Consider the following 56524-nt stretch of genomic DNA (forward strand, 5'->3'; position numbering starts at 1 on the left):
CCACGACCTCCCGGCGGGGTTGTGGCCGCTCTTCGTCGACGTCATCAGTCGCACGGCCGCCCGCGCGGCGTGATCCTCGACTCGACCGTGCCGCGACCTCCCGAAATGCCGTCGCACCCCGTCTGACGTGGCGCGACGCGCTGGATCTCCTTGCAATTACGGGCACCACGGTCTAGACCTGTGGTGCACATAACTCAAGGGAGAGGGAGTGGCAGATGGGTGACCCCCGAGGGCGCGGGGCGGGGTCCGCGGTGAGGAGGGTCGGCATCGGAGCCGCCCTCGTGCTCGCCGCAGGCACGCTCTCCGCCTGCAGCAGCGACGGGAAACCGACGCTGAACTGGTACATCAACCCCGATGGCCAGGCCACGCTCACGTCACTGGCGGAGCGGTGCAGCACCGACGACTACGACATCGCGATCCAGCTCCTCCCGACGGGTGCCACCGACCAGCGCACCCAGCTCGCCCGGCGGCTCGCGGCCAACGACTCGTCCACCGACCTCATGAGCCTCGACCCCGTGTTCGTGGCGGAGTTCGCCAACGCGGGGTGGCTGGCCGAGTTCGAGGGCGAGGCGGCCGAGGCGGTCGTCGACGACGACGTGCTGTCGGGTCCCGCCGACACGGTGCAGTGGGACGACAAGATCTACGCCGCGCCGCAGTGGGCCAACACGCAGGTGCTCTGGTACCGCCAGTCGCTGGCCGAGCAGGCCGGCATCGCCGACGCCCTCGAGGAGGGCACCGCGACCTGGTCGCAGGTCATCGACGCCGCCGCCGAGAACGGCGCGACCGTCGGCGTGCAGGCGGACCGCTACGAGGCCTACATGGTGTGGATCAACTCGCTCGTGCAGGGCGCCGGCGGCGACATCGTCAGCGACACCGAGGCCGGCGTCGACGCCCAGGTCGACATCGACTCCGACGCGGGTCGCGCCGCCGCCGCGGTCGTCCAGCAGCTGGCGAGCTCCCCCGCCGCGCAGTCGGACCTCTCCGTCTCCCGCGAGGGCACCTCGCTGGGCGCGATGTACGGCGACGGGCCCGGCGAGTTCATGACGAACTGGACGTTCGTCTACAAGAACTACGAGGGCACGGTCTCCGAGGAGGAGTTCGCCGACCTCGCGTGGGCGCGCTACCCGCGCACCGTCGAGGGCGAGGAGTCCGCTCCCCCGGTCGGCGGCATCGACATCGGCGTGGGCGCGTTCAGCGAGCACCCCGACTGGGCGATCGAGGCCGCGCAGTGCGTCACCGACCCCGAGGCGCAGCTGCAGCTCGCGGTCAACGACGGCCTCATGCCCGCCCGGGCCTCGGTCTACGAGGAGCAGGAGCTCGTCGACGCGTACGACGCGGGCCTGCTCGACCTCTACCGCGAGAGCATCGAGGCGGGCGGCACCCGTCCGAAGAGCGCGTTCTACAACCAGATCTCGGGATCGGTGCAGAGCACGTGGCACCCGCCGGCCTCGGTCGACCCCGACACGACGCCGCGCGAGTCGGCCGAGTTCATCCGTGACGTCCTGCAGGGGAAGGCGCTGCTGTGAGCTCCACGACGACCGCACCCGCCGGGGTCGCGAAGACCCCGAAGTCGAAGAAGTCCAAGCCCGGGAACGCCAGCGACCGCTCGGTCGCCGAGAACCGGCTGGGCATGAAGCTGGTCGCGCCGGCCCTCGTGGTGATGCTCTTCGTCACCGCGTTCCCGATGCTCCAGGCCCTCTGGCTGTCCCTGTCCAACTACGCGCTCACCGCGCCCGACGACCGCAGCTTCGTGGGGGCGCAGAACTACGTCACCGCGCTGACCGACCCGCTGTTCTGGCGCACCATGCTGGTGACCGTCGGCATCATGGTCGTGACGGTGTTCTTCGAGCTCGTCATCGGGTTCGTGTTCGCCCTCGTCATGCACCGCGTGATCTTCGCGCGGGGCATCATCCGCACCTCGATCCTCATCCCCTACGGCGTGATCACCGTGGTGTCGGGCTTCGCGTGGCAGTTCGCGTTCTCCTCCACCAACGGCTTCGTCAACGCGTGGGTGCCGTTCATCGAGGACAACTTCAACTGGTTCGGGGAGCAGTTCCCGGCCCTGTTCGCCATCTGCGTCTCCGAGATCTGGAAGACGACGCCGTTCATGTCGCTGCTGCTCCTCGCGGGTCTCGCGCAGGTCAGCGAGGACATGATCGAGGCGGCGAAGGTCGACGGTGCCACGTGGTGGCAGCGCATGTGGAAGGTGGTCCTGCCGAACATGCGGGCCGCGATCATGGTCGCGATCCTGTTCCGCGCCCTCGACGCCTTCCGCATCTTCGACAACATCTTCGTGATGACGGGCGGTGCGGTGAACACCGAGTCGGTCTCGTTCCTCACCTACCGCCAGGTGATCGAGCAGTTCCAGATCGGCATGGGATCCGCGCTGTCGGTGCTCCTGTTCCTCTCGGTGCTCGTCATCGCCTTCGGCATCGTCAAGCTGTTCCGCGTCGACCTGGCTGCGGCCCGGCAGGAGGGATGAGCGATGGGTAACACTCCGCTCCGCAAGGTCGGCATCGCGCTCGGTGCCGCGCTGATCCTCATCTGGTGCCTGCTGCCGGTGGCCTGGATCATCTCGCTGTCCTTCAAGTCGCAGGAGTCGGTCACCAACGGCTCGCCCGGCTTCTTCCCGGCCGAGGGCGGGTTCGCGGGCTGGGACAACTACGTCGCGGCCTGGGACAACGAGCAGTTCCGTCGGGCGATCTTCAACTCGATCGGCATCTCGCTCATCGCGACGGTGCTCTCGGTCATCGTGGCCACGCTCGCGGCGTACGCGATCGCGCGGCTGGAGTTCAAGGGCAAGAAGCTCGTGCTCTCCACGGCCCTGGCCATCGCGATGTTCCCGGTGGTGTCGCTGGTCGGCCCGCTGTTCGACATGTGGCGGGCGATCGGGCTGTACGACACGTGGCCCGGCCTGATCATCCCCTACATGTCGTTCACCCTGCCCCTGGCGATCTGGACGCTCGCCGCCTTCTTCCGGGAGATCCCGTGGGAGATGGAGCAGGCGGCCCAGGTCGACGGCGCGACGTCGTGGCAGGCCTTCCGCAAGGTGATCGTGCCGTTGGCCGCCCCCGGCGTCTTCACGGCCGCGATCCTCACGTTCTTCTTCGCGTGGAACGACTTCGTGTTCGGCATCTCGCTGACCTCGACCGAGGCGGCGCGACCGATCCCGGCGTCCCTGTCGTTCTTCGTGGGGAGCGACCCGTTCAACCGGCCCGCCTCGCTGCTGGCCGCCGGTGCCGTCATCGCGACGCTGCCGATCATCGTCATCGTGCTGGCCTTCCAGCGCAAGATCGTCGCCGGTCTCACCTCCGGCGCAGTGAAGGGGTAATCGTGGCCGGCATCCAGATCAAGAACATCGTCAAGAAGTACGGCGACGGCTTCCCGGCCGTCAACGACGTCTCCATCGACATCGCTGACGGGGAGTTCGTCATCCTCGTCGGCCCGTCGGGCTGCGGGAAGTCGACGCTGCTGCGGATGATCGTGGGGCTGGAGGACATCACCTCCGGCGACATGCTGATCGGCGACAAGCGCGTCAACGACCTCGCGCCGCGCGACCGCAACCTGGCGATGGTCTTCCAGAACTACGCGCTCTACCCGCACCTGACCGTCTACGAGAACATCGCGTTCCCGCTCCGGCTGGCGGGGGCCTCGGACTCCGAGGTCGACGCGAAGGTGAAGGAGGCGTCGAAGACGCTCGAGCTCGACGAGCACCTGCAGCGCAAGCCCGGCAACCTGTCGGGCGGCCAGCGCCAGCGGGTGGCGATGGGTCGCGCGATCGTGCGCGACGCCGACGCGTTCCTCTTCGACGAGCCGCTGTCCAACCTCGACGCCAAGCTCCGCGGCCAGATGCGCAGCGAGATCGCGCGCCTGCAGAAGAAGCTCGGCATCACGACGGTCTACGTCACCCACGACCAGACCGAGGCGATGACGCTGGGCGACCGCGTCGCGGTGCTCAAGCGGGGCGTGCTCCAGCAGCTCGCCTCGCCGCGGGAGCTCTACGAGAACCCGGGCAACCTCTTCGTCGCGGGCTTCATCGGGTCTCCCCCGATGAACTTCCTGCCCGCCGAGGTCGAGGGCACCAGCGTCAAGCTGCCCTTCGGCACGGTGGAGATCCCGGCCGACAAGGCCGAGAAGGCGGCCGGCAAGGGCCTGCTCATCGCGGGCATCCGGCCGGAGGCGTTCGAGGACGCGTCGCTCGTCGACGAGGCCCGAGCGGGCGGGTCGACGTTCTCCGGCAAGGTCGAGTTCGTCGAGTGGCTGGGCAGCGAGACCTACGCCTACCTGCCGTTCGAGGCGCCGCCGGAGGTCGTCAAGCAGCTCGAGCAGCTGGAGAAGGACCTCGACGGCGACTCGCTCCGCACGCAGCTGGTCATCAGCCTCGACGGCGCCAGCCGCGTCCGGGAGGGCGACGAGGCGGAGATCTGGGTCGACACCTCGAAGATGCACCTCTTCGACCCGGCGACCGGCGAGAACCTGACGGTCGACCTGTCCCGCGCGGGCCGCATCCCGGCGCGCGAGTCGGGCGTCCCCGCCTGACGCTCCACCCCGCAGCGGGCCGTCCTCGACGTACGTCGTCGGGGGCGGCCCGCTTCGTTCTGCGCGCCGAGCTTGGTCGAACGCCGAGCTTGGTCGAACGCCGAGCTTGGTCGAACGCCGAGCTTGGTCGAACGCCGAGCTTGGTCGAACGCCGCGGCAACAGCGTCGGGGCGAATGAGTACGCCGACCCATGCACCCAGGCGCGGGGCGGAACACCATGGTCGGCATGACTCCTGCCGTCCTCCACCGGACCCTGTCGTTCGTCCTCGCGCTCTTTCTCCGGGTCGCCCTCCTCGTCGCCGTCTCCGACGGCTTCGTGGAGCTGATGTCCCGGGTCGCGCCGACGGAGGACGCCGACATCGGGAGCGGCCTGCTGGCGATGCTCTTCCTCGCCTGCGCCGCCTTCGCCGTCGCCGCGATCGACGGCTACCGACGCCGGTTCCTGCCCGCCGCCGCCCTCTGGGCGCTCGTGGCCGGGCTGACCGCGGTCGCCAGCGAGCTCTGGACGTACGTGGCGATCGAGCAGATCACGCTGCAGGACGCCCTCGACGACCTCGCCGACCTCGGTCCCACATGGTTCCTGCTCGTCGCGGTCCCTGCGCTGGCCGGGCTCGGTCTCGGAGCAATGATCCGCCGGGGAGCCCACCCGACGTCCTCGACGACCCACCCGACGCCGCCCACGGCCGACCCGACGTCCCGCTGGTCGTCGGGCAGCCCCTACCCTCGATGAGGGGGAAGGCCGTCGGCCCGGACGGCAGGGTCAGCGACCGCCGAGCGTCTTCCGCTTCCGCTTGCGCTCACCGGGCATCGGCTTGCGCACGACGGACACGCCGCCCATGAGCGCGACGCCCTTGACCCGCACGATCGGCGAGTTCTGGTCGAGCTGTGCCTCGACCCGGTCGCGGTCCTGCGCGAACCCGCCCATGATGCCGACGCCGTCGACGATGACGTGGGTCCAGGCGTTGACCGTGATCTCCACGCCGCCCATCAACGCGTTGGCGTGGATCGTGACCTCGCGCTGGGCGAACCGCGCCTCGCGCAGGTCGAGCTCGACCCCGCCCATCAGGCTGAACGCCGAGTGCGTGGCGCCGATCTCCCAGACCCCCTTGCGCTCGACGCCGCCGAGGATGGCCACGCTCGAGGGGTAGTAGACGGCGGGCACCCCCGAGCGAGCGGCCTTCTCGAACGAGACCGGGGCCGGACCGGCCGGACGCGTCGGGGCCCCGGAGACGCCGTAGGGCACCACCGGTGTCCCCGGCGAGGTCGGCGCCTCGCCGGGGATGTCGGCCACGATCGGCACGAGGTCGGCGTAGATCTTCGCCGCGTAGGTCGCCTCGAGCCGCTCCTCGAGCTCGTCGGTCTCGAGACGCCCCTCGCCGGCGGCCCCCTGGAGCAGCTCGGCGACCTTGTGCCGGTCGGCGTCGGAGATGCGCAGCTGCGACGGGTCGGTCGTCATGGGACCCAGCGTAGGCAACGCGCAGCCCGCGGCGTACTGACGTCTGTCACGGACCGTCGACGTACACCGTGCCCCCGAGCTCGACGAACTCCGCCGCCTTCGCGCGCATCCCGGCCGCCACCTCCGGGGCGGTCGCCCCGAACCGGTCGCGCACGTCCTGGCTGATCCGCATCGAGCAGAACTTGGGGCCGCACATCGAGCAGAAGTGCGCGGTCTTCGCGGCCTCGGCGGGCAGCGTCTCGTCGTGGAACGCCTCGGCGGTGACGGGGTCGAGCGCCAGGGCGAACTGGTCGCGCCACCGGAACTCGAACCGCGCCTTCGACAGCGCGTCGTCCCAGGCCCGCGCCCCGGGGTGCCCCTTCGCCACGTCGGCGGCGTGGGCGCTCAGCTTGTAGGTGATGACGCCCGTCTTGACGTCGTCGCGGTCCGGGAGCCCGAGGTGCTCCTTCGGCGTGACGTAGCAGAGCATCGCCGTCCCGTGCATCGCGATCGTGGCGGCGCCGATGGCGGAGGTGATGTTGTCGTAGCCCGGCGCGACGTCCGTCGCCAGGGGCCCCAGCGTGTAGAACGGCGCGCCGTGGCACCACTCCTGCTGCAGCCGCACGTTCTCCTCGACGAGGTCGAGCGGGACGTGCCCCGGGCCCTCGACCATGACCTGGACATCGTGCTCCCAGGCGCGGGTCGTCAGGTCAGCGAGGGTCCGCAGCTCCGCGAGCTGCGCGGCGTCGTTCGCGTCGGCCACCGACCCGGGCCGCAGCCCGTCGCCGAGGCTGATGCTGACGTCGTACGACGCGAGGATCGCGCACAGCTCGTCGTAGTGCTCGAAGAGGAAGTTCTCGCGGTGGTGCGCGAGGCACCAGCCCGCCATGATCGAGCCGCCGCGCGACACGATGCCGGTGACGCGCTGCGCGGTGAGCGGCACGTGACGCAGGAGCACGCCCGCGTGGACCGTCATGTAGTCGACGCCCTGCTCGCACTGCTCGACGACGGTGTCGCGGAACACCTCCCACGTCAGCCGGTCCGCCTCGCCGTCGACCTTCTCGAGCGCCTGGTAGATCGGCACCGTGCCGATCGGGACCGGCGAGTTCCGCAGGATCCACTCGCGGGTGGTGTGGATGTCGTCGCCCGTCGAGAGGTCCATGACGGTGTCGGCGCCCCACGTGACGGCGTGCGTGAGCTTGTCGACCTCCTCGGCGATCGAGCTGGTCACCGCCGAGTTGCCGATGTTGGCGTTGACCTTCACCAGGAAGCGCCGCCCGATGATCATCGGCTCCGCCTCGGGGTGGTTGACGTTGAGCGGGATGATCGCGCGCCCGGCGGCCACCTCGCTCCGCACGAGCTCCACGTCGCAGCCCTCGCGCGCCGCGACGTACCGCATCTCCGGCGTCACGACGCCCGCCCGCGCGTAGTGCAGCTGGGTGACGCGCCGGCCCGGGAGCGCCCGCCGGGGCGTGCGGCGCTCGCCGCGCCACGCCGCGCTGGCCTCCCCACGCCGCACGGCGGCCCGGCCGTCGTCGCTGAGGCGGGCGGCGCGCCCGGCGTACTCCTCCGTGTCGGCCCGCTCCGCGATCCACGCGGCGCGCAGCGGGGGCAGCCCGACCTCGGGGTCGGAGCCGGGACCGGCGGTCGTGTAGCGGTCGAACGTCTCGCCGTTGGTCAGCGCGACGCGGGTGACGGGCACCCGCACGGGGGTGCCGTCGGGTCCGGGCGGGCCGTCGACGAGCACACGGGAGTGGGCGGGGTGGACGGACTGGCTGGTCATGCGGGTTCTCCTGCCGGGTGGGGATGGACGTGGGCGACGGGGCCGCGGCCCCGTCCGAGGCGCCAGGGCGCGGAGCGCACGAGCTGGCGGGTGGTGTACGACGCGGCACGGTCGGCCGCGGAGGCGAGGCCCTCGCCCCGGGCGAGGTGGGCGGCGAGGGCGGACGCGTAGGTGCAGCCCGAGCCGTGGTCGTTGCGCGTCGCGACGCGGGGGTGCCGCAGCGGGCGGGGCTGGGCGCCCGGCAGCGCGAGCCAGTCGGTGCAGCACGGGTCGGGGGCGTCGTCGCGGGGGTCCGGGCCGCCGGTGAGCAGCACCGCCGGTCCCAGCAGCGCGAGCTCGCCGGCGAGGTCACACGTCGGCGTCGGGTCGTCGGGTGCGCGCCCGAGCAGCGCCCGCGCCTCGTCGGCGTTGGGCGTGACGACGGTGGCGACGGGCAGCAGGGAGCCGACGTACGCCGCGACCACCGCCGCGTCGCCGAGCACCGCGCCGCTCGTCGCGACCAGCACGGGGTCGACCACCAGCGGACGCGCGGGGGCGCCGGCCAGGAGCTCCGCCACGAGCGCGACGACCACGGGCGAGCCCAGCATGCCGGTCTTCACCGCCGCCACCGGGAGGTCACCGAGGACCGCGTCGACCTGCGCCGCGACCACGGCCGGGGGCAGGGCGTGGACGGCGTGGACGGCCGTCGTGTCCTGCGCCGTGACGGCGGTGACGACGCAGGCCCCGTGCACCCCGAGCGCCGCGAACGTCGTGAGGTCCGCGGCGGTGCCCGCCGCGCCGCCGGAGTCCGTGCCGGCCACGCTGAGCACGACGGGCGGGGTCATGCCACCGCTCCGCGCGCGTCACGGCGCTGCGCCAACCCCGCGAGCAGCGCGGCCACCTCGGCCGCCGGGTCGTCGGACCGCATGACCGCGCCCATGACGGCGACACCGTGGGCGCCGGCGGCGACCGCCGCCGCGGCGTTGCGCGCGTCGACGCCCCCGAGCGCGAGCACGCGGGTGGCCGAGCCGGCCGTGAGGCGCCGCGCCGCGGCGTACGTGGCGGGTGCGAGGGCGGGCCCGTGGCCCGGCTTGCTCGCCGTCGCCGCGAACGGCGACACCGTCACGTAGGAGGCTCCGGCGGCGACGGCGGCAGCGACCTCGGCGAGGTCGTGGCAGGAACGCCCGACCCCCGTGCCGGGCTGGGCGGCCGCGAGGTGGACGCCGTGGGCGCCCGGGACGAGGGTGCGCGACGCCAGGACCGTGAGCCCGGGGACGTCCCGGAGACGCGCGACGAGCGCGGCCCGCTCGGCGAGGGCCAGGTCGTGCTCCCGCACGACGACGGTGCGCAGGCCGGCAGCCGCGCACTCGCGGACCGTGCGGACGAGGCCCCGGCCGAGGCGGAGCTGCGACCGGTCGGTGAGGAGCACGAGGTCGCCGCTCACGCGCTCACCCGCCCGAGGGTGGGGCTGGAGGCGCGGGCGACCGTACGGCGCGGGATCCGCCCCGCGCCCCACGCCGCCCGGCCCGCCTCGACGGCCAGCCGCAGCGCGCCCGCCATGGCCACGGGATCGGCGGCCCGCGTCACCGCGGAGGCGGCGAGCACGGCGTCGCACCCGAGCTCGAGGGCGAGCGCGGCGTCGCTGGGCGCGCCGATGCCGGCGTCGAGCACGACCGGCACGGCGCCGGCGACGGCGGCGACCACGGCCTCCACGGCCGCGGGGTCGGTGATGCCCAGCCCCGAGCCGATGGGCGAGCCCAGGGGCATGACCGCCGCGCAGCCCGCGTCGACGAGGCGCCGGGCGACCCCGACGTCGGTGGTCGTGTAGGGCAGCACCGCGAACCCTCGGCCCACGAGCTGCTCGGCGGCGTCGACCAGCTCGACGACGTCCGGGAGGAGCGTGGCGTCGTCGGTGACGACCTCCAGCTTCACGAGGTCCGTGCCCAGCGCCTCCCGCGCCAGCTCGGAGGTGAGGACGGCCTCCCGCGCGCTGCGGCAGCCGGCGGTGTTGGGCAGGACCGGTACGCCGCGGCGCACGATCGCCGCCAGCAGCCCGGCCTCCGCACGCGACGACGTGCGACGCACGCTCACCGTGACCATGCCGGGCCGCGCCGCGTCGAGCACCGGGTCGAGCAGGGCCGGGTGCGGCAGGCCGCCCGTGCCCAGGAGGAGCCGGGACGACAGCACGGTCCCGGCGACGACGAGGTCGGTCATCCGCCCTGCACCGCCGTCACGATCTCGACGACGTCGCCGTCGGCCAGCGGGGTGCGGTCATGGTCGGCGCGCCGCACGACGACGCCGTTGAGCGCGACCGCGTGGCCGGCCGGGTCGCCGACCGTGCGGGCGACGAGGGCGGCGACGGTCGTGGCGTCGGTCGGGGTGGGTTCACCGTTGAGCGCGAGCAGGGGCACGGGTGTCTCCTTCGGCGGTGGGCTGGTCGGGGGTGGGCTGGTCGGGGGTGGGCTGGTCGGGGGTGGGCTGGTCGGGGGTCTCGGTGGCGGCGAGCAGGTGCGCGAAGCGGCGGGGGTCGAGCGCGGGCTCGGGTGGGACGTCGTGCTCCACCTGGTCGGCCACGAGGCCGGCCACGAGCGGCGCGAGGAGCACCCCGTGGCGGAACAGCCCGGCGGCGAGGAGCACCCGGGGGCCGCCGCCCGCGTCGGTCGGTCCCGGCGCGGGACCCACGAGCGGCAGGTGGTCGGGGGTCGCGGGCCGGTCGCGGGCGGTGGCCTCGACGAGCTCGGCACGCTCGAACCCGGGCAGCAGCGTGCGCGCGGCGTCGAGCAGGCGGAGGACGCCGCCCGCGGTGACGACCGGCGGGGCGTCGTGCTCCTCCGACGTGGCACCGACGACGACCTCCACGGGGACCGGGGCACCGCCCGGCCGCAGCGGGCCCGCCGGACCGCGCGGCACGACGTACACCGGCTCCCCCCGCACCCACCCGCGCACCACGGCGGCCGGCGGGTCGTCGGTGCGGAGGCGCAGCACCTCGCCGCGCACCCCGCGCACGAGCGGGGTCCACGGCGCCGGGAGGACGGCACCGGTGGCGACGACCTCGACGTCCGGGCGGAAGCCGTCCGGCACGGTGGGCGCCACGGGCAGACGCGCCCGCAGCGCGGCGACCACGGCCCGCGGGTCGACCGCGTGGTCGTCGGGGAGGTGGAGGCCGCCAGCCACGCGTCCGAGGGTGGGTTCGCGGCGGCGCAGCTCCGCGGCGGTCCACGGCTCGGCGCGTCGACCGAGGCTCGCGAGCAGCGCCGCCTGCCGCTCGACCTGCTGGAGGTCGCCGTGGTCGTGGCCGACGAGCAGCGTGCCGCGCGGGTGGAGGTCGACGCCGAGACGCGCCGCCCAGCGGGGCCACTCCCCCGCGCTCCGCACGCCCAGGTCGAGCAGGGCCTCCTCGCCCCACCACACCTCGGCGGACGGGCTCAGCATGCCGGCGGCGGCGTACGACGCGCCCGTGCCCGGTGACGGGTCGACGACGCGCACGGCGTGACCGCGGCGGGCGAGCTCGTCCGCGACCGCGAGGCCCACGATGCCGGCGCCGCGCACGAGCACGCTCGCCCGGTCGTCCGCGGGCATCAGAGGGCTCCGAGCAGGGCCCCCGCGGCGTCGAGGGGATCGGGTTGTCGCCACACGGAGCCGATGACGGCGACGCCGTGGGCGCCCGCGGCGACCGCGGCGCGGGCGAGGTCGGGCGTGATGCCACCGATGGCGACGAGCGGGAGCACGCCGGCGGCGCGGGTGACGGCGTCGACGCCGAGCGGGTCGGGCAGGCCGGCCTTCGAGGTGGTGGCGGCGACGGGTCCGAAGCCGGCGTAGTCGGCGCCGGCCGCCCGCGCCGCGACCACCGCGTCGCGGTCGCGGCAGGTGGCGCCGACGAGGAACCCGGGCGGGGCGAGACGGTCGGCGATCGCCCGGGCGGACGCCACGGGCAGGTCGTCGGCACCGAGGTGCACGCCGTCGGCCCCGGCCGCGAGGGCGACGTCGAGGCGGTCGTTCACGAGCACCCGGGCACCGGCGGGACGCGCCGCTGCGAGGACCGCGGTGGTGAGGGCCAGGAGCTCGGCGGTCGTCCCGTCCTTGGCACGGACCTGGAAGCCGACGGCCCCCGGGGACCCTGCCGGGCTGGCGCCGCCGACGGCGGCCAGCGGCCCGACGAGGTCGAGGGGGTCGGACGGGGCGACGATGATCGTCAGGCGCGGCACTCCGGTGGCCGCGCCGCTGCGCACAGCGGACACGAGAACGCTCCTCACTTCCTGCGCCGGCATGACCCGGATCAGGTTCGACGGTCGGAGCGGCCTCAGCCCCATCTCAGCCCACTGCCGTGGACTCCCGTGGTGGAATGCCCGCCACCGTACGCGGCTCGTCCCGCGGCCTGTCAAGGGCCGGTGTCCGCCGCGTCGCCCCAGGGCGTACGGCTCGAAGTGAGGTGAGCCTTACCAGGGGACGACCGGACGACGGGGCTACGGTGCGTGTCCGTGAGCACCTCCGGACTCCCCGCCCCGGGCGACGACTTCCGCTACTCCGACCTCCTCCCGATCGGGCCGGACACCACGCCGTACCGGTTGGTGACGACCGAGGGCGTCAGCACGATCGAGGTCGACGGGCAGACCTTCCTCAGGGTCGCGCCGGAGGCGATCCGCCGGCTCACCGCCGAGGCCATGCACGACATCTCGCACTTCCTCCGACCGGCGCACCTGGCGCAGCTGCGGAAGATCATCGACGACCCCGAGGCGAGCGGGAACGACCGCTTCGTCGCGCTCGACCTGCTCAAGAACGTGAACATCTCCGCCGGCGGCGTGCTGCCGATGTGCCAGGACACGGGCACGGCGATCGTCATGGGCAAGAAGTCCGAAGGTGTGCTGACGGGCATCGACGACGGCGAGGCGATCAGCGCGGGCGTCTATGACGCCTACACGCAGCTGAACCTCCGCTACTCGCAGCTCGCCCCGCTGACGACGTACGAGGAGAAGAACACCGGCACCAACCTGCCGGCGCAGATCGAGATCTACTCGACGCCGCAGACGTCGGGGAAGCCGGAGTACAAGTTCCTCTTCATGGCGAAGGGCGGCGGCTCGGCCAACAAGTCGTTCCTGTTCCAGGAGACGAAGGCGATCCTCAACCCGAAGCGGCTGCTCGAGTTCCTCGACGAGAAGATCCGCTCGCTCGGCACGGCCGCGTGCCCGCCCTACCACCTCGCCGTCGTCATCGGCGGCACGAGCGCGGAGTTCGCGCTGAAGACGGCGAAGTACGCCTCGGCGCACTACCTCGACGACCTCCCCACGGAGGGCTCGATGGCCGCCCACGGGTTCCGCGACACGGAGCTCGAGGAGGAGGTCTTCAAGCTGACGCAGGGCTTCGGCATCGGTGCGCAGTTCGGCGGCAAGTACTTCTGCCACGACGTCCGCGTCGTCCGCCTCCCCCGCCACGGTGCGTCGTGCCCCGTCGCGATCGCGGTGTCGTGCTCGGCCGACCGTCAGGCGCTCGGCAAGATCACGCCCGAGGGTGTCTTCCTCGAGCAGCTCGAGACGGACCCGGCGCAGTACATGCCCGACGCCGGCACCGCCGAGGACATCGAGGGCGGCGAGGTCGTCGCCGTCGACCTCAACCGGCCGATGAGCGAGATCCTGGCGCAGCTGTCGCAGTACCCCGTCAAGACGCGCCTCTCGCTGACCGGGCCGCTCGTCGTCGCGCGCGACATCGCGCACGCGAAGATCCAGGAGCGCCTGGACGCCGGCGAGGAGATGCCGGACTACCTGAAGAACCACCCCGTCTACTACGCCGGCCCGGCCAAGACGCCCGAGGGCATGGCGTCGGGCTCGTTCGGCCCCACGACGGCGGGACGCATGGACTCCTACGTGAAGTCGTTCCAGGCCGCGGGCGGATCGATGGTCATGCTCGCCAAGGGCAACCGCTCGAAGCAGGTCACCGAGGCGTGCAACGAGCACGGCGGCTTCTACCTGGGCTCCATCGGCGGCCCCGCCGCCCGGCTCGCGCTGGACTGCATCAAGAGCCAGGAGATCATCGAGTACCCCGAGCTCGGCATGGAAGCGGTCTGGAAGATCGAGGTCGAGGACTTCCCCGCCTTCATCGTGGTCGACGACAAGGGCAACGACTTCTTCACGGACCCGTCCGGTGCCGTGACCGTGCCGTTGAGCGGGATCCGGGTGCGCTCGCGCGAGAGGTGAGCTCGCCCGCTCTTCCGGTCCGGACGCGTCAGGGCGTCTCGAGCGCCGCGAGGTAGCGGCGCGTCATGATGGCCTGCGCCGTCGACGTGAGCGGACCGCCGAGGCGCGCCAGCCGGGACGCCGGTCGGGAGAACGCATCGACGGTGAAGCGCACGACGCCGTCGTCCGCGATCGACAGCACGAACGCCTCCTCCCCCTCCTCGGGGTGCCCGGGCAGCGTCCCGTAGGCGAACCCGCGACGGTCGTCCTCGTCCACGACGTCGACGATCCGCACCGGTGCGTCGACCCCGACGAACCCCAGGACGGGTAGCGCGAGCCGCACGACCGCCACCGTCCCGACGGTGAGGCTGCCGCCGTCGGCCCGTACGGCGGCACCCGACCGCCGCTGCACCTGCCAGTCGTCGAGCGCCGCGACCGCCGCCTCGAAGTGGTCGCGGCCGTGACCGACCACGCGCGCCGCGCGCAGGCGGTGGTAGCCGGGCGGCGGTTCCTCCCCGTCGAGCGTGGTGCCGAGCCGGTCGGCGAGGTAGGTCAGCTCGGCCGCGCGCAGCCGCGCGGCCTCGGAGTCGTCGAGCGGTCGGAGCGTGCGAGCGCGGCGGGACACGCCTGCGATGGTGCCACGGGGGTGGTGCCCGACGGATCGCCAGCGGTCGTGGGCTCAGGGGGCGAAGCGCGCGGCGACGACCCGCAGGAAAGAGACAGGCGTGCGGACCTCGTCGTACGACGCTACGTGGGGAGCGTCGAGGAGGAGCAACGCCCGGGGAGGGATGCCGACAGCACGGACGACGTCCACGAGCGGGTCCGTCACGCCGCCATGAACGGGCCAGCGAGACCCGCACTGCTCGGTGTCGCCCGGCTCGGGGTCGCCCTGCTCGGTGGAACGGAGCCAACCGTCCCAGGTCCGCACGCGTCGATGCCCCGCCATCTGGACGTCGGCACGCGCTGTGCCGGGCCCCCGCTCGAGGAGTACCACGGTGTCGCCGCCAGCAGCGCTGGCAGCGAGGTCCCGGACGTGGGCGGGGTCGGTGTCGCTTCGGCTCCCCCACTGATAAGCATCCCACCCGGCGTCGAGCGTCGTGAGCTGCACGCTCCGGCCCCAGCGCGACGATGCGTCGACGGACCGCCTCCGTCTGCGCGTCGTGCTGCGGTGGAGCAGCACGGCACGGTCGGGATCGGGGGGACGAGTGGGCGGAAGTCGTGGAAGGAGAAACCCGAGCCGGTCCGCCAGTCCCGCGACGTCGCCGCAGCTGGACTCCAACGCGTGCTCGACGGCGGAGGCCGCGTCTTGTTGCTGGATCTCCCGGGCAAGCTGAGTGCCGCGGCCGGGAACGTCGCCGAACAGTCGCACGAGGACGTTCGCCACTCCCCGCTGGGTGGCGCCGCCCGGCGGACTGGCGACCGGGATGCGCTGGGCCCGTACTCCCCCGGCGCGAAGGTCGACGCGGAATCCGGGGACCACGTCGTCGTCACCGTCGCCCGTGCCCACTGCCCACTTCTCGTTGATCACGATCGTGTCGGGCGCGCCGGGGAGCACGCACGTATCGAGAAGCGACCGCGGGATCCGATCCGTCGCGTCGGCGACGTCCGGGCCCCACACGCAGATCCAGCCGTGGCGGCTCGGGCCCAGCTCGAACCAACCCGACGGCCCCAGCGCAGCAGCAACCGCCTCCTGGGAAGCAGCGACGACGGCGAGCACGAAGTCATTGAACCCCGTGACAGCGATGCGTTGGCCGTGGGCGACGTACCCGAGGGCAACGTCACTCGCGACGGGTGAAGCGGACCTTGCCGGTGCCGAGTCGTTCGACGAGGTAGAGCGGGTCGTGGATCTGGTGGTGGTGTTGGTCGCAGAGGAGGCAGCCGTCGTCGACGTTGGTGTGGCCGCCGGCTGACCATGGGGTGAGGTGGTGGGCGTGGCACTGGTGGGGTGGTCGGTTGCAGCCCTCGGCGACGCAGCCGCCGTCGCGGATGGCCATGGCGAGACGCATGGCTCTGGTGTGGAAGCGGGCGGTGCGGCCGAGGTCGAGGACCTCGCTGTTGGTGCCGAGGACGGCGGGGATGATCCCCGCTTCGCAGGCGAGGCGTCGGGCTTCGCCTGCGCTGAGGGTGCCGCCGGTGTCCAACGATGCGGCCGCCAGACCATCGAGCAGTGACTCGAGCGTCATGGTGACGACGACGGTGGCTCCGGTGCCGCCCGTGGCCGGGAGGTCTTTCTGGTCGAGCATCTCCAGCAGCTGCTGGAATGCCTGGCCGTACCGCTCCGGCGTCGGGCGGCCGGTGACGAACCGCTGGTCGGGGTCGTCGTTGGTGTTGAGGTGCTGGGGGGCGGCGTAGGCGTCGAGGGCTTTGCGGAGCATGGCGCCGTGGAGCTCGGGCAGCGTGAACCGTCCGTGGATCTTGCCGTGGCCGTCGGAGACCATGCTGAGCCGGGAGGCCGAGCGTGCTTCGCGTTCCTCCTTCTCCAGCAGCGCGGCCTCGTGGGCTTCGCCGACCTCGGGAGCGATGACCGTGAGGATCTTCTTGCCCACGGCTCGCAGGGCCTTGGCGTCGTGGTCGGTGGCAAACCCGACGAGCGTCTCCTCTGCCTGCAGCCGTAGCTCGTCGGGGAGCTCGTCGGGGAGCGCGTCGAGCGCCCTGACGATGACGTCGGCCTGCTCGGTGTCCACCCTCCCGGCCTCGCAGGCCGGTGCCAGGTGTGTGTCGCACCGACCAGCCAGAGCGTCACCGATCCTCGCGAACCGATAGGCATCGCGACGGGTCACGGCGCTCGCGTTCGCCAACCACACCGCAGCGGTCGACGCACCGTTCTGCCGGTGGAGCTCGACCTCCTCGGCGTGCTGCACCAACACCGCGACCAGCGCCGACGCGCGGGCGACGAGCCGGTGCGCGTCGACCAACGCGATCCCGGTCTGCGGTGCACTCAACCACCCGAGCCCGGTCCGCCCATCGTCCGCGAGAACGGCCGTGGCCACCCGGATCGCCTCCAGCACCGGATGCCCCACATCGACCGCACCCGCACCCGCACCGGGACTCGAGGCGACACCCGGCACCACCCACCCAGGCTCAGGCTCCGCGGCCGGCTCAGGCGCGTCGTACCCCCTCTCGTCACGCCCGACGATCCGGCACCCCCGCGTTGCCTCCGCAGGCCACTCACCCGTGGTGAACGCGTGCTCCAACCAGTCGGGATCGGGCAGATCGACCAAGAAGTCGGCAGGCGGCTCCGGCACCGGTGGCCCGAAGCCACCGGCGTCACCCGTTGAGCCGACCCCCGTCATGGCCACCACTCAACCCCAGCCCACCGACAGTTCTCGCCGATGATCAACAGGCCCCAGGTCGGACGACCTCAACGGGCGCGGGCGTCCTCCCGAACGGGCGCCTCGTCGTGGGTGTCCCGACGCGAACCCGCGACCACCGCGTCGACCGACAAACGACCCGGGCCGACCGCGGCCAGCACGAGACCGAGCACGCCGAGCACCGCGACGAGCTCCCAGCCGCCCTCGGAGACGAAGACGGTGGTACCGCGGTGCGCGAACCAGAACGCCCCGGCGAGGACGGCGGCCACGAGCACCCCGGCGACCGGCGTGAGGAGACCGAGCAGCAGCAGCGCTCCGCCGACCAGCTCGACACCGGCGGTGAACGTGGCGGCGGCGTCGGGGAGCGGCACCCCCATGGCGCCGAAGCCTTGACCGGTGGCGTCGAGGCCGTTGGTCGATACCTTCTGCCAGCCGTGGGCGACGAGCACGACACCGGTGACGAGGCGGGCCAGCAGGAGCGCGACGTCCTGGAGGACAGCGGGCGCGGGCGTAACGAGACTGCGGAACACGAGAACCTCCGAGATAGGTTGACGATTCAAGCGACGACGGTAGCGAGCGCACCCAACCGTGGGCGATCTGCCCGGTAGCGGCCGCGTAAAAGCGTTCGATCCTTGCGTGCCCGATGGTGCAGGGTTCGCGCCATGGGTCAGTCCTCCAAGGTCGTCCGTCGCCTGACGCGGGCGCGCGAGAAAGACAGGGCCGTCCGGCTGCGGTTCCGAGGTCGCCGGCGGCCCACGTGGACGTACGTGCTGGGGCTCACCGACACGTGGGTCGTCGCGCACACCCTGGCCGACGGGTACTTCCTGGACGACGTGGCGCTCTTCCGCCTGCGGGACGTCGAGGGTGTGGACAAGGATCCTGTCCCCGACTTCACGCGGCGGGCGGTCACCGGCCTCGGAACGCCGGTGAGCCGCCTCGACGTCGATCCGAAGGCGTCGCTGGACACCTTGCTGCGCCTGGTCGTGGCACGCGGGGAGCTGGTGATGCTCCACCAGCGCGTGGCTCCCGGCTACCTGCGGGCAGAGGTCGGGACGATCCTCCAGACGGGCGAGAAGCATCTCGTGCTCCATGCGATGGACGGCGACGGGACCTGGGCGGCCGGGCCCGGACGGCGCCGGCTCCGTCGGATCGAGGCTGTCAGCGTCGGAGGTCGCTACCTCAGCGCACTCGAGCGCTTCGGCGACCCGCATCCCCACCCCTAGGCTCGCCCCGTGGACCCCACCGACTCGCACGTCGCCCGCGCCACCTCACCCCGCGGCGAGGTCGTGCTCCGCCGTCGCGAGGACGGTGCGCACGAGCTGCGCGTCAACGGCGTCTTCGTCATGGACACCGTCGAGACCACGAGCGAGCGTCTCCTCGCCGAGGCCGCGCTCGCGCAGGTCGAGCGACCGGAGCGGGTGCTCGTCGGCGGTCTCGGGCTCGGCTTCACCGCGCACGCCGTGCTCGCCGACCGGCGCGTGACCCACCTCGACGTCGTCGAGATCGAGCCGGCCGTCGCCGCCTGGATGCGCGACGGCACCGTGCCCCACGGCCCGGCCCTGCTCGCCGACGCACGGATCCGGGTCGTCGAGGCCGACGTGGCCACGGTGCTCGAGGAGGCACCGGACGCGTCGTACGACCTCGTCCTCCTCGACGTCGACAACGGCCCCGACAACCTCGTGCACGGTGACAACGCGGCGCTCTACACCGCCCCGGCGCTCGGTGTCGTCGCCCGCGTGCTCCGCCCCGGTGGCACCGTCGTCGTCTGGTCCGCCGCGCGCTCCCCCGCCCTCACCACCGCCCTCACCGACGTCTTCGGCGCGGCCGAGGAGCGGGAGGTCGAGGTGCCCGCCCACGGACGGGTCGGCGCCTACTGGCTCCACCTCGCCCGGCGCTGAGGCGGGCGGAGCCGACCCCCACCGCCGCGGGCGTAGCCTCGGCAGCATGGCTGACGACCGCAACCAGAACCAGGACCAGTTCCGTGTCGAGCACGACTCCATGGGCGAGGTGCAGGTCCCTCGCGCGGCGCTCTGGCGGGCGCAGACGCAGCGGGCGATCGAGAACTTCCCGATCTCGGGCACCACCCTGGAGCGTCGTCACATCCAGGCGCTCGCGCTCGTCAAGGCCGCGGCCGCGGGCGTGAACGTCGACCTGGGCGTCATCACCCCCGAGCAGGGCGAGGCGATCCAGGGCGCCGCCGCGGTCATCGCCTCCGGTGACGTCGACGCCGACTTCCCGCTCGACGTCTTCCAGACGGGCTCGGGCACCAGCTCGAACATGAACACCAACGAGGTCATCGCCTCCCTGGCCGCCCGTGCCGGCGTCGAGGTGCACCCCAACGACCACGTCAACGCCAGCCAGTCGAGCAACGACGTCTTCCCGACCTCCATCCACGTCGCCGCCACGCTCGCCGTCGTCGAGGACCTCGTCCCCGCCCTCGACGTGCTCGCCACGTCGCTCGAGGTCAAGGCCAGCGAGTTCGCCGGTCTCGTGAAGTCGGGCCGCACCCACCTCATGGACGCCACCCCGGTGACGCTCGGCCAGGAGTTCGGGGGGTACGCCGCGACCGTCCGCTACGCAGCCGAGCGCCTCGGCGCGGTGCTGCCCCGCGTGCGCGAGCTGCCCCTGGGCGGCACCGCCGTCGGCACGGGCATCAACACGCCCCCCGGCTTCGCCGCGGCCGCCATCACCGCGCTGTCCGAGGCGACGGGCCAGCCGTTCACGGAGGCGCGCGACCACTTCGAGGCCCAGGGCACGCGGGACTCGCTCGTCGAGCTCTCGGGCGTGCTGCGCACCATCGCGGTGGGCTACACGAAGATCTGCAACGACCTGCGCTGGATGAGCTCGGGCCCGACCACCGGCCTCGCCGAGATCCACCTGCCCGACCTGCAGCCGGGGTCCTCGATCATGCCGGGCAAGGTGAACCCCGTGCTGCCCGAGGCGACCCTCATGGTCGCGGCCCAGGTGATCGGCAACGACGCCGCGATGACCGTCGCGGGCCTGTCGGGCAACTTCGAGCTCAACGTGATGCTGCCCGTCATGGCGCGCAACGTGCTCGAGTCGATCCGCCTGCTCTCGACCTCGTCGGTGCTCCTCGCTGAGCGCTGCATCGACGGCATCACCGCGGACACCGACCGCATGCTCCGGTACGCCGCCTCCTCGCCCTCCGTCGTCACTCCGCTCAACAAGCACATCGGCTACGAGGCCGCCGCGAAGGTCGCGAAGAAGGCGCTGGCCGACGGCGCCACGATCCGCGAGACGGTGCTCGCGCTGGGCTACGTCGAGCGGGGCGAGCTCACCGAGGAGCAGCTGGACGCGGCGCTGGACCTGGAGTCGATGACCCACCCGTGATCCGGTAGCGGGTGACCCGCGAGGAGTTGCCCACCACCGCGATCGACGAGGCGTTGTGGAGCAGCGCGGCGAGGACGGGCGAGAGCCCGCCGCCCGCGCTGACCACGAGCCCGACGGCGTTGACCGCGATCGACATGCCGTAGTTCTGCTGGATGACGTCGACGGCCCGCCGGGAGAGGTCCCGCAGGTCGAGCAGGCGGTGCAGGTCGTCGCCGACCAGGGCCACCTGGGCCGTCTCCAGGGCCACGTCGGTGCCCCCGAGACCCATCGCGATGCCGACGTCGGCGAGCGCGAGGGCCGGGGCGTCGTTGGTGCCGTCGCCGACCATCGCGACGGTGTAGCCCTCCGCCCGCAGCGCTCCGACGAGGTCCTGCTTCTCCTCGGGCATCACCTGGGCCCGCCACTCGGTGATGCCGAGCTCCGCGGCGACCGCGGCCGCCGTCTGCGGGTGGTCGCCGGTCAGCATGACGATGCGTTCGACCCCGTCGGCCCGCAGTGCGTCGATGACGTCCCGGGCCTCGGGCCGCACCGTGTCGCGCAGGCTGACGAGCCCGGTCAGCTGCCCGTCGACGGCCAGCAGCAGCGGGGTCTCGGCCTCCCGCTGGAGGCGGGTGACCCAGCGCGCGGCGTCCTCCCCGACCGCCACCCCCTCGCGCGCCAGCAACGTGTCGCTGCCGAGCAGGAGGGTGCGTCCGTCGGCGCGCGTGCGCATGCCGAGACCGAGCAGCACCTCGCACTCCTCGTGCTCCGGGATCGCGATGTGACGCTCCTCGGTGGAGCGCACCACGGCCTGCGCGAGCGGGTGGCGGGAGTGGATCTCGGAGCTCGCCACGTAGGCCAGCACCTGCTCGGGGGACCACGCGTCGTCGAAGGACACCACGTTGGTGACCACCGGCCGGCCCACCGTGAGCGTCCCCGTCTTGTCGAAGACCACCGCGTCGACCCGGGCGGCCGCCTCGAGGTGCGAACCGCCCTTGACCAGGATCCCCCGCCGCGCCCCGTTGCCGATGGCGGCGCTGATCGCGGTGGGCGTGGCCAGGCCGACCGCGCAGGGGCACGCGACGAGCAGCATGGTCATGGCGCGCCGCACGTCGCGGGTCACCAGGAACGTCGCCCCGGCCAGCGCGAACGACGCGGGCACGAACCGACGCGAGAAGCTCTCACCCACGGTCTGGATGGGCGCGCGGTCCTCCTGGGCCAGCTCGACGCGCGTGATGATGCGACCGATGGCGGTGTCGCGACCGACCGCGGACGCGCGCACCACCAGCCGACCCTTCATGAGCACGCTGCCGGCGTGCACCCGCGTGCCGGTCGCCACGGAGACGGGCAGCGTCTCGCCCGTGATGGCGGACTGGTCGAGCACGCCGTCGCCCTCGACGACCACGCCGTCGACCGGGATCGCGACGTGCTCGTGGACGACGACCTCGTCCCCCACCGCCAGGCGGTCGATGTCGACCAGCGCCTCGGTGCCGTCGGCCGCCCGCACCCAGGCGTCGGCCTGGGTGCCGGTCAGCAGGTCGCGGATGGCGTTGCGGGTGCGGCGCAGCGTCAGGTCCTGCAGGTACTCCCCGATGTTGAGCAGCCACAGCACCGTCAGCGCGACCACGTTCTCCCGCAGCACGAGGCTCGCCAGGGTCGCGGCGGAGACCAGCGCGTCGGTTCCGGCGGCCCGGCCGCCGGCGAGGCTGCGGAGGCCGCCGCGGAGGAACGGGTAGCCCGTGAAGATCGTGACGCCGGTCGCGAACGTCCGGCTCGTCGGCCCCAGCACGGGCGGCCGGCGCAGCACGTAGCGGCGGCCTCCGAGGAGCAGCAGTGCCGCGCCGCCGACCACCATGCGGGCCAGGTCGCCGTTCGACACCTCCGCGGAGCGCGGCAGCCGCGCCGGGACGGCCGGGGCCGCCGCCGCAGCGGCGGCCGCGATCGCGTCCGCCACCGCAGCCACGTCGCAGCGTCCCGGCCGGAACCACACGACGACGGCGCCGGTGCGGGGGAAGGCGTGGACGGCGCGCACACCCTCGACGAGGTCGACCGCGTTCTCGACCGCCACCGCACGGGCGTCGGAGTGCCGGATGCCGGCGACCGCGAAGCGGACCCGACCGGCGCCCTCCGCCAGCGCGACCTGCTCCACCCCCGGCACGACGGTGCCGCTGCGGACCGTCACGAGCTCAGTGCTCGTGCCCGTGGCCCAGGTCGGCACCCGGCGGCGGCGCCTGCTCGCCCACCCGTTCGCGGGCCTCGGCGACGATGTCGCCCGTCGCGAGCCGCACGCGCTCGGCGCCGGCCTCGAGGTGACGCTTGCCCTTCAGCCCCAGCGCGACGGCACCGACGGCGCCCTCGCGCACGGCGCCGGAGTCCGCAGCCTTCTTCACCCCGTCCCAGGCGGCAGCGCCGACCAGTCCGGTGACGAGGGTCGAGCCCACCTTGCCCAGCAGCGCGATCATGAGGGTCCTCTCGGGTCGGGAGCCGCCACCTTAGCGGGAACGGTTCTCAAGAAGCGACGTGGCGCCCGCCACGCAGCCTAGATCGCTACGGTCGCCCCGTGACCGATCTCCTGACCGGGTTGACCAGCGGCACGCACGCCACGGTGCGGGTGCACGTCGACACGACGACGTGGACGTACGACGAGCTGCTCGGCGCCGCGGCGGCCGCCGGTGCCCGGCTCGCGCCGTACCGTCGGGTCGCCGTCCACGCCACGCCGACGGCGACGACGGTGGTCGCCGTCGTCGCGGCCGTGCTCGCGGGCGTCGAGGTGGTGCCCGTGCCGCCCGACGCGGGACGGCGCGAGCTGGCCCACCTGCTCACCGACTCCGGTGCCGAGGCGTGGGCGGGCCCGGTCCCGGACGACCGCGTCGCCGGCCTCCCGGTGGTCGCGGTCGATCCCGACGCACGCGCGCCGCACGCGCCGCGCACCGTGCCCGGTGACGCCACCGCGATGATCGTCTACACGTCCGGCACCACCGGCCTGCCGAAGGGCGTCGTGCTGTCGCGGCGGGCCGTCGCCGCCGGGCTCGACGCACTCGCCGACGCGTGGGCATGGGACGCGCGGGACGTGCTCGCCCACGGCCTGCCGCTCTTCCACGTGCACGGGCTCGTGCTCGGGGTGCTCGGCGCGCTCCGTCTCGGCTGCGGCCTGCGGCACGTCGGGAAGCCGACCCCCGCGGCGTACGCCGACGCCGTCCGCCACGGCGCGACCGTGCTCTTCGGCGTCCCGACCCTGTGGTCCCGCATCGCCGCCGCCCCCGAGGAGGCGGCGGCGCTGCGGCCCGCGCGGCTGCTCGTGTCCGGCAGCGCCCCCCTCCCCGCCCCGGTCTTCGACCGCCTGCGGGAGCTCACCGGGCACGGGGTGGTGGAGCGCTACGGCATGTCGGAGACCCTGGTGACGCTGGCGACCCGCGCGGACGCCGAACCCCGCGCCGGCTGGGTCGGCGTGCCCGTCGCCGGTGTCGAGACGCGCCTGCGGGACGAGGACGGCGGGCCGGTGCCCCACGACGGCGAGTCCGTCGGCGGGCTCGAGGTGCGCGGCCCGTCCCTGCTCGACGGCTACCTCGGGCGACCCGACGCCGACGCCGCCGCGTGGACGGCCGACGGCTGGTTCCGCACCGGCGACGTCGCCGTCGTCGACCCGGCGGGCTGGCACCGCATCGTCGGGCGCGCTTCGGTCGACCTCATCAAGTCGGGCGGGTACCGCATCGGGGCCGGCGAGGTCGAGACCGTGCTGCTCGGGCACCCCGCCGTGAGCGAGGTCGCCGTCGTCGGGATCCCCGACGCCGACCTCGGCCAGCGGGTGGTGGCGCACGTCGTGCTCCGGGACGGGTACGCCGCGGGCGACGCCCTCGCCGCGGAGCTCGTCGCCCACGTCGGGACGGAGCTCAACGGGCACAAGCGGCCGCGGGAGGTGCGGTTCGTCGCGGGCCTGCCCCGCACCGCCCTGGGCAAGGTGCAGAAGGCGGCGCTCAGCGCCGGGTGACGCGCACCCGTCGGCGGCTCAGTACCAGTTGTTGGCCTGGCTGTGCGCCCAGGCCGAGCACGGGGTGCCGTAGCGGTTCTCGATGTAGCCGAGGCCCCACCGGATCTGGGTGACGGCGTTCGTCTCCCAGTCGGCACCCTCGGACGACATCTTCGAGCCCGGCAGCGCCTGCGGGATGCCGTAGGCCGAGGAGGTCGGATTGTCGGCGTCCACGCGCCACCCCGACTCCTTCGTCCACAGCGAGTCGAGGCAGCTCCACTGGTCCTGGCCGAACCCGGCCTCGGCCAGGAGCAGCTGGCCCAGCTCGCGGGGGGCGAGGTCGGAGCCGTTCTCCTGCTGCGTGACGGCGGGGCCGGCCTCGACCGAGAGCGCGACCGCCTTGGTGGGGTCGGTGGCGCTGCGGGTGTCGGAGCGCGACACGGTGGTGTCGGCGTCGCGGTCGGCCAGCAGCGCCTCGACCTCGGCGTCGCGGGGGGCCGCGGCGGTGTCGGCGGAGTCGGCCGCCTCGGCGGCGGACGCCGCAGCCAGCTGGCCGTCGGCGGTCTCGCCGGAGGCACCCGACGCGAGGACGCCGCCACCGACGACGACACCGGTCGTCGCGGCGGCGACGGAGGTCAGGACCACGCCGGAGCGGAGCGCCTTCGCGGGGTCGACGGGCAGCACCGCCCGCCCGGGGGCGCGGTGCTTGGCCTTGCGGTGCTTCGGTTCGTGCTTCGTCAAGAGTCGAGTTCTCACGTGAGGGGACGTGTGGACCGCGTGCCAGGGTGCCCGATGGCCCCGAGGGAGGCAAACCGGGGATCCCCAGGACTTGCCCGATCGGACAGGTCCCGGGGGTCCCCGGCAGGGACGGGCGAGCCCGTCAGAGCACCACGTTCTCCAGCATCTCCGTCACGAGGGCCGCGATGGGCGAGCGCTCGGACCGCGTGAGCGTGACGTGCGCGAACAGCGGGTGGCCCTTCAGCTTGTCGACCACCGCCACGACACCGTCGTGGCGCCCGACGCGCAGGTTGTCGCGCTGCGCCACGTCGTGCGTCAGCACCACCTTGGAGTTCGCGCCGATGCGCGAGAGCACCGTCAGCAGCACGTTGCGCTCGAGCGACTGCGCCTCGTCGACGATCACGAAGGCGTCGTGCAGGGAGCGGCCGCGGATGTGGGTCAGCGGGAGCACCTCGAGCATCCCGCGGGCCAGGACCTCCTCGATCACGTCGCGCGAGGTCACCGCCCCGAGCGTGTCGAAGACCGCCTGGGCCCAGGGCGACATCTTCTCGTTCTCGCTGCCCGGGAGGTATCCCAGCTCCTGGCCCCCGACGGCGAAGAGCGGGCGGAAGACGACGACCTTCTTGTGCTGCTGCCGCTCCAGCACCGTCTCCAGCCCCGCACAGAGCGCGAGGGCCGACTTGCCGGTGCCGGCGCGTCCGCCGAGGGAGGCGATGCCGACCTCGGGGTCGAGCAGCATCTCGAGGGCGATCCGCTGCTCGGCCGAGCGACCGTGGAGCCCGAACGCCTCCCGGTCGCCGCGCACGAGGTGGATCCGCTTGTCCGCGCCGACGCGGCCCAGCGCCGTACCCCGGTCGGAGAGGAGCACGAGGCCCTGGTGGCACACGAGGTCGGGGCGCACGCCGTCGACGGTCGGGACGTCGACGACGCCCGCGTCGTACAGGTCGTCGAGGAGCTCGGCGGTGACGTCGAGCTCCGCCATGCCGGTGTAGCCGGTGTCGGAGTCGGAGATGGTCTCGCCGCGGTACTCCTCCGCGTCGAGCCCGACCGCCGACGCCTTGATCCGCATCGGGAGGTCCTTCGACACGAGCGTGACGGTGTGGCCCTCGTTGGCGAGGTTGCGTGCCACCGCCAGGATCCGCGTGTCGTTGTCGCCGAGACGGAAGCCCGACGGGAGCGACTGCGGGTCGGTGTGGTTCAGCTCCACCCGCACGGTGCCGCCGAGCGAGCCCACCGGTACCGGCTCGTCGAGCCGACCGTGGGAGACGCGCATCTCGTCGAGGGTGCGCAGCGCGGTGCGGGCGAAGTACCCCAGCTCGGGGTGGTGACGCTTGCCCTCCAGCTCGGTGATGACCACCACCGGGAGGACCACCTCGTGCTCGTCGAACCGGCGCAACGCACCGGGATCGGCCAGCAGGACGCTGGTGTCGAGAACGTAGGTGCGGACGGACGTGGTGCGCGTCGGGTTCGAGGCCACGGTCTACCCCTCACGAACCGGCACGCGCACTCGTCGTCCCGGCCCTAGCTCCAGCGGTTGGACTCCAGGCACGCCCGAAGACGGGAGTGCCCGCCTCCTCCCGCGCGGCAGCAGCGCCACACGGTGCGGTCGTGAACGATCACGAACGGGCCTCCTCGAGTTCGGCGGGCTTCCCCACCCGCCGATGCCGTGGACGCTACTCCTGCTCCACAGCGCGACACGGGAGGTCGGGGAAGTCCTTCGTGAACGTCGTGTTACGAGCGGACGACCCGACGTACGGCGAGGGTCAGCGCCCGGTCCGCGCCCGGTCAGCGCCCGTGGCGACGCTCGCGCTGGGCGTAGGCCCGCACGGCCCGCAGGAAGTCGACCTTGCGGAAGTCGGGCCAGAAGGCCTCGCAGAAGTAGAACTCGCTGCCCGCGCTCTGCCACAGCAGGAACCCGCCGAGGCGCTGCTCGCCCGAGGTGCGGATGACGAGGTCGGGGTCGGGCTGGCCCTTGGTGTAGAGGTGCGCGCCGATCGCGTCGACGTCGATGGTGGCGGCCACCTCGGCGAGCGGGGTGCCGCGCTCAGCGTGCTCGAGGAGCAGCGAGCGCACCGCGTCGGCGATCTCCTGCCGCCCGCCGTAGCCGACCGCGATGTTGACGAGGAACCCGTCCACGTCCGCGGTGGCCGCCTCGGCGTCCTTGAGCCGGGTGCGCACCGCGGCCGGCAGCAGGTCGAGCGCCCCGACCGGGTGGAGGCGCCAGCGGCGCTGCGCGGCGAGGCTGTCGACGGCGTCGCCGATGATCTCCAGGAGCGGCTCGAGCTCGGCGGGCTCGCGGTGCAGGTTGTCGGTGGAGAGCAGCCACAGGGTCACGACCTGCACGCCGATCTCCTCGCACCACCCGAGGAGCGGCTCGATGTTGGCCGCCCCCGCCCGGTGGCCGTGGGCGGAGTCGGCGCCGACCGCGCGGGCCCAGCGCCGGTTGCCGTCGAGCATGACGCCGATGTGGGCGGGGAGGGCGGCCGGGTCGAGGTGCTTCTCGATCCGGGCCTCGTAGACCGGGTAGAGCGCACGGCGCACCACGGTCCTCCAGCTGCGGGTCACCCGGGCGATGCTAGTGGCTCCGCGCCGCCACCCCGCAGCGTGGGTGAACTCATGCTCGTGGCGGCGGCGGGCGGTCCCGGAGCGCTTACATTGGGACGCATGAACGCCCCGACCCAGCGCCTCTCCGAGAGCATCGCGGACCTGCGTGACTCGGCGGGCCACCGCATCGACGCCGCCAGCAAGCACGTGCGCGACGCCCTGGACGAGGTGAAGCCGAAGCTGCGGGGGTGGCTGCACCTGGGCACCGCGCCGCTGACGCTGGCCGCCGGCATCGTGCTGATCGCGCTCTCACCGGACGCGACCACCCGGATCGGCTCGACGGTCTTCACGGCCTCGGCGCTCCTGCTCTTCACCGTCTCGGCGGTCTACCACCGCGGCACCTGGTCCCACGGCGTGTGGACCTTCCTGCGGCGCTTCGACCACTCCAACATCTTCCTGCTCATCGCCGGCTCCTACACCCCGTTCACGCTGCTCCTGCTCGACGGGTGGCAGCAGGAGGCCCTCCTGTGGGTCGTGTGGACGGGCGCGGTCTCCGGCGTGCTCATGAAGGTCTTCTGGGCGGGCGCACCGCGCTGGCTCAGCGCGCCGATCTACATCGCCCTCGGCTGGGCCGCCGTGTTCTTCATCCCCGACTTCGCCTCCGGGGCGGTGGACCAGTACGGCACCGGGATCGGCGTCTCGGTCTTCGTGCTCATCTGCGCCGGCGGCCTGCTCTACACGATCGGCGGGGTGGTGTACGCCCTGAAGCGACCCAACCCCTCCCCGCGGTGGTTCGGGTTCCACGAGGTGTTCCACACCTTCACCATCCTCGCGTTCGCCACGCACTACGTCGGGGTCTCGTTCGCGACGTACGCGCTCCGCTGAGCGGGACGCTCCACCTTTCTCGTTCGCCCTCTGCGGGCCCCCCGGAAGTGGTTCCATCAGTCGTGACCACTCACCCCGACCGCGTCGGCACGCCCCAGCGCGTGCTCGACGTGTGGCGCGCGGAGCTGGCGCCCGTCGCCCGGGAGTGGTCCCTCCTGCTGTCCAGCCCCGAGGTGGAGCTCAGCCACGGCGACCTCCGCCCCGGCCCCGGCGCCGGGGCGGCCACCCCGCTCCTGGTCGCCCAGGCCGTCGACCTGGGCGGGCCCGGGGGCAGCGGCGCCGACCTCGCGACCGTCCTCGACGCGGCCGCGCGCGCGGCGCGGCCCACCAGCGGGTCGGCCGACGCGGCCCTCGCCACCCTGGTCGCGCTGCTCGGCGGCGCCGAGGCGGTCAACGACCGCCTGCGCCGCGGGGGTCACCGCACCCGCTTCACCGCCGACGGCGCGAGCGTCCTCGTGCCGGGCGAGCAGGCCGAGACGATGGCGGCGCTGACGGGCAACCCCGCGTACGAGGTCGCCCTCCCGGTCTTCCTCGCCGACGCGCCCTCGGGGCTCGCGGCGTACCTCGTCGCCGACGCGGCGCTCTGGCACGCCCAGGGGTGGACGGCGACGATCCGCCAGGACGGCGGGGTGCTCGCCCTCCCCGACGACGGCGAGCTGACCGTCCACGTGCGGGCCGTGGTCGCCGCACCGCCCCCGAGCGGCGCGGAGCCGCTCCTCGACGACCCCGTGCACGCCGCCTTCGGCCGCGCCCTCACGCGGACGCTCCCACTGCTCGGCCACGGGGACCTCCGCGTCGCCCTCTGAACCAAACCTTGCGCATCATTGGCACCAAATGCCAGTGTGAGTCACGTCACCCACTCGGGGGTCGATGATCGACCCTCCCGGACGACGGGAGCTCACCCATGGCGCTCGACGACGCCACCACCGCGTTCCTCGCCCAGGCTGCGGCCGCCGGCGGACCTGCCCTCCAGGACCTCACGCCCGAGGAGGCGCGCGCCGCCAGCCGCGGCTTCATCGACCTCTACGGGCCCGGCCCCGCGGTCGCCGCGGTCGAGGAGCTGACCCTCACCGCCGCCGACGGGGTCGAGCGCCGGGGCCGCCTGCTCGTGCCCGAGGGCACGCCCCACGGCGTGGTCGTCTACCTGCACGGCGGCGGTTGGGTCGTCGACGACATCGACGGCTACGACTGCCTCGGTCGCACCCTGGCCACGCAGTCGGGCTGGGCCGTGCTGATGGTCGACTACCGCAAGGCACCCGAGGACCCCTACCCGGCAGCCGTCCACGACGCGTGGGCCGGCCTCCTCGCGGGCGACGAGCAGCGGACACGGCTCGCGGCGGAGACCGGCGCGGACCTGCGCCTCGCCGTCGCCGGCGACAGCGCCGGGGGCAACCTGGCCGCGGTCGTCGCGCAGCGGGCCGCCCGCACCGGCGCCCCTCGCGTCGACCTGCAGGCCCTCGTCTACCCCGTGACCGACCACGACACGGCCACGGTGTCCTACACCGATCCCGCCAACGCCCTGATGCTGACCCGGGAGGCCATGGAGCACTTCTGGGGCCTCTACGTGCCCGACCCGGCGCAGCGGGCTGAGCCGGACGCCTCCCCGCTCCGCGCACCCGACCTGGCGCGCCTCGACGGCCTCGCGCCGGCGCTGGTGCTCCTGCCGGAGCACGACGTGCTCCGTGACGAGGGCGAGGCCTACGCGGCGGCCCTCGACGCGGCCGGCGTGCCCGTCGACCTCCGGATCGCCCCCGGCCAGATGCACGGCTTCTTCCAGTTCGTCAACGTGCTCCCCGGAGCCGCCGACGGCATGGCGGTCGTCGTCGAGGCGCTCCACCGCGCCGCCGCGCACGGCTCCGTCCCGAGCACCCACGCCTGACCCTTCGCACCACCCACCGCTACTCGAGGAGGCGGCAGCATGCCCACATCCCCCCACGACTCCCCCCACGACTCCCCCCACGACGTCGACGCCGTCGTCGTCGGCGCCGGGTTCTCCGGCATCTACATGACCCACCAGCTGAGCCGCCGCGGCCTGTCCGTGCGCGCGTTCGAGGCAGGCTCCACGTTCGGGGGCACGTGGTTCTGGAACACCTATCCGGGCGCCCGCTGCGACTGCGGCAGCATGGAGTACTCCTTCTCCTTCGACCGCGACCTGCTCGAGAGCTGGCAGTGGTCGGAGCGCTACCCGGCGCAGCCCGAGATCCAGGCCTACCTGGAGCACGCCGCCGACCACCTCGACGTACGCCGCCACTTCACCTTCGACACGCGCGTCGAGTCGCTCGTGTGGGACGACGCGGCGTCGGTCTGGGTCGTCACCACCGACGGCGGCGAGCAGGTGCGGGCGCGCTACGCCATCACCGCCGTGGGCTGCCTGTCGACCGGTCAGACCCCCGACTTCGCCGGCATCGACGCGTTCCGGGGCGAGACCTACCACACGGCCGCCTGGCCGAAGGAGGGCGTGGACCTCACCGGCAAGCGGGTCGGCGTCATCGGGACCGGGTCGTCGGGCGTGCAGGTGATCCCCATCGTCGCCGAGCAGGCCGAGCACCTCACGGTGTTCCAGCGGACGCCCGCGTTCAGCCTCGACTGCGCCAACCGGCCCCTGCGGGAGGAGGAGCGCCGGGAGTTCATCGACAACCTGGAGACCTACCGCACCGACCGCTTCAACTACCCCGCCGGGCTGGTCACCGACGTGCTCGAGGTCAACGCGATGGACCTCGACGAGGAGGAGCGCACGCGGATCTTCGAGGAGCGGTGGGCCCGCCACCGCGCGCCCGACATCCTCATGGTCTTCCCGGACCTCTTCACCGACCGCGCGGCCAACGAGACGGCGGCGGAGTTCTTCCGCAGCAAGATCCGGGCGGTCGTCGAGGACCCCGAGCTGGCCGAGGCGCTCTCGCCGCGGACCTACCCGCTCGGCGCCAAGCGCATCACCATGGACACCGGCTACTTCCAGACCTACAACCGCGACGACGTGACCCTCGTCAGCGTCGCGGACGACCCGATCACGGGGCTCACCGAGACCGGCCTCGCCACCCGCGACCGGGAGTTCGAGCTCGACGTGGTCATCTTCGCCACGGGGTTCGACGCGATCACCGGTCCCCTGCTGGCGATGGACATCCGCGGCCGGGGCGGGCAGGCGCTGCGGGACCGCTGGGTGGACGGACCCTCGACGTACCTGGGGGTGGGCGTCGACGGCTTCCCCAACCTCTTCACGATCACCGGCCCGCAGAGCCCCAACGTGCTCACCAACGTGGTCGTGGCGATCGAGCAGCACGTGGAGTGGATCAGCGGGCTCGTCGACCACCTCGAGGCGACCGGCAGCATCGCCGAGCCGTCCGCCGAGGCCGTCAAGCAGTGGACCCACGACGCCATCGAGCTCGCCGACCAGACGCTCTACCCGGAGGGCAACTCCTGGTACACGGGCGCCAACATCCCCGGCAAGCCGCGCGTGATCATGTCCTACGTGGGCGGGGTGCCGGCGTACGTCGCGGAGTGCGACGCCGTCGCCGCCGACGGCTACCGCGGCTTCGAGCTGACGAAGGCCTGAGGGGGACGCGATGTACCGGATCACCGCCAGCTACCTCCACCCGGCCGACCCCGACGCGTTCCTGGCGCACTACCGGGGCGTGCACGACCCGTTGACCCGCACGATGCCGGGCCTCGCGTCCTTCGAGTGGGGCATCTGCGAGACGCCGGACGGGAGCACCCCGCCGTACTTCGTCGTCGCCGTGCTCACCTTCGACGACCGCGACACCGCGCTGGCCGCGCTCGGCTCGCCCGAGGGGCAGGCGGGAGCGGCCGACATGGCGAACTTCGCCACCGCCGGCGTCGAGGTCACGATGTGGGAGGCGCAGGGCTGACGTCCCCCCGGCCTGGCACCATCGCCGGGTGGAACGGTTCGGTGCGCACCTGCGGGACGTGCTGAGGTTCCACCCGGCGAGCGGCACCCGCGTGGTGGCGCTGCGCGCGACGCTCACGGTGCTGGTCCCGCTCCTCGCGCTCTGGGCCGTCGACCACCTGGCCTGGGGCCTCTTCGCGGTGTTCGGCGGCTTCGCCGCGGTGTACGGCGGCGGCACGCCCTTCACCGGCCGTTGGCGCATCCAGGCCCGGGCGGGCGCCCTGCTCGTCGGCGCCACGGTGCTCGGCACCGCGGTGGGGCTCAGCCCCCACCGGTCCTGGCTGGTGGTGCCGGCCGCGGCGCTGGCGGGTGCGGTGATGACGGCCGTCTCCGACCGCCGCCGCTGGGTCCCGCCCGGGCCCCTCTTCGCGGTGTTCGCCGTGGGCGCCTGCGCGTCCCACCCCAGCGGTCCCGGCGACCTGCTCGCCGCGCTCGGCGTCGCCACGGGAACGGCCGGCCTGGCGCTCGCCCTGGGGCTGCTCGACGAGCGACGCGCACGGGTGCCCCGCGAGCCCCAGCACGGCCGCTCGCCCTTCCCCCACGTGCCCGAGCGCCACCGGCTGCACGTGGCGCGCGTCGCGGTCGCCGTCCTCCTCGCCGGCGTGGCCGGCGCGGCGGCCACGGCCTCGGGGATCGGCCACCCCTACTGGGCCATGGTCGCCGCCGTCGCCCCGCTCAGCGCGCCGCGCCTGCGCGCCCAGGTCACGCGCGGCACCCAGCGGGCGGTCGGCACGACGCTCGGGGTGGGCGCCGCCTTCGTGCTGCTCTCCCTGCACCTCCCGCCGCTGGCCGCGGTGCTGCTGGCCGCGGCCCTGCAGGGGCTCGCCGAGCTCCTGGTCGTGCGCAACTACGCTGCCGCGCTCGTGTTCATCACGCCGCTGGCGCTGCTCATGGGCCAGCTCGCGGCTCCCCTGCCGGTCGGCGACCTCGTCGTCGACCGGCTCGTCGAGACGCTGCTGGGCACGCTCGTCGGCATGGGCGTCGCCGCCGCCACCCGCGAGCGACCGCCGCTGCCGCCGCCCGAGCGCGGGGTGGCAGGGTAGGTGCGGTGGACACCAGCCTCCAGGACACGTACTTCCCCGACCTGCCGTGCTTCGGCTGCGGACCCGCGAACGCCAAGGGCCTGCGGCTGCGCAGCTTCGCCGACGGCGAGCGCGTGACGGCGTCGTTCACGCCCTGGCCGGAGCACGACAACGGCCTCGGGTTCCTCAACGGGGGGATCATCGCGACGGTCCTCGACTGCCACTCCGCCGCCGCCGTCACCCATGCGGCGCACGAGCGCGGGTGGCCGGCCGACCCGGGCATCCCGCTGCCCTACGTGACCGCGGGCCTGGACGTGCGCTACCGGCGCCCGACCCCGCTCGCCGCGACGCTGACGCTCGTCGCCGAGGTGCGCGAGGCGAGCCGCGAGGAGATCACCGCCCACGTCCGGATCGAGCACGACGGCAAGGTCCGCGCCGAGGCCGACGCGCTCTGGAAGCGGTGGCGGGCGCGCTGACCGCGTCGTACCCCCGGGACGTCATGCGGAGCGGTGCCCGGGGCCGGCGCTCCGCATGACGTCCGGAGCCGAGCTCAGCCCGCCCGGAGCACGTCGTGGAGTCCGCGCGCGACGGCCGCCATCTCCGCCTCGGCGACCGGCTGCACGACCGCCGGCACCCGTGACCGCGTGAGGGCGACCACGGCGAGCACGCCGCCGTCGTCGTGCTCGACCACGCCCGCCTCGTGACGCTCGTTGAGCAGGGTCCCGGTCTTCGACGACCACCGCGCGGCGTCGCTGGCCAGCTCGGTGGCGAGGCGCTGCCGCATGACGTTGAGGCCGAGGAGCGACCGCACCCGCCGCGCCACCTCCGGACGCACCGGGCTGTCGCCGGTGGGCGCCCACAACGCCTCCAGCAGGTCGGCCAGCGCCGTCGCGGTGGCCGTCGAGGCGCGGGTGAGGTCGAGCTGCGCCACGGCGTGGCCGCCGTCGGCGGTGCCCGTGCCGATGGCCAGCCGGTGGGCCAGGTGCCCCTCGGTGGCGTCGAGCCGCTCGGCCGGCGTCGCGTTCAGGTCTCCCACCGGGTGGCGCACCTCGATGCCCTCGACCCCCACCGCGGCGAGGTAGGCACCGACCTCCGCCGGGGGCACGAGGCCGAACAGCGCGTCCGCAGCCGTCGAGTCGCTGAGCGACACCGCGAGGTAGAGCAGGTCTTCCACCGCCACGTCCACGGGGTGCCGGAAGCGCCCCGTGCCCGGCGGACCCGGCCGGTCGACGAGTGCCGGGTCGCCCGGGCCGACCCGCAGCCGCCGGGCCGGGTCGATCGCGCCGGTCGCCACCCGCTCGAGCACGGCCATCGCGAGCGGGACCTTCACGAGGGACGCCACGGCGTACCGTTCCTGCGGCTCGATCGCCACCTGCTGCCCCGTGCGGAGGTCACGCACCAGGAACGACCCGGCGAGCCCCGCCTCGTGCAGCCGGGTGCGGAGGCGGCGGACCCGGAGGTCCTCGGTGGGGATGCTCACGCGGGAACCCCCAGCAGCCGGCCGAGCGGTACGGCGAGCGCGTCCGCCAGCGCTGCCTGCTCGCCCCGGTCCCCGGTCACCAGGGCGTGCCCGCGCGCCCAGCTGCCGTCGGCGAGCTCGCCCACGGGTCGCCAATGGAGGTCGAGCGCCTCCGCCTCGGCCGCCGAGCAGACGACGAGGTCCCCGGCGAGCACGGCGGCGGTCGCGGCCGCGTCGGACGTCGCGACGGCGACCTGACCGGGCCGCAGGCCGAGGGCGTCGCGGAGGCGGAGCAGGGGGTCGCGCACGTGGGGCACGTCGTCCTCGGGGAGGAGGTGGACGCGGCGTGCGCGGTCGGCGCCCCGCACGACCCGCAGCGCCGCGAGGTGGATCCGGGCACCAGGACCGACGGCGTCCTCCGCGATCCCCAGGGGCACGCACCAGGTCGCCCGGTCGGCCGGCACCGGCACGACGGCGGCGTCGGCCACGCGCTCGTCCACGGCGGTGCGGCGCGCGATGACGTCCCGGACGTCGACCTCGAGGCGCAGCTCCCGGTCGCGTCCGGCCTCGACCACGTCGGCCAGGGCCCGTGGCGTCACGAGAGGTCCCGCGCCGACCAGCAGGGAACGCGGGCGGCGGCCGGCCCGCTCGGCGGCGAGCCCGAGCTCGTCAGCCGTGCGGACGAGCCGCCGGGCCAGGGGCAGCAGGTCCTGGGCGGTGGGGGTGAGCCGCGCCCGCCGGGCGCGCCGGTCGAGCAGATCCGCGCCGAGGGTGCGCTCGAGCGCCGCCAGGCGTCGGCTCGCGACCGACTGCGGCACGCCCAGCACGGCCGCACCCCGGGTGACGCTGCCCTGCTCGCCCACCTGCACGAGCACCCGGCACGCTGCGACGAGGTCCACCCGAGCAGTGTGCCACCCATGCCCATCGAGCATGGCTCCGCGCGAACCGGTCTTGGACAGCATGGGTCGTGCCCCCGCAGGGTGGCGTCCGTCCCGCACCTCACTCGGAAGGTCCGCCCGATGCGCCTCCTGCCCCGCCGCCGCTCGTCGTCCGTCCGTCAGCTGCTCGCCACCGCCGTCCTCGGCGTGGCGCTCGTCGCACCCGCCGGCGCGATACCCGGTACCGCCACGGCTGCCGGCCCGGCGGCCGGCCCGGCGGCCGCGAGCGCGGGCGTTCCCTCCGGGCGCAGCACGGAGGCGCGGTTCTCGGCACTCGAGCGGCGGTACGACGCGCGTCTCGGCGTCGTCGCCCTCGAGGTCGACACGGGCCGCGTGGTCGCCCACCGGCCCGACGAGCGCTTCGCCTTCGCCTCCACCATCAAGGCGCTGCAGGTCGGCGCCCTGCTCCGCACCGCCACCGATGCCGACCTGGACCGCGTCGTGCGGTGGACCGAGGACGACCTCGTCACCTACTCCCCCATCACCGAGCAGCACGTCGCCGACGGGCTCACGGTGCGGGAGCTCGCCGACGCCGCGGTCCGCTACAGCGACAACACCGCGGCCAACCTGCTCTTCGACGAGCTCGGCGGACCCGCGGGGCTGACGGCCGAGCTGCGACGGATCGGCGACACCACGACGACCTCGGTGCGCGAGGAGCCGGACCTCAACACGGCGGTGCCCGGCGACCCGCGCGACACCAGCACCCCGCGTGCCCTCGCGCGCTCGCTCGCGTCGTACACGCTCGGCTGCGTGCTCACCCCCGACCGCCGCGCCGAGCTCGTCGACCTCCTGGTGCGCAACACCACCGGCGACGCCCTCGTGCGGGCCGGCGCCCCCGACGGCTGGACGATCGGGGACAAGACCGGCTCGGCGTCCTACGGCACCCGCAACGACATCGCCGTCGCGTGGCCGCCCGCGGGCTCGGACCGCTCGCCCGTCGTCATCGCCGTCCTCACGAGCGGCGACGAGGTGGACGACCCCACCCACGACGCCCTCGTCGCCGACGCCACCCGCGTGGCGTTCGCCGGCCTCGGGGTGGGCCGAGCCGGGTGACAAGTGCCGTACCCCCCCAGGGGTATCACCCGCGGCGCACCTCGAGCACGCGGAAGCCCTTGGCGCTGGCGATGCGCTCGGTCGGCCAGCCCTGCTCGCCCAGCCAGCGCTGCAGCGAGTCGGCGCCGAGGTTGCGGCCGACGACCAGCACCGCGCGGCCGCCGGGCGCCAGGCGCGGGAGCCACGTCAGCAGCAGCTCGTGGAGCGCCGCCTTGCCGATGCGGATGGGCGGGTTGGACCAGATCTCGTCGTACGTCGCGTCCGGCGCCACCTCGCCGGGCAGCAGCGCCTCGTAGCGGTCGACCACCCCGAGGCCCACCGCGTTCTCCCGCGCCAGCAGGAGCGCCCGTTCGTTGACGTCGACGGCGGTGACCCGCGCGTCGGGGAGGCACCGGGCGAGCGCGAGGCCGATGACGCCGTACCCGCAGCCGAGGTCGAGCACCCGCTCCACGTCGGTCGGCGGGTCGGTCTCCCGGAACAGCACCGCCGTGCCCACGTCGAGCCGGCCGCGGGCGAAGACACCGGAGCCGGTGTCGAGCCGCAGGTGCTCGTCCCAGACCTCGACCTCGATCCGCTCGCGCGTGAAGGGGACCGAGGGATCCGCGGTGAAGTAGTGCTCGTCGGGCTGCTCAGTCACGCGTCCGCACCTTCCGGGTCTCCTCCGCGCGGCGGGCGAGCTCCGCGTCGTCGGGGTAGCCCACCTCCTCGAGCACGAGGCCGTGCGCGTGCACGACCTGGACCGACGGGTCGCGGACGCCGGCGAGGAGCACGTCGCGCGCCCACCCGGGCGAGCGGCGTCCCTCGCCCACGGCCAGGAGGCAGCCGACGAGGGCGCGCACCATGTTGTGGCAGAACGCGTCGGCCCGGATGGTGCCCTCGAGCAGCCCGCTGTCGTGGCGCACCCAGCGCAGGTCGAGCAGGTTGCGGATCGTCGTGGCGCCGGGGCGCTTCTTGCAGAAGGCGGCGAAGTCCTGCTCGCCGACGAGGTCGGCGGACGCGGCGTTCATGAGTTCCTCGTCGACCGGCTGTCCCCAGGCCAGCACGTGGCGTCGCGTCAACGGGTCGACGAGCTCGGGACGGTCGGCGATGCGGTAGGCGTAGCGTCGCCACACCGCCGAGAAGCGCGCGTCGAAGCCCTCCGGCGCGAGGCGCGTGCGGTGGACCCGGACGTCCGCGGGGAGCACGCCGTTGAGCTTGCGCGTCAGGGCGGGGACCGGGTCGGTGACGCCGCGGCTCGCCGACGCGGCGACCCGCTCGTCGTCGAGGTCGACGTGCACGACCTGACCCCGCGCGTGCACGCCGGCGTCGGTGCGCCCGGCGACGACGACGGAGACCGGCTCCGGCAGGCGCAGCACGGTGGCCAGGCCCCGCTCGAGCTCGCCCTGCACGGTGCGCAGCGTCGGCTGGGTGGCCCAGCCGTGGAAGCCGGTGCCGTCGTAGGCGAGGTCGATCCGCAGGCGCACGCGGAGGATCCTACGAGCGGGAGAGCGGGCCGAGCTCGGCGAGGTGCGGCGGGTCCGCCCCCGGCCGCGACACCGTCAGCGCCGCGGCCCGCGCGGCCCAGGCCAGAGCGGTCCCGAGGTCCTCGGGGGCCAGGTCGTCCAGTCGCGCCCGCGCCTCCGCGCCGACGACGCCGAGCTCCCACAGCGCGCTGACGAAGGCCGCGGCGAGGGTGTCGCCGGCCCCGATCGTGTCGACCACGCCGAGGTCGGTGACGGCCGGCACGCCGGCCACGAGACCCGCCCGGTGGCACTCGGCCCCCGCCGCGCCCCGGGTCACCACGACGAGGCGGGCGCCCAGGCCCAGGAGGCGCTCGACCGCCTCCTCCTCGGTGAGCGCAGGCCACAGGGCCGCCAGGTCCTCGTCGGAGGCCTTCACCACGTCGGACGCCGCGACCAGCGCCTCGACCCGCGCGACGACCTCGGGTCCCGTCCCCGTGATCGCGGGCCGGGCGTTGACGTCGTAGCTCACGAGGGCGCGCGACCGCTCCCGCTGCACGACAGCCAGGACGTCCTCGCACCCGGGTGGCAGCACCGCGGCGATCGAGCAGACGTGCACCCAGCCGGGCACGCCCTCGCGCACCGTGACCTCTCCCAGACGCCATTCGAGGTCGAACTCGTACGACGCGGCGCCGTCCGCCGCGATCGTCGCGACCGCCGAGGACGTGCGCCCGATCGTCTCCGGGTCGGCGGCCAGCCGGACGCCGTCGCGCCCGATGTGGGCGGCGAGGATCGCGCCGTACCGGTCGTCGGCCATCGCCGTCGCGAACCACGTCGGGCGGCCGAGCCGCGCCAGGGCGACGGCGACGTTGGCCGCGCTCCCCCCGGCCCGCTCGTCGTCGCCCCCGTCGGCGCGGCGCACCACGTCCACGAGGGCCTCGCCCACCACCAGCGCCACCTGCTGCTCCTGTGCCACGGGGCCACCTCATCACACGTCGTACGTCGCGGCGAGCGCGGGCGGCTACCGTGCGGCGGGTGACGATCCAGCCGCCCGACCCCGCGTCGGCCACGCCCCCGTTCGAGCAGCTGCGGGCCCAGGTCGCGGCCCTGGTGGCCGCGGGCGACCTCGCCGCCGGGGAACGCCTGCCGACCGTGCGCGGTCTCGCCGAGCAGCTCGGTCTCGCCGCCGGCACCGTGGCCCGGGTCTACCGGGAGCTGGAGGCCGACGGCGTCGTCGAGACCCGGGGCCGCGCGGGCACGTTCGTGGCCGAGTCGCCCGCGGCCGCCGAGGGCGACGTCGGGACCGCGGCCGCGGCGTACGTCGCCGCCGCCCGCCGCGCCGGCCTCACCCGCGCGGAGGCGCACAATGCGCTCGACCGCGCCTGGCCCTGACCGACGTCGAGTTGTCACGTACGCAGCGGCAGATGCGCCGAGTTGTCACGTACGCCGCGACGCGACGCTGCGTACGTGACAACTCGGCGGGGGGGTCAGTCCTGGCGCGCCGCGATGATGTGCTCGCCGGCGGACTCCTCCTGGGCGGCCGCGGCGTCGGGCGCGTCCGTCGTCGGCGCGACGTCGTCGGCGCCCGGGGTCGGATCGTCGCCGCCGTCGGGCTCTTCCTCCGCGCCCGCGACGGGCTGACCCGCCTCGGCCTCGCGGGCGTCGCCCTCGAGGGTCGGCTCGGTGGTGGGGTCCTCGGTGCGCAGCTCCTCGGCGGGAGACTTCTCGGTGCTCATGGGCCCACCGTAGGGAGGGCCCCGAAATGCGGAACGGCCCGCCACCCCGGAGGGTGACGGACCGTTCGTGGTGCTGCAGGGGGGACCGATCAGGCCTTGGCCTCGGGGGCCTCGTCCGTGGCGTCCTCGGAGGTCTCCTCGGCGGGGGCCTCGGCGGCCTCGTCCGTGGTCTCCTCGGTGGTCTCCTCGGCGGCCGGCGTTTCCTCGGCGGGCTCCTCGACCGGCGCGGCGGGCGCGGCGGGCTTGGTGACGGCCTTCGCGACGTACTCCTCCGTCACGAGCTCGATGACCGCCATGGGGGCGTTGTCGCCCTTGCGGGGGCCGAGCTTCGTGATGCGGGTGTAGCCGCCCGGACGCTCCGCGAACGTCGGCGCGATCTCCGTGAAGAGGACGTGCACGATGCTCTTGTCGCGGACGGTCTTGAGGACCTCACGACGCTGGTGGAGCGAGACGACGGCCTCGTCGGCCTGCTCCGCCTTGTAGGCCTTGACGGCCTTGGTGATGAGCTTCTCCGCGACGGGGCGCAGCGTGCGGGCACGCGACTCCGTCGTGACGATGCGGCCGTGCTCGAACAGCTGGGTGGCCAGGTTCGACAGGATCAGGCGCTGGTGGGCCGGGCTGCCGCCGAGGCGGGGACCCTTCTTGGGGGTGGGCATCGCAGATCTCTACCTTCTTCCCGGCCGTACCAGGTACCGGGATAGACACGGGGCCGCGGCGCGGCCCCAGGGGCGGGCTCGGACGGCCGGTCGGCCGTCCGAGCAGGGGTGGATCAGTACTGCTCGTCCTCGACGAACGCGTCGTCCTCGTCGTCGCCGTACGCCGCGAGGGCGGTGGCGGGGTCGAAGCCGGGGGCGCTGTCCTTGAGCGAGAGGCCCATCTCCACGAGCTTGGCCTTGACCTCGTCGATCGACTTCGCACCGAAGTTGCGGATGTCGAGCAGGTCCTGCTCCGAGCGCGAGATGAGCTCACCCACGGTGTGGATGCCCTCGCGCTTGAGGCAGTTGTAGGACCGCACGGTGAGCTGCAGGTCCTCGACCGGCAGGGCCAGGTCGGCCGCCAGCTGCTCGTCGACGGGCGACGGGCCGATGTCGATGCCCTCGGCCTCGACGTTGAGCTCGCGGGCCAGGCCGAAGAGCTCGACCAGCGTCTTGCCCGCCGAGGCGAGCGCGTCGCGGGGCTGGATCGACGGCTTGGTCTCGACGTCGATGATCAGCTTGTCGAAGTCGGTGCGCTGCTCGACACGGGTGGCCTCGACCTTGTAGGTCACCTTCAGCACGGGGCTGTAGATGGAGTCGACCGGGATGCGGCCGATCTCGTTGTCGGCACCCTTGTTCTGCACAGCCGACACGTAGCCACGGCCACGCTCGACGACGAGCTCCATCTCCAGGCGGCCCTTGTCGGACAGCGTGGCGATCTTGAGGTCGGGGTTGTGGACCTCGACACCGGCCGGCGGAGCGATGTCCGCGGCGGTGACGTCACCGGCACCCGACTTGCGCAGGTACATGGTGACCGGCTCGTCGTGCTCGGAGGAGACCACGAGACCCTTGAGGTTCAGGATGATCTCGGTGACGTCCTCCTTGACGCCCTCGACCGTCGAGAACTCGTGGAGCACGTTGTCGAGCTTGATGCTGGTGACCGCGGCGCCCGGGATCGAGGACAGGAGCGTGCGGCGCAGGGAGTTGCCGAGCGTGTAGCCGAAGCCCGGCTCCAGGGGCTCGATGACGAACCGGGACCGGTAGTCCCCGGCGGCGTTCTCGTCCAGGGTCGGGCGCTGAGCGATGAGCACTGGTTGGTTCCTTTCCGGGCTCACCCACTATTTGATGGGCCCGAACGTGATGGAAGGAAAGGTCGAACGACAGTGCGGGGCACCCGGCTCGAGGAGCCGGGAACCCCGCACCGCTGGATCACTTCTTGGAGTAGAACTCCACGATCAGCTGCTCCTGGACGGGCACGTCGATCTGCGCACGGACCGGGCGCGAGTGCACCAGGATCCGCATGCGGCTCGGGACGGCCTCGAGCCACGCCGGGACGACGCGCTCGCCGTGGGTCTCGCGCGCGACGATGAACGGCGTCGTCTCGAGCGACTTCTCCCGCACGTCGATGACGTCGTACTGCGCCACCTGGTAGCTCGGGATGTTGACCTTCTTGCCGTTCACCAGGAAGTGGCCGTGGCTCACGAGCTGGCGGGCGTGGCGACGCGTGCGGGCGAACCCGGCGCGGTAGACCACGTTGTCGAGACGGCACTCCAGGAGCTGGAGCAGGTTGTCACCCGTCTTGCCCGTGCGGCGCGACGCCTCGACGTAGTAGTTGTAGAACTGGCGCTCGAGCACGCCGTAGCTGATGCGCGCCTTCTGCTTCTCCTGCAGCTGCGCGCGGTACTCGCTCTCCTTCACCCGCGCGCGGCCGTGCATGCCGGGCGGGTAGGGGCGACGCTCGAACGCGGCGTCGCCACCGACGAGGTCGACACCGAGACGGCGCGACTTCTTGGTCATGGGGCCGGTGTAACGGGCCATCTGATCAGTCTCCTAGGTCTCTGGTGTCGGTCAGACGCGGCGGCGCTTGGGCGGCCGGCATCCGTTGTGGGGCTGCGGCGTGACGTCCTGGATGGTGCCGACCTCGAGGCCGATCGCACCCAGGGAGCGGATCGCCGTCTCGCGGCCCGAGCCCGGGCCCTTCACGAAGACGTCGATCTTCTTCATGCCGTGCTCCATCGCCCGACGACCAGCGGCCTCAGCAGCCATCTGCGCGGCGTACGGCGTGGACTTGCGCGAGCCCTTGAAGCCGACGGTGCCGGCGGAGGCCCACGAGATCACGGCACCGGTGGGGTCCGTGATGGTGACGATGGTGTTGTTGAACGTGCTCTTGATGTGAGCCTCGCCGGCGGCGACGTTCTTCTTCTCCTTGCGGCGCACCTTCTTGGCGCCAGCCGCAGCGCGTCCCTTGGGGGGCATGCGTTATCTCCTGAAAGTCTGGTGAGCTCGTGACGAGTGGACCGTTGATCCGCGAAGCGGGATCAGCGGGCCTTCTTCTTGCCGGCGACCGTGCGCTTCGGGCCCTTGCGGGTGCGCGCGTTGGTCTTGGTGCGCTGACCGCGGACCGGGAGGCCCATGCGGTGACGGCGACCCTGGTAGCTGCCGATCTCGATCTTGCGGCGGATGTCGGCCTGGACCTCGCGTCGGAGGTCACCCTCGAACTTGTAGTTGGCCTCGATCTCGTCGCGGAGCTTCACCAGCTCCTCGTCACCCAGCGTGTGCACGCGGGCGTTCGGGTCGACCCCGGTCGCCGCGAGGATCTGCTGGGAGCTGGTACGGCCGATGCCGTAGATGTAGGTGAGTGCGATCTCGACGCGCTTGTCGCGCGGGAGGTCAACACCAACGAGGCGTGCCATGAATGGCGTTTCCCTTCGATGTGCACAGAGGTCTCGGTCGTGTCGCCTCCCGGACGGTCGACCAGCTGGTCGACCACGGGCTCCGGCCTCTGCTCCGGAGGTGCATCCCCCGCCGTGCGGCGGGTTGAGCGATCACGTGGGTGGGGGTGGTGCTGGTGGCCGGCGGACCGGCCCGGTGCGTCAGCCCTGGCGCTGCTTGTGACGCGGGTTCTCGCAGATGACCATGACGCGCGAGTGGCGACGGATCACCTTGCACTTGTCACAGATGGGCTTGACGCTCGGCTTGACCTTCACGAGGAGGTCCTTTCAACGTGTCTCGGCTGATGTCACTTGTAGCGGTAGACGATGCGGCCGCGGGTCAGGTCGTACGGCGAGAGCTCCACCACCACTCGGTCCTCGGGGAGGATCCGGATGTAGTGCTGGCGCATCTTGCCGCTGATGTGCGCGAGGACCTTGTGCCCGTTGCTCAGCTCCACGCGGAACATCGCGTTCGGGAGAGCCTCGATGACGGAGCCCTCGATCTCGATGACGCCTTCCTTCTTGGCCATGTCCTCCACAATCCGTCGTACCGGCTGACCGGTGCTGGTCGTCTCGTCTACCGTGTCGTGCACCCCGCGACCGTGGGGTCGCGTGGCCGGCCCGGGAACCGCCTGGTGCCCTCCGAGGAGGACGGTCCAGTGGACCTCGTGCAGCCGCCCGTCGTGTCCCATCCCGGCGAGCCGGGCAGCCGCAGGACACGGCGAAGCAGACCCACGTTGGGCCGACGCACGAGTCTAGGGAAACGCCCCAACAATTCCTAATCGGCCCGTACGGCCCCCGCGCCGCCCTCGGAACCGGCCCCGGAACCGCCCGGGAGGCTGGTCCCTCAGGCCGCGGCGAGCAGCCGCAGGGTCTCCTCGCGCGCCGGCGAACCGGTGGCCGCCGTGCCCTCCGTCGCCCCGTCGACCGGGTGGACCATCACCTCGTCCACCCCGAACGTCGCGGCCAGCGCCGCCACCTGGGCGCGGGCCGCCGCGGCGTCGCCCACGACCCACCGCGCGAGCATGGCGTCCACGAACTCCTGGTGCGAGGCGGGCAGCTCCACGGCCTCCGCCTCCTCCACGCTCAGCTGGGGACCGAGCGGAGACCCGGTGCGCAGCGCCAGCATCATCAGCTGCTGCGGCCGCGCCCGGCGCCGGGCCTCGGCCTCCGTCTCCGCCACCGCGGCGTTCACGGTGAGGAAGGTTCGGGGCGCCGCGAGCGCCTCGGAGGGGCGGAACTCGCGGCGGTAGATCTCGAGGGCGCGCTCCGTGCCCTCGCCCGAGAAGTGGTGGGCGAAGACGTAGGGCAGGCCCTTCTGGGCCGCCAGGTGCGCCGAGTAGTCGGAGGACCCGAGCAGCCACAGCTGCGGCACCGAGGTCGCGACCGGGGTCGCGCGCAGCTCGTGCGTGCGACCGTGCAGCTGCAGGCCGACCCCGTCGGGCGACATCATCGCGACGACGTTGCCGACGTGCTCGGCGAAGCGCGCGACCGCCTCGTCGTCGCCGCCGGCCGGGCCGCCGTGGCGCAGCGCGAAGCTCGTCACGGGGTCGGACCCCGGGGCGCGCCCGATGCCGAGGTCGATCCTGCCGGGGTGTGCCGCCTCGAGCAGCGCGAACTGCTCGGCCACCGCGAGCGGGGCGTGGTTGGGGAGCATCACCCCGCCCGAGCCCACGCGGATCCGCTCGGTGGCCGCCGCCAGCATGGCGATGATCACGGGCGGGTTGGTAGCCGCGACCGCCGGCATGTTGTGGTGCTCCGCCACCCAGTAGCGCTCGTACCCCGCGGCGTCCGCCACCTGGGCCAGGGAACGGGACGCGGCGAGCGCGTCGCCGGTGGTCTGCTCGCGCCGTACCGGCACGAGGTCGAGGACGGAGAGGCGGGGGCGGGCGGCAGTGGTCTCGGGCATCGTCGGTGCAGCGCCCGGGGACATGGCGATATTCCCGCGCACCTGCGTCTCCGGGCACCCGTCGGGGTGAGGGGGGTCACCGGGGCCGCGGAGGCGTTCCGGGGCCTCCCGTACAGTGCTCCCGTGACCGCTACCTCCTTCTCCGCCACGTCGGCGCCGGGGAGCCTCGTCCTGTCGGGAGACATCGACGCTGCTGACCACCGCGCCCTCAACGACCTCATCGAGCAGGCCAGCGAGACGTTCACGCAGAACCTCACGGTGGACCTCCGTGCCGTGACGTTCCTGCCGAGCATCATCGTCGGCGTCCTCGCCCGCGCCACCGTGCTGGCGAAGAAGAACGGCGCGCAGGTGACGCTGGTCGCCGCCGAGGGCAGCGTCCCGCAGCGCGTGCTCACCGTCTGCAAGATCCCCTTCCAGCAGGTCGACGCCTGAGGGCGCACGCCCGCTGACCCCCCCTCGGACGCCCCGCCATGACCACGAGCCCCCTCAGTTCCCCGCCACCGGGCTGGCACGTCGTCGACGTGCCCCACTCCGACGAGGCCGCCCGGCGGACCTGCGACGTGGTGCGGGGCGCGCTCGAGGCGCTGCACCTGCCGACGCACGTGCTGAACGACGCGGTGATCGTCGCCGGCGAGCTCGTCATCAACGCCGTCGAGCACGGCTCCCCCGGCCCCGGTGACCAGATCGAGCTGGCCTGGAGTGTCGAGCCGTCGCACGTCGTGCTCCGCGTGACGGACGGCGGCGCCGGCCCCGCCATCACCGTGCAGCCCGTCTCCGACGACGGCCTGCGCGGGCGCGGGCTCGCCATGGTCGCGGCCATCTGCGACGACTGGAGCGTCACCCGCAGCACCGGGACCACCGTCACCGCCCGGATCGCCCTGTGACCGACACCGGGAGCCGGGCCCACCTCGACGCGGACGAGCAGGCCACCCTGCTCCTCGAGCGGGAGGCCCTCCAGCAGCACCTGGGCGAGGTGCTCGGTGCCGTGCACCGACCCGCCCGGGCACTCGAGCTGACCGTCGACACCTTCGTCGACCACGCGGTCGACTTCGCGCAGGTCGCCCTCCACAGCCACCAGGGGTGGATGTCGGTCGGCCGCACCCGTGGCCACGACCTGGTCGGCGAGCGCGACCGTCCCATCGGCCGCCGCCAGGCGGAGGCCGTGCGGGACGTGCTCTCCCGGCAGGCCCCCGAGCACTGGGTCCTGCCGCCCGAGACCCCCGAGCGCGAGCTCATGCTGACGCAGCTGCTGGGCGAGAGCCCGCTGGTGGCCCAGCTGACGGAGCTCGACGCCGCCTCCGTGCTGAGCCTCCCCCTGGTGGCGCGCGGACGGGGCATCGGGCTCCTCACCCTCGCCCGTGCCCGCGGTCGCGACCTCACCGCCGACGACGTGCTGTTCCTCGAGGACGTCGCCCAGCGGCTCGCCGTCGCCCTCGACGTGACCATCGTCGTGGCCGACAACCGGCACGCGGCGAGCACGCTGCGCACCGCGCTGCTCCCGCCGCCCCTGCCGGCGAGCGCCGGGCTCGACGTCGCGTCGTACAACCGCGTGGCGCAGGAGGAGGTGACCGTGGGGGGCGACTTCATCGACCTCCACGGCAGCGAGACCGACCTGACCCTGCTGCTGGGTGACGCCGTCGGCAAGGGCGTCGGCGCGGCCGTCGCCGCGAAACGGATCCGCACCTCGGTGCGCACGGCGGCCCTCGTCGACCGCTCCCCCGACCGGGTGCTGACGCTCACCAACCAGGTGCTGGTGCACGAGGCCGAGTCGCCCGTCGAGAGCTTCGCGACCGCTGTCTGCGCCCGCCTGCGGCGCCAGGACGACGGCGCGTTCGAGGTGACGTTGTGCAACGCCGGCCACCCGCCGCCGATCATCCTGCGACGCGAGGGCACGTTGGAGTACGTCGAGTCCCACGGTCCCGCCCTCGGCATCTTCGAGGACGCCGAGTTCGGCTGGTCGGTGCACCGGCTCGAGCCGGGTGACACCCTGATCTGCTACACCGACGGGATCACCGAGGCGCGCGGACGGGTCGACATGTTCGGCGAGGACGGCATCGCCACGGCGCTGGCCGGGCTCGGTGGCGCCCCCAGCAGCGCGGTCGTCGAGCGCTTGGCAATGAGCGTCTCGTCCTTCCTCGGACCCGATTCCTCGGACCGTGACGACGCCGCGATCATCGCGCTGCAGCCGTCCGCGTCGGCCTGAGCGGTCCCGACCCGACCCCGCCGATGGTCGAGACCGCCGTGCAGGACCGGTACTGGGACCGTGTCGTCCACAACGACGGGGCCGGCGCCCGGGCCGTCGTCGACGCCGTCCTCGCCGGTGGCACGTCGCTGTCCGGCGTCCTCACCGACCTCGTCGGTGACGCCCAGCGGCGCGTCGGCTCGCTCTGGGCCGCCGACGAGTGGACCGTCGCCCGGGAGCACGCCGCCACCGCGGTCAACGAGCAGGTCGTGCACCACCTGCGCCGACGAACGCGCTCGCTCCGCGACGCCTCGGCCGCCCGTACGGCGCGGGGGACGGCCCCCCTGCTCGTCGTGTGCGCCGAGCGGGAGTGGCACGCCCTGCCGGCCCTCATGCTCACGGCTCGTCTCGAGCACGAGGGTCACCTGGTGACCTACCTGGGCGCGGACGTCTCCACGCTCGCGCTGCAGCGCGCCATCGCCGACCACGAGCCGCGGGTCACGTTGGTGAGCGCCTCGCTGGCGTCGTCGCTGGTGTTCGCCCGGCGCCACGTGGAGACGGCCACCGCCTCCGGCGTTCCCGTCGTGGTCGGCGGCGCCGCCTTCGACCCCGCCGGGCTGCGGGCCCGCCGCATCGGGGCCACGGCGCAGGCCCTCGACCCCGCGGACGTCGGGGCCCTGCTCGACACCCTCCCGCGACGGGTGCCCGCCGTGGCACCGCTCCGCAGCGAGGCCGCACGGGAGGCCTTCGCGCTGCTGGCGGGCCTCGGGATGCACGCCGACGTGGTGGGCCGGCGGGTCGCGCGGCACGGGGGTTCCGGCACCACCGCCGTGCTCGACCAGGTGCCCCACGTGCTGGGCGCCCTCGCCGCCGCCCTCCTCACCGACGACGCCAGCATCCTCGTCGAGGCGCGCGCGTGGCTCGACGACATCGCCCGGGCCCGTCGGGTCGACCGCGCCCTCATCCGGGAGCTGTGGAGCTCCGTCGCGTCGGAGCTGCGCGACTACCCGCTGACCAGCACCGCACTGGCGGCCTGAAGGAGCAGGGCTCGCCCTCGGGGCGCGCGCCGGCGGGGTCGCCGCCTGAAGGGTGCCCCCGGTGGGACTCGAACCCACAACACGCCGGGTTTAAGCCGGCTTCCTCTGCCGGTTGGGACACGGGGGCCGGACGGAGCGCGACCCTACAGGTAGGTCTTGCGCTGGTAGATCGCGTGGGCGCCGGCGACCTTGTCGAGGAAGAGGAACCCGTCGCAGTGGTCGATCTCGTGCTGCAGGGCGCGCGCCTCGAAGGCGTTGGCGGTGACCTCGACCTCCTCGCCGGTGCCGGGGAGCTGGCCGCGCACGACGATGCGCGAGGGCCGCTTGACGTCGCCGGTCAGGTCGGGGACCGACATGCAGCCCTCCCGGGCCTTCTCGTTGCGGCTCGAGGTCACGACCTCGGCGTTGCACAGCACGAAGGTGCCGTGGTGGTCGCGGGTCTTGGGGTGCTCGGACACGTCGACGCAGAAGACCTTCACGCCGACACCGACCTGGGGCGCGGCCAGGCCGACGCACCCCGGGCTCACGCGCATGGTGGCGACGAGGTCGGCGGCGAGCTGCACGGTCTCGGGCGCGGTGGGATCGACGCGCTCGCCGTCGGTTGACAGGACGGCGGCCGGCGCGCGCACGACGTCAAGCACCCGGCCCTCGACGCCGAGCTCGGTCTCGCTCCAGCCCGCGACCCGGGCGTCGACCTGGTGCGCGGCGCCCTCGGGGGTCTGGCTCACAGCTCGTCGGCCTCCGCGGCGCGCAGGGTGACACCGACGCCGAGGCGGGCGGCCTCCTCCGTCAGCGCGGTGCGCAGGGCCTCGACGTCGACCCCCGCGGGGAGGTCGACCTCGGCCAGCAGGACGTAGAGGTCCCCCGAGAGCCGGGTCGTGAGGTCGGTGACGTTGCCGCCGACGCCGGCGACGACGGCCACCACGCCGGACACGATGCCGGGACGGTCGCCCCCGTGGACGGTCAGCACGTGCGGCGCGCCGCCCGCACCGGCCGCGTGCTCGCCCGACACCTCGCGCACCGTGACGGTCAGCGAGCCGTCCTCCGCGAGGGGCGCGAGCGCGTCGGAGATCCGGCCCTCGGTCGCGCCACCGGCGCAGATGAGCGTCATCGCGAAGTGGCCGCGGAGCAGGGTCATCGAGGTGTCCTCGATGTTGAGCCCGAGGTCGGCGAGGACCGCCGTGGCCTGGGCGATGATGCCGGGACGGTCGTGGCCGAGGACGGTGATGGCGTGCTGTGTCACCGCGGCATCCTCTCAGTCCGGGACGGCACCCGCACGTCGGGCCCCTTCGTCCGTCCCGCCGTCAGTCGACGAGCGACGCGGCGATCCCGTCGAGGATGTCGGCCACCGACAGCGTGAGCTCGTCGACGCCCGCGCGCTCGAGCACCCGGTCGAGGATGAGCGCCCCGGCACCGATGACGTCGGCCCGCCCGGGGTGCACGTGACCGAGCCCCCGCCGCTCCTCGACCGTGAGGGCCAGCAGCCGCTCGACCTCGGCCCGCACGGCGTTCCGCGGTACGACCGCCTGGTCCAGCAGCACCGGGTCGAACGCTGGCAGGCCGAGCGCCCCGGCCCCCACGGTCAGGGCCGTGCCGGCCACGCAGACGACCTGGGCGACGCCGGCGACGTCGACCGGGCTCGCGTCCAGCGCCGCATCGACGTCGGCGAGGAGCCGGTCCACCTCGGCGCCGGTCGGCGGGTCGCCGTCGAGGTGACGCTCGTGCAGCCGCACCGACCCGACGTCCATCGAGTGCGCCCCCGACGGGACGAGCACGCCGTCGGCACCGCGGTCGCCGCGCACCAGCTCCGTGGACCCCCCGCCGATGTCGACGACGAGGACCGGGAGCCGGGGGGCGTGACGCAGGTGGGCCACCGCACCACCGAACGACAGCGCGGCCTCCTCGGCGCCGCTCAGCACCTCGGGCTCGACCCCGAGGCGCTCCAGCACCCCGGCGCGGAACACGTCGGCGTTGGAGGCGTCGCGGGTGGCCGAGGTGGCGCAGAACCGGAGGCGCTCGACGTCGTGGGCGGCGATGATCGCGGCGTACTCGTCGAGCGCCGCGAAGGCCCGCTGCACGGCGGCGTCGTCGAGCCGCCCGGTGCGGTCTACGCCCTCGCCGAGCCGCACCATCCGCGACGTGCGCACCACCGCGTGGGGCGGGGTGCCGACGAAGAGCTTGATGGTGTTGGTGCCGCAGTCGATCGCGGCGATCACGCGTCGTCCCGCGGCTCGGTGGCGTCGGCCCCGGGCGCGACGCACGGGCCGGAGGCCCACCAGTCGCCGAGCTCGTCGAGCACCTCGTCGCCGAGCGGGTTGACGCCGCGGCCCTGGGCCAGCGACTGGCCCGCGAGCACGTGGAGGCACTTGACGCGGTCGGGCATGCCGCCGGCCGAGATGCCGGCGATCTCCGGCACGCCGCCGACCTGCGGCTCGAGCTCGGCGCGGGCGGCGAGGTAGCGCTCGTGGGCGGCGCGGTACGCCGCGGCCAGCTCCTCGTCGTCGCCGAGGCGCGCCTGCATCTCCTTCATGGTGCCGCCGCCCTCGAGCGTGCCGATGCGGGAGGCGGCGCGGGGGCACGTCAGGTAGTACGTCGTGGGGAACGGCGTGCCGTTGGGCAACCGCGGCAACGTGGTCACCACGTCGGGGTTGCCGCACGGGCAGCGGTGCCCGATGCCCGCGATGCCCCGCGGCTCCCGCCCCAGCTGGGCGGCGATGGCGGCGCGGTCGGCGTCGGAGACGCTCACTCGGTTCCTTCCTCGGTCTGCTCCGGCGGCGGGACGATCTCGTCCGCCGGCTGCTGCTCGGCCTCCTCCTCGGCGGCGGCCTCCGGGTCGCCCGCGGCCTCCACCGAGTCCCACGCGGTGTCCCACCACGCGGGCGGGACCTCCTCGTCGGGGGGCGCCACCACGGGCTCCGAGAGGCTGGCGTCGTCCCCGCCGAGCGGCTCGCCGTCCCGGCCGATCACCACGTAGGACGTCTCGCCGGGGTTCACGTAGTCGAGCCGCTCGCGAGCCTGCTGCGCGACGTACCCGTCGTCGTCCCAGCGGCGCGCCTCGCGCTCGTACGCCTCGATGTTGGCGCTCTTCTCCTCGATCTGCGCCCGCAGGTCCTCGAGGTGGGCGCGCTGCGTCAGGTAGGCGCGCAACGACGACGCGTAGGAGACGGTGAGCACCGCCAGCACGAGCACGAGGATCGCGGCCCGGCCGGTGAAGCGGGGGCGCGGGCGGCCGGCGCCGCCGGCGCGGGCCGTCGACGGACGTCCGCCGGGCGGGGTGCTGCCCCGGCCGCCCGCGCGGGCGCGGCCCGGCCCCGTCCCGGCCCGGGGACCGGAACCGCGGGTGGTGCGACGACGCTCGTCGGCCACGGCTCTGCTCCTCTCGGGCGCGGGACGGGGTGGGCGGGGCACTGCTGGGTGCTGCTGGGTTCTGCTGGGTTCTGCTCGGTGCTGCGGTGGGTCAGGCGCGGTAGCGCGGGAACGCACCGGCGCCGGCGTAGCGCGCGGCGTCGCCGAGCTCCGACTCGATGCGGAGCAGCTGGTTGTACTTCGCCACGCGCTCCGAGCGGGCCGGGGCGCCGGTCTTGATCTGGCCGCAGTTGGTGGCGACGGCGAGGTCGGCGATGGTGACGTCCTCGGTCTCGCCCGAGCGGTGGCTCATCATGCAGCGGTAGCCGCTGCGGTGGGCCAGCTCGACCGAGTCGAGCGTCTCCGTCAGGGAGCCGATCTGGTTGACCTTCACCAGCAGGGCGTTGGCCTGGCCGCCGCTGATGCCGCGCTGGAGGCGCTCCACGTTGGTGACGAAGAGGTCGTCGCCGACGAGCTGCGTCTTCGAGCCGAGGCTGTCGGTGATGGCCTTCCAACCGGCCCAGTCGTCCTCGTCCAGCGGGTCCTCGATCGAGACGATCGGGTAGGCGGCGACGAGCTCGGCGTAGTACGCCGTCATCTCCTCGGCCGACTTCGACGCACCCTCGAACGTGTAGACCCCGTCCGTGCAGAACTCGGTGGCGGCGACGTCGAGCGCGAGCACGATGTCGGTGCCGAGCTGGTAGCCGGCGGCACCGACGGCCTCGGCGATGAGGTCGAGCGCGGCGCGGTTCGACGCCAGCTCCGGGGCGAAGCCGCCCTCGTCGCCGACGCCGGTGGCGAGGCCGCGCTTCTTGAGCACCGCCTTGAGCGAGTGGTAGACCTCGGCGCCGCTGCGGACGGCGTCGGAGAAGCTCGGCGCGCCGATCGGCGCGATCATGAACTCCTGGATGTCGACGTTGGTGTCCGCGTGGGCGCCGCCGTTGAGGATGTTCATCATCGGCACGGGGAGCACGTGGGCGTTGGGGCCGCCGACGTACTTGTAGAGCGGGAGGCCCGCGGACTCCGCCGCCGCCTGCGCGGTGGCGAGCGAGACGCCCAGGATCGCGTTGGCGCCGAGGTCCGCCTTGTTGGGCGTGCCGTCCAGCTCGAGCATCGTCTGGTCGACGAGGCGCTGGTCGTCGGCGTCGAGGCCGACGATCGCGGGCGCGATGCGCTCGGTCACCCCGTCGACGGCACCCTGGACGCCCTTGCCGAGGTAGCGGTCGCCGCCGTCGCGCAGCTCGACCGCCTCGAACGCGCCCGTGGAGGCGCCGCTCGGGACGGCTGCCCGACCGAGCACCCCGTCCTCGAGGAGGACCTCGACCTCGACGGTGGGGTTGCCGCGCGAGTCGAGGATCTCGCGGGCGCCGACGGCGACGATGCTTGCCATGTTGCTCCTGGGACGGGGGTACGCCGCGTGTCGGCGTACGACGGGCCGGACGGTGGCCACCGGGGTTGGCCCGGGCGACCGCCGGTCAGCCTAACGAAGCCGCGACCTCCGCGAGGCCAGGCGTGCCGCAGCGCGCCGTGCGGTGTCGCCGAGCGTTCACCCAGCGGCCACCGCGGGGCATCCCGAGCGTCGTCGGACGCACCGGCGGGTGACCCGAAGATGCGCGCGGGACGGCGCGACCTGCGCCGGACCCGCCCCGTCGCCCTGTCGTCACGCCGACCCCCGAAAGGGAACCCGCATGTCCCTCCGGACCGTCCGCCGCTCCGTCGGCGCCACCGTCACCCTGGCCCTGGGCGCCGCCGTCCTCGCCGGCGTCGAGCTGGGCTCCCCCGGTCTCGCCGCGGCCGCCGTGCGCGGCCCGGTCGCCCCGCTGGCTGCCGCCGCCCCCACGGCGCCGGTGGACGGCGCCACCTACTTCGACCGCACCGCGACGTACCCCGTCTACCTCAACCGGCCGTACGGCGAGCCCGTCGCGACCGAGACGGTCGCCGAGATCTCCGACGTCTCCGACGACGGCCGCACGCTCTACTACACCGACGCAGCCGGCCAGCGGGTCGGCGTGCTCGACATCTCCGACCCCGCCGCGCCCGTGGGCCGGGGGACGCTCGACCTCACGCGCTACTTCGACGCCGGCACCCCCGTGCAGCCGACCTCGGTCGCGGTCGTCGGCGACCACCTGCTCGCCGTCGTGGACACGAGCACGTCGTTCACGGCCCCCTCGGGTGCGCTCCTCGCCGTGCGCACGAGCGACGGGAGCCTCGTCCACCGCATCGACCTGGGCGGCCAGCCCGACTCCATCGCCATCAGCGCCGACGGCGCGTGGGCCGCGATCGCCATGGAGAACCAGCGGGACGAGGACGCCAACGGCGCCGCCCTGCCGCAGGCCCCGGCCGGCTTCCTCCAGACCGTCGCCCTGGGCGGCGACCCGTCGACGTGGACGGCCCGCCCGGTCCCGTTCACCAACCCCGACGGCAGCGCCCTGGCGGCCTTCGCCGCGGCCGGCATCGACACCCCCGTCGACCCCGAGCCGGAGTACGTCGCGGTCAACGCCGACGGCAAGGTCGCGGTCACCCTGCAGGAGAACAACGGCGTCGTCGTGGTCGACCTGCCCACCGGCACGATCGAGAACGTCTTCTCCGCGGGCAACGCCCGGGTCAGCGGCATCGACACCACCTCCGACGGGGTCTTCAACCCGACGGGGTCGCTCGACAAGCCGCGCGAGCCCGACGCGATCGCCTGGGTCGGCGACGGGCTCGTCGCGACCGCCAACGAGGGCGACTGGAAGGGCGGCACGCGCGGCTGGACGGTCTTCGACGCCACCAGCGGCGACGTCGTCTGGGACGCGGGCAACAGCTTCGAGCAGATCGCCGTGCGCCACGGCCTGTTCAACGACGCCCGCGCGAAGGCGTCGTCGAAGGGCACCGAGCCGGAGGGCCTCGCGTTCGCCGAGGTCGGGGGCACGCCGTACGCGTTCGTCGGCTCCGAGCGCAGCAACTTCGTCGCGGTCTACGACATGACCGACCCGCGGAACCCGGTCTTCCGCCAGGTGCTGCCCGCCACGAACGGACCGGAGGGCATCCTGCCGATCCCGGGACGCGACCTGCTCGCCGTGTCGTCGGAGACCGACAACGCCGCCGCGGGGGTGCGCGCCAGCGTGAGCCTCTTCGAGCTGGGCGCCGACGCGCCGTTCTTCCCGTCGATCGTGGCGGGCGACGTGCCGGGCAGCGACCCGGCGCAGCCGATCGGGTGGGGCGCGCTCAGCGCCCTCAGCGCCGACCCCACGAACCCGGACGTCCTCTACGCAGCGAGCGACTCGGCGTACAAGCCCGGTCGCGTCTACACGGTCGACGTGTCCGGCACCCCGGCGGAGATCACCTCCGTCGTCGATGTGCGGAGCTCCGCGGGCACGCCCCAGAACCTCGACATCGAGGGGCTCGCGGCACGCCCCGAGGGCGGGTTCTGGCTGGCCAGCGAGGGCGCCACCGGGCCCGCCAACTCGCTGGTGCGGATCGACGCCCAGGGCGTCGTGCAGCAGACGGTGAGCCTGCCCGCCGACGTCACCGCGGGGCTCAAGAACTGGGGCCTCGAGGGCGTCTCGATCGCCCAGGGCTTCGCGAACGAGACCCTGTACGTCGCGCTCCAGCGCCCGCTGGGCACCGGCGTCAGCGGGGCGACGCCGGAGGCCACCACGCGGATCGGCCGCTACGACACGGTGACCGGCGAGTGGACCTGGTTCGGCTACACGCTCGAGCAGACGAGCACGAGCGGCGACTGGGTCGGCCTGTCGGAGATCGTGACCGTCGACGCCGACACCGTCGCCGTCATCGAGCGGGACAAGCTCAACGGCCCGAACGCCCGGATCAAGCGCGTCTACACGGTCGACCTGCCGGCCGGCACCCCCGGCACGGTCACGCCGGTGGAGAAGGAGCTGGCGGTCGACGTGCTGCCCGTCCTCACCGAGCAGCACGGCTGGACGCAGGAGAAGCTCGAGGGCCTCACCATCGCCGCCGACGGCGAGGTGTACGCGGTCACCGACAACGACGGCCTCAAGGACGCCACGGGCGAGACCCAGCTCATGCGCCTCGGCCGCGCGCTCGACACCGAGCTGGCCACCACGACGACCATGCTCGCGGCGCAGCAGACCGGGGCGGGCGCCGTACGCCTCTCCGCCACGGTCACCGGTGGCAGCGCCGCCGGCGAGGTCGAGTTCCTCGAGGACGACACCGTCGTCGGCACCGTGCCGGTGACCGCGGGCGCCGCGACGCTCGACCTGACCGGCGTGGCGCTCGGCCCGCACTCCTACACGGCCCGGTTCGTGCCGGCGGCCTCCTCGGGCCTCGCGGCGTCGACCTCCGACCTCGGCACCGTGACCGTCACGACCACCACCACGACGACCCTCACGGCCGCCGCGCTCAACCGCGACGTCGCGAACCTCACCGTCGTCGTCGCCCCGGCGGCGGCCACCCCGG

62 protein-coding genes, 1 tRNA gene and 1 riboswitch (2 of these 64 cut by a window edge) are annotated in these 56524 nt (G+C 73.7%); of the genes, 25 read left to right on the forward strand and 38 right to left on the reverse strand.

Translation table 11 applies throughout. The annotated features are described in order from the left end of the window. From PIR53_08620 to PIR53_08645, 6 genes are all read left to right on the forward strand, one after another. Positions 1 to 73 carry the final stretch of an alpha/beta fold hydrolase gene (locus tag PIR53_08620; protein ID WZH54038.1) on the forward strand. Its footprint begins 938 nt before the window's first position, so 73 of the gene's 1011 nt are visible here — the last part of the coding sequence; the start codon falls outside the window, past its left edge; its stop codon occupies positions 71 to 73. A 142-nt stretch (positions 74 to 215) separates the two neighbouring features. Continuing rightward, positions 216 to 1526, forward strand: coding sequence for an extracellular solute-binding protein (locus PIR53_08625; protein ID WZH54039.1), 1311 nt, complete (start codon positions 216 to 218; stop codon positions 1524 to 1526). After that, on the forward strand, positions 1523 to 2482 hold the full coding sequence (locus tag PIR53_08630; protein ID WZH54040.1) for a sugar ABC transporter permease: 960 nt from the start codon (positions 1523 to 1525) through the stop codon (positions 2480 to 2482). Before PIR53_08625 ends, PIR53_08630 begins: the two co-directional genes overlap by 4 nt. A 3-nt stretch (positions 2483 to 2485) precedes the next feature. Beyond that, positions 2486 to 3331 (forward strand): carbohydrate ABC transporter permease, encoded by an 846-nt coding sequence (locus PIR53_08635; protein WZH54041.1) that lies wholly within the window; start codon positions 2486 to 2488, stop codon positions 3329 to 3331. A gap of 2 nt (positions 3332 to 3333) precedes the next feature. Further along, positions 3334 to 4539 carry a sn-glycerol-3-phosphate ABC transporter ATP-binding protein UgpC gene (ugpC, locus tag PIR53_08640; GenBank protein WZH54042.1) on the forward strand — a complete coding sequence of 402 codons (1206 nt, stop codon included), beginning with the start codon at positions 3334 to 3336 and terminating at the stop codon, positions 4537 to 4539. 226 nt (positions 4540 to 4765) lie between these two features. Continuing rightward, positions 4766 to 5269 (forward strand): hypothetical protein, encoded by a 504-nt coding sequence (locus tag PIR53_08645; GenBank protein WZH54043.1) that lies wholly within the window; start codon positions 4766 to 4768, stop codon positions 5267 to 5269. Between the two features lie 30 nt (positions 5270 to 5299). On the opposite strand, the gene PIR53_08650 is transcribed toward PIR53_08645, so the two are convergent. The 8 genes from PIR53_08650 to PIR53_08685 all read right to left on the reverse strand — a co-directional run bounded on the left by PIR53_08650 (position 5300) and on the right by PIR53_08685 (position 11974). Beyond that, a complete protein-coding gene (locus PIR53_08650; GenBank protein WZH54044.1) occupies positions 5300 to 5995 on the reverse strand; it encodes a DUF1707 domain-containing protein in 696 nt (231 codons plus the stop codon). Positions 5996 to 6041: 46 nt separating this feature from the next. After that, positions 6042 to 7757, reverse strand: coding sequence for a phosphomethylpyrimidine synthase ThiC (thiC, locus tag PIR53_08655; protein ID WZH54045.1), 1716 nt, complete (start codon positions 7755 to 7757; stop codon positions 6042 to 6044). After that, entirely contained in the window at positions 7754 to 8581 is an 828-nt protein-coding gene (gene thiD / locus PIR53_08660) for a bifunctional hydroxymethylpyrimidine kinase/phosphomethylpyrimidine kinase (protein WZH54046.1), read from the reverse strand. The genes thiC and thiD overlap by 4 nt, the downstream gene beginning before the upstream one ends. Next, positions 8578 to 9180, reverse strand: a complete 603-nt coding sequence (locus tag PIR53_08665) for a thiamine phosphate synthase (protein WZH54047.1) — start codon at positions 9178 to 9180, stop codon at positions 8578 to 8580. Before PIR53_08665 ends, thiD begins: the two co-directional genes overlap by 4 nt. Then, complete coding sequence (locus PIR53_08670; GenBank protein ID WZH54048.1) at positions 9177 to 9950, reverse strand: thiazole synthase; 774 nt, start codon at positions 9948 to 9950, stop codon at positions 9177 to 9179. Before PIR53_08670 ends, PIR53_08665 begins: the two co-directional genes overlap by 4 nt. Further along, positions 9947 to 10147, reverse strand: a complete 201-nt coding sequence (gene thiS / locus PIR53_08675; GenBank protein ID WZH54049.1) for a sulfur carrier protein ThiS — start codon at positions 10145 to 10147, stop codon at positions 9947 to 9949. Before thiS ends, PIR53_08670 begins: the two co-directional genes overlap by 4 nt. Beyond that, positions 10122 to 11315, reverse strand: a complete 1194-nt coding sequence (locus tag PIR53_08680) for an FAD-dependent oxidoreductase (GenBank protein WZH54050.1) — start codon at positions 11313 to 11315, stop codon at positions 10122 to 10124. The genes thiS and PIR53_08680 overlap by 26 nt, the downstream gene beginning before the upstream one ends. Then, positions 11315 to 11974, reverse strand: a complete 660-nt coding sequence (locus PIR53_08685; protein ID WZH54051.1) for a thiamine phosphate synthase — start codon at positions 11972 to 11974, stop codon at positions 11315 to 11317. Before PIR53_08685 ends, PIR53_08680 begins: the two co-directional genes overlap by 1 nt. Continuing rightward, positions 11972 to 12082, reverse strand: a riboswitch (TPP riboswitch). It overlaps the preceding gene by 3 nt. A gap of 132 nt (positions 12083 to 12214) precedes the next feature. Between PIR53_08685 and PIR53_08690 the strand changes: the two genes are divergently transcribed. Continuing rightward, positions 12215 to 13924 carry a fumarate hydratase gene (locus tag PIR53_08690; protein ID WZH54052.1) on the forward strand — a complete coding sequence of 570 codons (1710 nt, stop codon included), beginning with the start codon at positions 12215 to 12217 and terminating at the stop codon, positions 13922 to 13924. A 28-nt stretch (positions 13925 to 13952) separates the two neighbouring features. On the opposite strand, the gene PIR53_08695 is transcribed toward PIR53_08690, so the two are convergent. From PIR53_08695 to PIR53_08710, 4 genes are all read right to left on the reverse strand, one after another. Beyond that, positions 13953 to 14528 carry a DUF1990 domain-containing protein gene (locus PIR53_08695; protein ID WZH54053.1) on the reverse strand — a complete coding sequence of 192 codons (576 nt, stop codon included), beginning with the start codon at positions 14526 to 14528 and terminating at the stop codon, positions 13953 to 13955. A gap of 54 nt (positions 14529 to 14582) precedes the next feature. Beyond that, the gene (locus PIR53_08700) at positions 14583 to 15620 is read right to left on the reverse strand and encodes a hypothetical protein (GenBank protein WZH54054.1); all 1038 of its coding nucleotides are present in this window, start codon (positions 15618 to 15620) and stop codon (positions 14583 to 14585) included. A gap of 61 nt (positions 15621 to 15681) precedes the next feature. Then, entirely contained in the window at positions 15682 to 17196 is a 1515-nt protein-coding gene (locus PIR53_08705) for a DUF222 domain-containing protein (GenBank protein WZH54429.1), read from the reverse strand. A gap of 68 nt (positions 17197 to 17264) precedes the next feature. Further along, a complete protein-coding gene (locus PIR53_08710; GenBank protein WZH54055.1) occupies positions 17265 to 17744 on the reverse strand; it encodes a DoxX family protein in 480 nt (159 codons plus the stop codon). 132 nt (positions 17745 to 17876) lie between these two features. On the opposite strand from PIR53_08710, the gene PIR53_08715 reads away from it, so the two are divergent. The 3 genes from PIR53_08715 to PIR53_08725 are packed head-to-tail and all read left to right on the forward strand — an operon-like array spanning position 17877 to position 20565. After that, positions 17877 to 18437 carry a hypothetical protein gene (locus PIR53_08715; GenBank protein ID WZH54056.1) on the forward strand — a complete coding sequence of 187 codons (561 nt, stop codon included), beginning with the start codon at positions 17877 to 17879 and terminating at the stop codon, positions 18435 to 18437. Positions 18438 to 18446: 9 nt separating this feature from the next. Then, entirely contained in the window at positions 18447 to 19112 is a 666-nt protein-coding gene (locus tag PIR53_08720) for a hypothetical protein (protein ID WZH54057.1), read from the forward strand. Between the two features lie 46 nt (positions 19113 to 19158). Further along, positions 19159 to 20565: a class II fumarate hydratase gene (locus PIR53_08725; protein WZH54058.1), complete on the forward strand. Its 1407-nt coding sequence runs from the start codon at positions 19159 to 19161 to the stop codon at positions 20563 to 20565. Here PIR53_08725 and PIR53_08730 read toward each other — a convergent pair. After that, on the reverse strand, positions 20510 to 22726 hold the full coding sequence (locus tag PIR53_08730) for a cation-translocating P-type ATPase (protein ID WZH54059.1): 2217 nt from the start codon (positions 22724 to 22726) through the stop codon (positions 20510 to 20512). The two genes, PIR53_08725 and PIR53_08730, sit on opposite strands and share 56 nt — an antisense overlap. Before the next feature lie 4 nt (positions 22727 to 22730). Continuing rightward, positions 22731 to 23006, reverse strand: a complete 276-nt coding sequence (locus PIR53_08735; GenBank protein ID WZH54060.1) for a DUF1490 family protein — start codon at positions 23004 to 23006, stop codon at positions 22731 to 22733. A gap of 98 nt (positions 23007 to 23104) precedes the next feature. On the opposite strand from PIR53_08735, the gene PIR53_08740 reads away from it, so the two are divergent. After that, on the forward strand, positions 23105 to 24532 hold the full coding sequence (locus PIR53_08740) for an AMP-binding protein (GenBank protein ID WZH54061.1): 1428 nt from the start codon (positions 23105 to 23107) through the stop codon (positions 24530 to 24532). A gap of 18 nt (positions 24533 to 24550) precedes the next feature. Here the strand turns inward: PIR53_08740 and PIR53_08745 are convergent, their stop codons facing one another. The 3 genes from PIR53_08745 to PIR53_08755 all read right to left on the reverse strand — a co-directional run bounded on the left by PIR53_08745 (position 24551) and on the right by PIR53_08755 (position 27814). Then, on the reverse strand, positions 24551 to 25252 hold the full coding sequence (locus PIR53_08745; GenBank protein WZH54062.1) for a lytic transglycosylase domain-containing protein: 702 nt from the start codon (positions 25250 to 25252) through the stop codon (positions 24551 to 24553). Positions 25253 to 25391: 139 nt separating this feature from the next. Next, complete coding sequence (locus tag PIR53_08750; GenBank protein WZH54063.1) at positions 25392 to 26726, reverse strand: PhoH family protein; 1335 nt, start codon at positions 26724 to 26726, stop codon at positions 25392 to 25394. A 308-nt stretch (positions 26727 to 27034) separates the two neighbouring features. Beyond that, positions 27035 to 27814 (reverse strand): isoprenyl transferase, encoded by a 780-nt coding sequence (locus PIR53_08755; protein ID WZH54064.1) that lies wholly within the window; start codon positions 27812 to 27814, stop codon positions 27035 to 27037. Positions 27815 to 27913: 99 nt separating this feature from the next. On the opposite strand from PIR53_08755, the gene PIR53_08760 reads away from it, so the two are divergent. From PIR53_08760 to PIR53_08790, 7 genes are all read left to right on the forward strand, one after another. Further along, positions 27914 to 28678 (forward strand): hemolysin III family protein, encoded by a 765-nt coding sequence (locus PIR53_08760; GenBank protein WZH54065.1) that lies wholly within the window; start codon positions 27914 to 27916, stop codon positions 28676 to 28678. Between the two features lie 62 nt (positions 28679 to 28740). Further along, entirely contained in the window at positions 28741 to 29484 is a 744-nt protein-coding gene (locus PIR53_08765; GenBank protein ID WZH54066.1) for a hypothetical protein, read from the forward strand. 98 nt (positions 29485 to 29582) lie between these two features. Next, positions 29583 to 30557: an alpha/beta hydrolase gene (locus PIR53_08770; GenBank protein ID WZH54067.1), complete on the forward strand. Its 975-nt coding sequence runs from the start codon at positions 29583 to 29585 to the stop codon at positions 30555 to 30557. Between the two features lie 39 nt (positions 30558 to 30596). Further along, entirely contained in the window at positions 30597 to 32228 is a 1632-nt protein-coding gene (locus tag PIR53_08775) for an NAD(P)/FAD-dependent oxidoreductase (GenBank protein WZH54068.1), read from the forward strand. Between the two features lie 10 nt (positions 32229 to 32238). After that, complete coding sequence (locus PIR53_08780) at positions 32239 to 32541, forward strand: EthD family reductase (protein ID WZH54069.1); 303 nt, start codon at positions 32239 to 32241, stop codon at positions 32539 to 32541. A gap of 28 nt (positions 32542 to 32569) precedes the next feature. After that, complete coding sequence (locus tag PIR53_08785; GenBank protein WZH54070.1) at positions 32570 to 33622, forward strand: FUSC family protein; 1053 nt, start codon at positions 32570 to 32572, stop codon at positions 33620 to 33622. A 5-nt stretch (positions 33623 to 33627) separates the two neighbouring features. Beyond that, positions 33628 to 34077, forward strand: a complete 450-nt coding sequence (locus PIR53_08790) for a PaaI family thioesterase (GenBank protein WZH54071.1) — start codon at positions 33628 to 33630, stop codon at positions 34075 to 34077. Between the two features lie 74 nt (positions 34078 to 34151). Here the strand turns inward: PIR53_08790 and PIR53_08795 are convergent, their stop codons facing one another. Beyond that, the gene (locus tag PIR53_08795; protein ID WZH54072.1) at positions 34152 to 35081 is read right to left on the reverse strand and encodes a class A beta-lactamase-related serine hydrolase; all 930 of its coding nucleotides are present in this window, start codon (positions 35079 to 35081) and stop codon (positions 34152 to 34154) included. Then, the gene (locus PIR53_08800; protein ID WZH54073.1) at positions 35078 to 35959 is read right to left on the reverse strand and encodes a LysR family transcriptional regulator; all 882 of its coding nucleotides are present in this window, start codon (positions 35957 to 35959) and stop codon (positions 35078 to 35080) included. Before PIR53_08800 ends, PIR53_08795 begins: the two co-directional genes overlap by 4 nt. A gap of 120 nt (positions 35960 to 36079) precedes the next feature. On the opposite strand from PIR53_08800, the gene bla reads away from it, so the two are divergent. Beyond that, positions 36080 to 37051: a class A beta-lactamase gene (gene bla / locus PIR53_08805; GenBank protein WZH54074.1), complete on the forward strand. Its 972-nt coding sequence runs from the start codon at positions 36080 to 36082 to the stop codon at positions 37049 to 37051. Positions 37052 to 37076: 25 nt separating this feature from the next. On the opposite strand, the gene PIR53_08810 is transcribed toward bla, so the two are convergent. Genes PIR53_08810 through PIR53_08820 form a run of 3 tightly spaced genes read right to left on the reverse strand, consistent with a single transcriptional unit; the run spans position 37077 to position 39466 of the window. Continuing rightward, positions 37077 to 37688 (reverse strand): methyltransferase, encoded by a 612-nt coding sequence (locus tag PIR53_08810; protein WZH54075.1) that lies wholly within the window; start codon positions 37686 to 37688, stop codon positions 37077 to 37079. After that, positions 37681 to 38514: a tRNA pseudouridine(38-40) synthase TruA gene (truA, locus tag PIR53_08815; protein WZH54076.1), complete on the reverse strand. Its 834-nt coding sequence runs from the start codon at positions 38512 to 38514 to the stop codon at positions 37681 to 37683. The genes PIR53_08810 and truA overlap by 8 nt, the downstream gene beginning before the upstream one ends. 10 nt (positions 38515 to 38524) lie before the next feature. Continuing rightward, on the reverse strand, positions 38525 to 39466 hold the full coding sequence (locus PIR53_08820; GenBank protein WZH54077.1) for a PfkB family carbohydrate kinase: 942 nt from the start codon (positions 39464 to 39466) through the stop codon (positions 38525 to 38527). Between the two features lie 59 nt (positions 39467 to 39525). On the opposite strand from PIR53_08820, the gene PIR53_08825 reads away from it, so the two are divergent. Further along, positions 39526 to 39882 carry a GntR family transcriptional regulator gene (locus PIR53_08825; protein WZH54078.1) on the forward strand — a complete coding sequence of 119 codons (357 nt, stop codon included), beginning with the start codon at positions 39526 to 39528 and terminating at the stop codon, positions 39880 to 39882. Between the two features lie 95 nt (positions 39883 to 39977). Here the strand turns inward: PIR53_08825 and PIR53_08830 are convergent, their stop codons facing one another. From PIR53_08830 to PIR53_08870, 9 genes are all read right to left on the reverse strand, one after another. Continuing rightward, positions 39978 to 40226 (reverse strand): hypothetical protein, encoded by a 249-nt coding sequence (locus tag PIR53_08830; protein WZH54079.1) that lies wholly within the window; start codon positions 40224 to 40226, stop codon positions 39978 to 39980. Positions 40227 to 40315: 89 nt separating this feature from the next. Next, on the reverse strand, positions 40316 to 40882 hold the full coding sequence (gene rplQ, locus PIR53_08835) for a 50S ribosomal protein L17 (protein ID WZH54080.1): 567 nt from the start codon (positions 40880 to 40882) through the stop codon (positions 40316 to 40318). 113 nt (positions 40883 to 40995) lie between these two features. Further along, positions 40996 to 42012 (reverse strand): DNA-directed RNA polymerase subunit alpha, encoded by a 1017-nt coding sequence (locus tag PIR53_08840; GenBank protein ID WZH54081.1) that lies wholly within the window; start codon positions 42010 to 42012, stop codon positions 40996 to 40998. A 118-nt stretch (positions 42013 to 42130) separates the two neighbouring features. Then, complete coding sequence (rpsD, locus tag PIR53_08845) at positions 42131 to 42739, reverse strand: 30S ribosomal protein S4 (protein ID WZH54082.1); 609 nt, start codon at positions 42737 to 42739, stop codon at positions 42131 to 42133. 30 nt (positions 42740 to 42769) lie between these two features. Further along, entirely contained in the window at positions 42770 to 43177 is a 408-nt protein-coding gene (gene rpsK / locus PIR53_08850) for a 30S ribosomal protein S11 (protein ID WZH54083.1), read from the reverse strand. 62 nt (positions 43178 to 43239) lie between these two features. Continuing rightward, a complete protein-coding gene (gene rpsM, locus PIR53_08855; protein ID WZH54084.1) occupies positions 43240 to 43614 on the reverse strand; it encodes a 30S ribosomal protein S13 in 375 nt (124 codons plus the stop codon). A 180-nt stretch (positions 43615 to 43794) separates the two neighbouring features. Next, a complete protein-coding gene (rpmJ, locus tag PIR53_08860) occupies positions 43795 to 43908 on the reverse strand; it encodes a 50S ribosomal protein L36 (GenBank protein ID WZH54085.1) in 114 nt (37 codons plus the stop codon). A gap of 32 nt (positions 43909 to 43940) precedes the next feature. Beyond that, a complete protein-coding gene (gene infA, locus PIR53_08865) occupies positions 43941 to 44162 on the reverse strand; it encodes a translation initiation factor IF-1 (GenBank protein ID WZH54086.1) in 222 nt (73 codons plus the stop codon). Between the two features lie 317 nt (positions 44163 to 44479). Then, positions 44480 to 45541, reverse strand: coding sequence for an LLM class flavin-dependent oxidoreductase (locus PIR53_08870; GenBank protein WZH54087.1), 1062 nt, complete (start codon positions 45539 to 45541; stop codon positions 44480 to 44482). A gap of 123 nt (positions 45542 to 45664) precedes the next feature. On the opposite strand from PIR53_08870, the gene PIR53_08875 reads away from it, so the two are divergent. From PIR53_08875 to PIR53_08890, 4 genes are read left to right on the forward strand one after another with little or no spacing between them, the layout of a single operon-like run. Further along, positions 45665 to 45973, forward strand: coding sequence for an STAS domain-containing protein (locus tag PIR53_08875; GenBank protein ID WZH54088.1), 309 nt, complete (start codon positions 45665 to 45667; stop codon positions 45971 to 45973). A 38-nt stretch (positions 45974 to 46011) separates the two neighbouring features. Next, positions 46012 to 46425: an ATP-binding protein gene (locus tag PIR53_08880; GenBank protein WZH54089.1), complete on the forward strand. Its 414-nt coding sequence runs from the start codon at positions 46012 to 46014 to the stop codon at positions 46423 to 46425. Continuing rightward, entirely contained in the window at positions 46422 to 47744 is a 1323-nt protein-coding gene (locus tag PIR53_08885; GenBank protein ID WZH54090.1) for a SpoIIE family protein phosphatase, read from the forward strand. Before PIR53_08880 ends, PIR53_08885 begins: the two co-directional genes overlap by 4 nt. 23 nt (positions 47745 to 47767) lie before the next feature. After that, the gene (locus PIR53_08890) at positions 47768 to 48760 is read left to right on the forward strand and encodes a cobalamin B12-binding domain-containing protein (GenBank protein WZH54091.1); all 993 of its coding nucleotides are present in this window, start codon (positions 47768 to 47770) and stop codon (positions 48758 to 48760) included. A gap of 53 nt (positions 48761 to 48813) precedes the next feature. Here the strand turns inward: PIR53_08890 and PIR53_08895 are convergent. From PIR53_08895 to eno, 7 genes are all read right to left on the reverse strand, one after another. After that, positions 48814 to 48887 (reverse strand) — tRNA-Leu (locus PIR53_08895). Positions 48888 to 48903: 16 nt separating this feature from the next. After that, positions 48904 to 49488 (reverse strand): peptide deformylase, encoded by a 585-nt coding sequence (gene def / locus PIR53_08900; GenBank protein WZH54092.1) that lies wholly within the window; start codon positions 49486 to 49488, stop codon positions 48904 to 48906. Then, complete coding sequence (locus tag PIR53_08905) at positions 49485 to 50003, reverse strand: ACT domain-containing protein (GenBank protein WZH54093.1); 519 nt, start codon at positions 50001 to 50003, stop codon at positions 49485 to 49487. Before PIR53_08905 ends, def begins: the two co-directional genes overlap by 4 nt. A gap of 61 nt (positions 50004 to 50064) precedes the next feature. Then, a complete protein-coding gene (locus PIR53_08910) occupies positions 50065 to 50976 on the reverse strand; it encodes an exopolyphosphatase (protein WZH54094.1) in 912 nt (303 codons plus the stop codon). Next, the gene (locus PIR53_08915) at positions 50973 to 51506 is read right to left on the reverse strand and encodes a DUF501 domain-containing protein (protein WZH54095.1); all 534 of its coding nucleotides are present in this window, start codon (positions 51504 to 51506) and stop codon (positions 50973 to 50975) included. Before PIR53_08915 ends, PIR53_08910 begins: the two co-directional genes overlap by 4 nt. Then, positions 51503 to 52126 carry a septum formation initiator family protein gene (locus PIR53_08920; GenBank protein WZH54096.1) on the reverse strand — a complete coding sequence of 208 codons (624 nt, stop codon included), beginning with the start codon at positions 52124 to 52126 and terminating at the stop codon, positions 51503 to 51505. The genes PIR53_08915 and PIR53_08920 overlap by 4 nt, the downstream gene beginning before the upstream one ends. A gap of 91 nt (positions 52127 to 52217) precedes the next feature. Beyond that, positions 52218 to 53495: a phosphopyruvate hydratase gene (gene eno, locus PIR53_08925; protein ID WZH54097.1), complete on the reverse strand. Its 1278-nt coding sequence runs from the start codon at positions 53493 to 53495 to the stop codon at positions 52218 to 52220. Positions 53496 to 53793: 298 nt separating this feature from the next. Here eno and PIR53_08930 point away from each other — a divergent pair, with 298 nt between their 5' ends. Continuing rightward, a protein-coding gene (locus PIR53_08930; protein ID WZH54098.1) for an esterase-like activity of phytase family protein crosses the window boundary here: on the forward strand, positions 53794 to 56524 show its 5' portion. 1022 nt of this gene lie beyond the right edge of the window; only the first 2731 of its 3753 coding nucleotides appear in the window; the start codon lies at positions 53794 to 53796; the stop codon falls past the right edge of the window.

This window comes from Nocardioides alkalitolerans, from assembly GCA_038184435.1.
Taxonomy (GTDB): domain Bacteria; phylum Actinomycetota; class Actinomycetes; order Propionibacteriales; family Nocardioidaceae; genus Nocardioides; species Nocardioides alkalitolerans_A.

Bases quoted from the DNA above. Each gene is read 5' to 3' on its own strand.
- PIR53_08725 (WZH54058.1), top strand. From the start codon at position 19,159: ATGGCTGACGACCGCAACCAGAACCAGGACCAGTTCCGTGTCGAGCAC.
- thiD (WZH54046.1), bottom strand. From the start codon at position 8,581: ATGACCCCGCCCGTCGTGCTCAGCGTGGCCGGCACGGACTCCGGCGGC.
- rpsK (WZH54083.1), bottom strand. From the start codon at position 43,177: ATGCCCCCCAAGGGACGCGCTGCGGCTGGCGCCAAGAAGGTGCGCCGC.
- PIR53_08645 (WZH54043.1), top strand. From the start codon at position 4,766: ATGACTCCTGCCGTCCTCCACCGGACCCTGTCGTTCGTCCTCGCGCTC.
- thiC (WZH54045.1), bottom strand. From the start codon at position 7,757: ATGACCAGCCAGTCCGTCCACCCCGCCCACTCCCGTGTGCTCGTCGAC.
- PIR53_08670 (WZH54048.1), bottom strand. From the start codon at position 9,950: ATGACCGACCTCGTCGTCGCCGGGACCGTGCTGTCGTCCCGGCTCCTC.
- PIR53_08880 (WZH54089.1), top strand. From the start codon at position 46,012: ATGACCACGAGCCCCCTCAGTTCCCCGCCACCGGGCTGGCACGTCGTC.
- PIR53_08775 (WZH54068.1), top strand. From the start codon at position 30,597: ATGCCCACATCCCCCCACGACTCCCCCCACGACTCCCCCCACGACGTC.
- PIR53_08625 (WZH54039.1), top strand. From the start codon at position 216: ATGGGTGACCCCCGAGGGCGCGGGGCGGGGTCCGCGGTGAGGAGGGTC.
- infA (WZH54086.1), bottom strand. From the start codon at position 44,162: ATGGCCAAGAAGGAAGGCGTCATCGAGATCGAGGGCTCCGTCATCGAG.
- PIR53_08635 (WZH54041.1), top strand. From the start codon at position 2,486: ATGGGTAACACTCCGCTCCGCAAGGTCGGCATCGCGCTCGGTGCCGCG.
- rpsD (WZH54082.1), bottom strand. From the start codon at position 42,739: ATGGCCCGTTACACCGGCCCCATGACCAAGAAGTCGCGCCGTCTCGGT.
- PIR53_08705 (WZH54429.1), bottom strand. From the start codon at position 17,196: ATGACGGGGGTCGGCTCAACGGGTGACGCCGGTGGCTTCGGGCCACCG.
- PIR53_08715 (WZH54056.1), top strand. From the start codon at position 17,877: ATGGGTCAGTCCTCCAAGGTCGTCCGTCGCCTGACGCGGGCGCGCGAG.
- rplQ (WZH54080.1), bottom strand. From the start codon at position 40,882: ATGCCCACCCCCAAGAAGGGTCCCCGCCTCGGCGGCAGCCCGGCCCAC.
- PIR53_08830 (WZH54079.1), bottom strand. From the start codon at position 40,226: ATGAGCACCGAGAAGTCTCCCGCCGAGGAGCTGCGCACCGAGGACCCC.
- PIR53_08770 (WZH54067.1), top strand. From the start codon at position 29,583: ATGGCGCTCGACGACGCCACCACCGCGTTCCTCGCCCAGGCTGCGGCC.
- PIR53_08650 (WZH54044.1), bottom strand. From the start codon at position 5,995: ATGACGACCGACCCGTCGCAGCTGCGCATCTCCGACGCCGACCGGCAC.
- PIR53_08735 (WZH54060.1), bottom strand. From the start codon at position 23,006: ATGATCGCGCTGCTGGGCAAGGTGGGCTCGACCCTCGTCACCGGACTG.
- PIR53_08890 (WZH54091.1), top strand. From the start codon at position 47,768: ATGGTCGAGACCGCCGTGCAGGACCGGTACTGGGACCGTGTCGTCCAC.
- PIR53_08680 (WZH54050.1), bottom strand. From the start codon at position 11,315: ATGCCCGCGGACGACCGGGCGAGCGTGCTCGTGCGCGGCGCCGGCATC.
- PIR53_08760 (WZH54065.1), top strand. From the start codon at position 27,914: ATGAACGCCCCGACCCAGCGCCTCTCCGAGAGCATCGCGGACCTGCGT.
- rpsM (WZH54084.1), bottom strand. From the start codon at position 43,614: ATGGCACGCCTCGTTGGTGTTGACCTCCCGCGCGACAAGCGCGTCGAG.
- PIR53_08870 (WZH54087.1), bottom strand. From the start codon at position 45,541: ATGCCCGAGACCACTGCCGCCCGCCCCCGCCTCTCCGTCCTCGACCTC.
- PIR53_08780 (WZH54069.1), top strand. From the start codon at position 32,239: ATGTACCGGATCACCGCCAGCTACCTCCACCCGGCCGACCCCGACGCG.
- bla (WZH54074.1), top strand. From the start codon at position 36,080: ATGCGCCTCCTGCCCCGCCGCCGCTCGTCGTCCGTCCGTCAGCTGCTC.
- eno (WZH54097.1), bottom strand. From the start codon at position 53,495: ATGGCAAGCATCGTCGCCGTCGGCGCCCGCGAGATCCTCGACTCGCGC.